The organism is Micromonospora sp. NPDC049529 (assembly GCF_055586685.1).
In genome coordinates this window covers 56,788-114,458 of the sequence record NZ_JBVJHT010000003.1, presented here as the reverse complement: position 1 = coordinate 114,458, position 57,671 = coordinate 56,788, and the positions used below count along the sequence as shown (strand labels likewise).

At 72.0% G+C, this 57,671-nt stretch carries 53 protein-coding genes; 12 read left to right on the top strand and 41 right to left on the bottom strand.

Annotated features, from left to right (window positions below):
* Positions 1-311 precede the first annotated feature (311 nt).
* The gene (locus ACZ6QQ_RS05735; protein WP_465874676.1) at positions 312-887 is read right to left on the bottom strand and encodes a hypothetical protein; all 576 of its coding nucleotides are present in this window, start codon (positions 885-887) and stop codon (positions 312-314) included.
* Between the two features lie 464 nt (positions 888-1,351).
* Here ACZ6QQ_RS05735 and ACZ6QQ_RS05730 point away from each other — a divergent pair, with 464 nt between their 5' ends.
* Together ACZ6QQ_RS05730 and dprA are read left to right on the top strand one after the other, a co-directional pair.
* A complete protein-coding gene (locus ACZ6QQ_RS05730; protein ID WP_465874675.1) occupies positions 1,352-2,872 on the top strand; it encodes a YifB family Mg chelatase-like AAA ATPase in 1,521 nt (506 codons plus the stop codon).
* A complete protein-coding gene (dprA, locus tag ACZ6QQ_RS05725) occupies positions 2,869-4,125 on the top strand; it encodes a DNA-processing protein DprA (RefSeq protein WP_465874674.1) in 1,257 nt (418 codons plus the stop codon). The genes ACZ6QQ_RS05730 and dprA overlap by 4 nt, the downstream gene beginning before the upstream one ends.
* A gap of 26 nt (positions 4,126-4,151) precedes the next feature.
* On the opposite strand, the gene ACZ6QQ_RS05720 is transcribed toward dprA, so the two are convergent.
* Positions 4,152-4,586 (bottom strand): VOC family protein, encoded by a 435-nt coding sequence (locus ACZ6QQ_RS05720; RefSeq protein ID WP_465874673.1) that lies wholly within the window; start codon positions 4,584-4,586, stop codon positions 4,152-4,154.
* 118 nt (positions 4,587-4,704) lie between these two features.
* Here ACZ6QQ_RS05720 and ACZ6QQ_RS05715 point away from each other — a divergent pair, with 118 nt between their 5' ends.
* The 4 genes from ACZ6QQ_RS05715 (at position 4,705) to ACZ6QQ_RS05700 (ending at position 9,094) form a co-directional block, all read left to right on the top strand.
* The gene (locus tag ACZ6QQ_RS05715) at positions 4,705-5,658 is read left to right on the top strand and encodes a helix-turn-helix transcriptional regulator (protein WP_465874672.1); all 954 of its coding nucleotides are present in this window, start codon (positions 4,705-4,707) and stop codon (positions 5,656-5,658) included.
* A 137-nt stretch (positions 5,659-5,795) separates the two neighbouring features.
* Entirely contained in the window at positions 5,796-6,554 is a 759-nt protein-coding gene (locus ACZ6QQ_RS05710; RefSeq protein ID WP_465874671.1) for a hypothetical protein, read from the top strand.
* 262 nt (positions 6,555-6,816) lie between these two features.
* Entirely contained in the window at positions 6,817-7,758 is a 942-nt protein-coding gene (locus ACZ6QQ_RS05705; RefSeq protein ID WP_465874670.1) for a tyrosine recombinase XerC, read from the top strand.
* A 193-nt stretch (positions 7,759-7,951) separates the two neighbouring features.
* Positions 7,952-9,094, top strand: a complete 1,143-nt coding sequence (locus tag ACZ6QQ_RS05700) for an aminotransferase class V-fold PLP-dependent enzyme (protein ID WP_465874669.1) — start codon at positions 7,952-7,954, stop codon at positions 9,092-9,094.
* Here ACZ6QQ_RS05700 and ACZ6QQ_RS05695 read toward each other — a convergent pair.
* On the bottom strand, positions 9,012-9,677 hold the full coding sequence (locus ACZ6QQ_RS05695; RefSeq protein WP_465874668.1) for a murein hydrolase activator EnvC family protein: 666 nt from the start codon (positions 9,675-9,677) through the stop codon (positions 9,012-9,014). The two genes, ACZ6QQ_RS05700 and ACZ6QQ_RS05695, sit on opposite strands and share 83 nt — an antisense overlap.
* Positions 9,678-9,979: 302 nt before the next feature.
* Here ACZ6QQ_RS05695 and ACZ6QQ_RS05690 point away from each other — a divergent pair, with 302 nt between their 5' ends.
* Positions 9,980-11,110 carry a sulfite oxidase gene (locus ACZ6QQ_RS05690; RefSeq protein ID WP_465874667.1) on the top strand — a complete coding sequence of 377 codons (1,131 nt, stop codon included), beginning with the start codon at positions 9,980-9,982 and terminating at the stop codon, positions 11,108-11,110.
* A 94-nt stretch (positions 11,111-11,204) separates the two neighbouring features.
* Here ACZ6QQ_RS05690 and ACZ6QQ_RS05685 read toward each other — a convergent pair whose 3' ends face one another.
* From ACZ6QQ_RS05685 to ftsY, 27 genes are all read right to left on the bottom strand, one after another.
* Entirely contained in the window at positions 11,205-11,528 is a 324-nt protein-coding gene (locus ACZ6QQ_RS05685) for a DUF2469 domain-containing protein (protein ID WP_121158970.1), read from the bottom strand.
* Complete coding sequence (locus ACZ6QQ_RS05680) at positions 11,525-12,337, bottom strand: ribonuclease HII (RefSeq protein WP_465874666.1); 813 nt, start codon at positions 12,335-12,337, stop codon at positions 11,525-11,527. Before ACZ6QQ_RS05680 ends, ACZ6QQ_RS05685 begins: the two co-directional genes overlap by 4 nt.
* Complete coding sequence (locus ACZ6QQ_RS05675) at positions 12,337-12,810, bottom strand: NUDIX hydrolase (protein WP_465874665.1); 474 nt, start codon at positions 12,808-12,810, stop codon at positions 12,337-12,339. Before ACZ6QQ_RS05675 ends, ACZ6QQ_RS05680 begins: the two co-directional genes overlap by 1 nt.
* 84 nt (positions 12,811-12,894) lie before the next feature.
* The gene (gene lepB, locus ACZ6QQ_RS05670) at positions 12,895-13,551 is read right to left on the bottom strand and encodes a signal peptidase I (RefSeq protein WP_465874664.1); all 657 of its coding nucleotides are present in this window, start codon (positions 13,549-13,551) and stop codon (positions 12,895-12,897) included.
* Entirely contained in the window at positions 13,548-14,432 is an 885-nt protein-coding gene (lepB, locus tag ACZ6QQ_RS05665; protein ID WP_465874663.1) for a signal peptidase I, read from the bottom strand. The genes lepB (ACZ6QQ_RS05670) and lepB (ACZ6QQ_RS05665) overlap by 4 nt, the downstream gene beginning before the upstream one ends.
* Positions 14,433-14,624: 192 nt before the next feature.
* On the bottom strand, positions 14,625-14,981 hold the full coding sequence (gene rplS, locus ACZ6QQ_RS05660) for a 50S ribosomal protein L19 (protein ID WP_465874662.1): 357 nt from the start codon (positions 14,979-14,981) through the stop codon (positions 14,625-14,627).
* Between the two features lie 123 nt (positions 14,982-15,104).
* A complete protein-coding gene (gene trmD, locus ACZ6QQ_RS05655; protein ID WP_465874661.1) occupies positions 15,105-15,881 on the bottom strand; it encodes a tRNA (guanosine(37)-N1)-methyltransferase TrmD in 777 nt (258 codons plus the stop codon).
* A gap of 59 nt (positions 15,882-15,940) precedes the next feature.
* Positions 15,941-16,510, bottom strand: coding sequence for a ribosome maturation factor RimM (rimM, locus tag ACZ6QQ_RS05650; protein ID WP_465874660.1), 570 nt, complete (start codon positions 16,508-16,510; stop codon positions 15,941-15,943).
* Entirely contained in the window at positions 16,510-16,770 is a 261-nt protein-coding gene (locus tag ACZ6QQ_RS05645; RefSeq protein ID WP_326560423.1) for an RNA-binding protein, read from the bottom strand. The genes rimM and ACZ6QQ_RS05645 overlap by 1 nt, the downstream gene beginning before the upstream one ends.
* Positions 16,745-17,200, bottom strand: coding sequence for a 30S ribosomal protein S16 (rpsP, locus tag ACZ6QQ_RS05640; protein ID WP_465874659.1), 456 nt, complete (start codon positions 17,198-17,200; stop codon positions 16,745-16,747). The genes ACZ6QQ_RS05645 and rpsP overlap by 26 nt, the downstream gene beginning before the upstream one ends.
* Positions 17,201-17,469: 269 nt before the next feature.
* Positions 17,470-19,698, bottom strand: a complete 2,229-nt coding sequence (locus ACZ6QQ_RS05635) for a geranylgeranyl reductase family protein (RefSeq protein WP_465874658.1) — start codon at positions 19,696-19,698, stop codon at positions 17,470-17,472.
* A 1-nt stretch (position 19,699) separates the two neighbouring features.
* The gene (locus ACZ6QQ_RS05630) at positions 19,700-20,695 is read right to left on the bottom strand and encodes a polyprenyl synthetase family protein (RefSeq protein WP_465874657.1); all 996 of its coding nucleotides are present in this window, start codon (positions 20,693-20,695) and stop codon (positions 19,700-19,702) included.
* 108 nt (positions 20,696-20,803) lie between these two features.
* Positions 20,804-24,523, bottom strand: coding sequence for a PKD domain-containing protein (locus tag ACZ6QQ_RS05625; protein ID WP_465874656.1), 3,720 nt, complete (start codon positions 24,521-24,523; stop codon positions 20,804-20,806).
* Positions 24,524-24,538: 15 nt separating this feature from the next.
* On the bottom strand, positions 24,539-25,105 hold the full coding sequence (locus ACZ6QQ_RS05620; protein WP_465874655.1) for a hypothetical protein: 567 nt from the start codon (positions 25,103-25,105) through the stop codon (positions 24,539-24,541).
* Positions 25,106-25,241: 136 nt separating this feature from the next.
* Positions 25,242-25,862, bottom strand: coding sequence for a ribonuclease FAU-1 family protein (locus ACZ6QQ_RS05615; protein WP_465875024.1), 621 nt, complete (start codon positions 25,860-25,862; stop codon positions 25,242-25,244).
* Between the two features lie 91 nt (positions 25,863-25,953).
* Positions 25,954-27,360, bottom strand: a complete 1,407-nt coding sequence (gene proS, locus ACZ6QQ_RS05610; protein ID WP_465874654.1) for a proline--tRNA ligase — start codon at positions 27,358-27,360, stop codon at positions 25,954-25,956.
* Positions 27,361-27,494: 134 nt separating this feature from the next.
* Positions 27,495-28,598, bottom strand: coding sequence for an amidohydrolase family protein (locus ACZ6QQ_RS05605; RefSeq protein WP_465874653.1), 1,104 nt, complete (start codon positions 28,596-28,598; stop codon positions 27,495-27,497).
* The gene (gene ffh / locus ACZ6QQ_RS05600; RefSeq protein WP_465874652.1) at positions 28,595-30,151 is read right to left on the bottom strand and encodes a signal recognition particle protein; all 1,557 of its coding nucleotides are present in this window, start codon (positions 30,149-30,151) and stop codon (positions 28,595-28,597) included. Before ffh ends, ACZ6QQ_RS05605 begins: the two co-directional genes overlap by 4 nt.
* A gap of 138 nt (positions 30,152-30,289) precedes the next feature.
* Entirely contained in the window at positions 30,290-30,967 is a 678-nt protein-coding gene (locus tag ACZ6QQ_RS05595) for a response regulator (RefSeq protein WP_465874651.1), read from the bottom strand.
* On the bottom strand, positions 30,964-32,178 hold the full coding sequence (locus ACZ6QQ_RS05590; protein WP_465874650.1) for a sensor histidine kinase: 1,215 nt from the start codon (positions 32,176-32,178) through the stop codon (positions 30,964-30,966). The genes ACZ6QQ_RS05595 and ACZ6QQ_RS05590 overlap by 4 nt, the downstream gene beginning before the upstream one ends.
* Before the next feature lie 4 nt (positions 32,179-32,182).
* The gene (locus ACZ6QQ_RS05585; RefSeq protein ID WP_465874649.1) at positions 32,183-33,076 is read right to left on the bottom strand and encodes an ABC transporter permease; all 894 of its coding nucleotides are present in this window, start codon (positions 33,074-33,076) and stop codon (positions 32,183-32,185) included.
* Positions 33,063-34,001 (bottom strand): ABC transporter ATP-binding protein, encoded by a 939-nt coding sequence (locus ACZ6QQ_RS05580; protein WP_465874648.1) that lies wholly within the window; start codon positions 33,999-34,001, stop codon positions 33,063-33,065. The genes ACZ6QQ_RS05585 and ACZ6QQ_RS05580 overlap by 14 nt, the downstream gene beginning before the upstream one ends.
* Positions 34,002-34,167: 166 nt before the next feature.
* Positions 34,168-36,441 (bottom strand): [protein-PII] uridylyltransferase, encoded by a 2,274-nt coding sequence (locus ACZ6QQ_RS05575; RefSeq protein WP_465874647.1) that lies wholly within the window; start codon positions 36,439-36,441, stop codon positions 34,168-34,170.
* 10 nt (positions 36,442-36,451) lie between these two features.
* The gene (locus tag ACZ6QQ_RS05570; protein WP_173041812.1) at positions 36,452-36,790 is read right to left on the bottom strand and encodes a P-II family nitrogen regulator; all 339 of its coding nucleotides are present in this window, start codon (positions 36,788-36,790) and stop codon (positions 36,452-36,454) included.
* A gap of 25 nt (positions 36,791-36,815) precedes the next feature.
* Positions 36,816-38,210, bottom strand: a complete 1,395-nt coding sequence (locus ACZ6QQ_RS05565; RefSeq protein ID WP_465874646.1) for an ammonium transporter — start codon at positions 38,208-38,210, stop codon at positions 36,816-36,818.
* A gap of 291 nt (positions 38,211-38,501) precedes the next feature.
* On the bottom strand, positions 38,502-39,332 hold the full coding sequence (locus ACZ6QQ_RS05560) for an aminoglycoside phosphotransferase family protein (RefSeq protein ID WP_465874645.1): 831 nt from the start codon (positions 39,330-39,332) through the stop codon (positions 38,502-38,504).
* Between the two features lie 5 nt (positions 39,333-39,337).
* Positions 39,338-40,534 (bottom strand): signal recognition particle-docking protein FtsY, encoded by a 1,197-nt coding sequence (gene ftsY, locus ACZ6QQ_RS05555; protein WP_465874644.1) that lies wholly within the window; start codon positions 40,532-40,534, stop codon positions 39,338-39,340.
* A 243-nt stretch (positions 40,535-40,777) separates the two neighbouring features.
* Between ftsY and ACZ6QQ_RS05550 the strand changes: the two genes are divergently transcribed.
* The gene (locus tag ACZ6QQ_RS05550; protein ID WP_465874643.1) at positions 40,778-42,580 is read left to right on the top strand and encodes an alkaline phosphatase D family protein; all 1,803 of its coding nucleotides are present in this window, start codon (positions 40,778-40,780) and stop codon (positions 42,578-42,580) included.
* A 223-nt stretch (positions 42,581-42,803) separates the two neighbouring features.
* Positions 42,804-43,337, top strand: a complete 534-nt coding sequence (locus ACZ6QQ_RS05545; RefSeq protein ID WP_465874642.1) for a universal stress protein — start codon at positions 42,804-42,806, stop codon at positions 43,335-43,337.
* 105 nt (positions 43,338-43,442) lie between these two features.
* Here ACZ6QQ_RS05545 and ACZ6QQ_RS05540 read toward each other — a convergent pair whose 3' ends face one another.
* From ACZ6QQ_RS05540 to ACZ6QQ_RS05530, 3 genes are all read right to left on the bottom strand, one after another.
* Entirely contained in the window at positions 43,443-44,063 is a 621-nt protein-coding gene (locus ACZ6QQ_RS05540; protein ID WP_465874641.1) for an HAD family hydrolase, read from the bottom strand.
* Positions 44,063-47,641 (bottom strand): chromosome segregation protein SMC, encoded by a 3,579-nt coding sequence (gene smc, locus ACZ6QQ_RS05535; protein ID WP_465874640.1) that lies wholly within the window; start codon positions 47,639-47,641, stop codon positions 44,063-44,065. The genes ACZ6QQ_RS05540 and smc overlap by 1 nt, the downstream gene beginning before the upstream one ends.
* 428 nt (positions 47,642-48,069) lie before the next feature.
* A complete protein-coding gene (locus ACZ6QQ_RS05530) occupies positions 48,070-48,264 on the bottom strand; it encodes a hypothetical protein (RefSeq protein ID WP_121158946.1) in 195 nt (64 codons plus the stop codon).
* 369 nt (positions 48,265-48,633) lie between these two features.
* On the opposite strand from ACZ6QQ_RS05530, the gene ACZ6QQ_RS05525 reads away from it, so the two are divergent.
* A complete protein-coding gene (locus tag ACZ6QQ_RS05525) occupies positions 48,634-49,401 on the top strand; it encodes a CAP domain-containing protein (protein WP_465874639.1) in 768 nt (255 codons plus the stop codon).
* A 231-nt stretch (positions 49,402-49,632) separates the two neighbouring features.
* Positions 49,633-50,406, top strand: coding sequence for an endo alpha-1,4 polygalactosaminidase (locus tag ACZ6QQ_RS05520; RefSeq protein WP_465875023.1), 774 nt, complete (start codon positions 49,633-49,635; stop codon positions 50,404-50,406).
* A gap of 19 nt (positions 50,407-50,425) precedes the next feature.
* Here ACZ6QQ_RS05520 and mutM read toward each other — a convergent pair whose 3' ends face one another.
* The 8 genes from mutM to rsmD form a co-directional block, all read right to left on the bottom strand.
* Entirely contained in the window at positions 50,426-51,283 is an 858-nt protein-coding gene (gene mutM / locus ACZ6QQ_RS05515) for a bifunctional DNA-formamidopyrimidine glycosylase/DNA-(apurinic or apyrimidinic site) lyase (protein ID WP_465874638.1), read from the bottom strand.
* A gap of 63 nt (positions 51,284-51,346) precedes the next feature.
* Entirely contained in the window at positions 51,347-52,234 is an 888-nt protein-coding gene (gene rnc / locus ACZ6QQ_RS05510) for a ribonuclease III (RefSeq protein WP_465874637.1), read from the bottom strand.
* Positions 52,235-52,253: 19 nt separating this feature from the next.
* Positions 52,254-53,285 carry a phosphate acyltransferase PlsX gene (locus ACZ6QQ_RS05505; RefSeq protein WP_465875021.1) on the bottom strand — a complete coding sequence of 344 codons (1,032 nt, stop codon included), beginning with the start codon at positions 53,283-53,285 and terminating at the stop codon, positions 52,254-52,256.
* 113 nt (positions 53,286-53,398) lie between these two features.
* The gene (gene rpmF, locus ACZ6QQ_RS05500) at positions 53,399-53,572 is read right to left on the bottom strand and encodes a 50S ribosomal protein L32 (RefSeq protein ID WP_030335284.1); all 174 of its coding nucleotides are present in this window, start codon (positions 53,570-53,572) and stop codon (positions 53,399-53,401) included.
* Positions 53,573-53,577: 5 nt separating this feature from the next.
* Positions 53,578-54,141 (bottom strand): YceD family protein, encoded by a 564-nt coding sequence (locus ACZ6QQ_RS05495; RefSeq protein WP_465874636.1) that lies wholly within the window; start codon positions 54,139-54,141, stop codon positions 53,578-53,580.
* A gap of 156 nt (positions 54,142-54,297) precedes the next feature.
* Positions 54,298-54,795, bottom strand: a complete 498-nt coding sequence (locus ACZ6QQ_RS05490) for a hypothetical protein (RefSeq protein ID WP_465874635.1) — start codon at positions 54,793-54,795, stop codon at positions 54,298-54,300.
* A 214-nt stretch (positions 54,796-55,009) separates the two neighbouring features.
* A complete protein-coding gene (coaD, locus tag ACZ6QQ_RS05485; RefSeq protein WP_465874634.1) occupies positions 55,010-55,498 on the bottom strand; it encodes a pantetheine-phosphate adenylyltransferase in 489 nt (162 codons plus the stop codon).
* Positions 55,495-56,058, bottom strand: coding sequence for a 16S rRNA (guanine(966)-N(2))-methyltransferase RsmD (gene rsmD / locus ACZ6QQ_RS05480; RefSeq protein ID WP_465874633.1), 564 nt, complete (start codon positions 56,056-56,058; stop codon positions 55,495-55,497). The genes coaD and rsmD overlap by 4 nt, the downstream gene beginning before the upstream one ends.
* A gap of 316 nt (positions 56,059-56,374) precedes the next feature.
* Between rsmD and ACZ6QQ_RS05475 the strand changes: the two genes are divergently transcribed.
* Complete coding sequence (locus ACZ6QQ_RS05475; RefSeq protein ID WP_465874632.1) at positions 56,375-57,520, top strand: LPXTG cell wall anchor domain-containing protein; 1,146 nt, start codon at positions 56,375-56,377, stop codon at positions 57,518-57,520.
* Positions 57,521-57,671 lie beyond the last annotated feature (151 nt).

Below are 57,671 nucleotides of genomic sequence, written 5' to 3'. Positions count from 1 at the left end.
TCGCCGATGGTCGCCGGCATGCGTGTTCCTCCTGCGCGAGGTACTCCCGACCGACGTCCCCGGAAGGATCGCCTGTGAGATCGACGGTACGCGCCGTGACTATCGACTGCTACCGCCGAGGCGTCGCGACACGACGAGGAGGGCCGGTGGATGCACACCACCGGCCCTCACCCCTATCAACGTCTGGGTCCAGGCGTACCGCCCAACGTCGTCGGCGCCGCTACCCGATCAACGACGATAGGCGCCACCCCACGCGTTATCTGCGAGATAAGAGCGCCCAGCATTGATCATAGATTCGTCGACGACCGGCATCATTTTACATTCGATGTCAGTATCTCCGAACGAGACACGCCCTCCGCAAGCAACACTGACTGCCTGCGTTTGAGGGTGCGATAAGAGACGCGCACATAGTCGGTGAAATCCGGCGGATAATCAACAACTGCAAAAATGTCAGGTGAATCGCCCTTCCAGCCCTCAAGGACCACATCATAACTTGTCACGTGCGCACAGAAATGTGACACACACTCCGGCATTTCTTCGTCAAGAAGAAGGTCACCCTTAGTCATGATCAACTCGAAGACCCTCTTGTTTGCAGGCTGGAAGATTGTCGTCATCCAACACCGCCATGCCGAAACCTGTTCGTCGGACAGCACTTCTTGCTGATCCTTCTGCTGACGGATGTCGCCGTACCTGCTTCGGAATGCCTCGAACGAGATTCGTGTCGAATCAGTGAGCGCGAAGGCCGGCCCGTAGAGCTCGCCGAGTTGGCGATTGATTCTGGTAAGGCGGTCGTTGCGCTCCTGTAGCCGGCGGCTGTGAAAGTAGGTAAACAGGAATCCGAGCCCTGCAACAACCAGCGTTGTCGCCGCCGTGATCGCTACCGTCACTTTTCCCTCACCAAGTTAGTGCGCTCATCATATTTAGTACATGTGCCGTAATGCCTTTGCAAGCCGACGTGGGCATGATTCCGCCCGATTCCCACGGCGAGAAACCGCCGCACTGTCAACCCCACGCCCACCGCCCGGCAAGGGTAGGCGTTCTGAGTTTAGGAGGTCTCCCGCAAGACGGTTATGTCCGTAAATGGAGCCTCCTTAGCAGAACGAGGGCATGATCGTCCGGCCGTCCACAGGGCCCTTCATCGTCCACAGGACGCCTTGAACGGGCTGCCGATGACCGCCCGGACCGGTCACCGTCCTGCCATGACATCCGATCGACCAGCGGCACTCCCCCACGCCGAATCCCTGCCCGCCGCCACACCACCCACCCAACCCTCGTCCCGCATACGTGGCATGCCGGTCCAGGGCGTCGGCGTAGGCCCCCATCCGTCCAAGGTCGAGTCCGGCAGGACGCGGTGAGCTACGCGAAGGTGCTCTGTGTCGGGCTGGTCGGGGTGACCGGGCATCTGGTCGAGGTCGAGGCCGACCTCGCTCCCGGACTGCCCGCCGTTGTCCTGTCCGGCCTGCCCGACACCGCCCTCAACGAAGCCCGCGACCGGGTACGCGCCGCGATCGTCAACTCCGGTCAGCACTGGCCCAACCGCCGGATCACGGTCAACCTGCTCCCCGCCACCCTGCCCAAACACGGCTCCGGATTCGACCTCGCCATCGCGGCGGCGATGCTCGGCGGCTCCGGTGAACTGCCGCTGGCGCCGCTGGCGGACGTGGTGATCCTCGGTGAGCTGGGGCTCGACGGGACCGTACGGCCGATCCGGGGCGTACTGCCGATGGTGGTGGCGGCGGCTCGTGCGGGGATCGGTCAGGTGGTCGTACCGGTCGAGAACGCCGCCGAGGCCGCCGTCGTACCGGGGGTGCGGGTCCGGGCGGCGGACAGCCTGCACCGACTCGTCGCGTACGTCCGGGACGGGGTGGCGCTGCTCGACCCACCGCCGCGCCGGACGGCTCCACCCGTATCCGGGCCGGATCTGGCGGAGGTCGCCGGTCAGGGGCTCGGGCGGCGGGCGGTCGAGGTCGCCGCCGCCGGTGGACACCACCTGGCGCTGCTCGGGCCGCCCGGCGCCGGCAAGACGATGCTCGCCGAACGGCTCCCGTCGATTCTGCCCGAACTGGACGACGAAACCTCCCTGGAGGTGACCGCGCTGCACTCCATCGCCGGCATCCTGCCGCCGGGCGGAGATCTCGTACGCCGCCCGCCGTTCCAGGCTCCGCACCACACCGCCACGGTGCCGGCGATCGTCGGGGGCGGATCGGGACTCGCCCGTCCCGGAGCGGTGTCGTTGGCCCACCGGGGCATCCTGTTCCTGGACGAGGCGGCCGAGTTCCAGTCGCGGGCGCTCGACGCGCTGCGGCAACCGCTGGAGCAGGGCCGGGTGGTGCTCAACCGTGCCAAGGGTGGCACCGAGTATCCGGCCAGGGTGCAACTCGTCCTCGCCTCCAACCCGTGCCCCTGTGCGAAGCCCGCCGGGGACACGCACTGCGAGTGCACGCCGCTGGCCCGTCGGCGCTACCTGTCCCGGATCTCCGGTCCGCTGCTGGACCGGATCGACGTACAGGTGGAGTTGAGCCCGCTGGGGGCGGCCGAGCTGATGGACAGCGGCGAGTCGAACGAGTCGTCGGCCGAGGTCGGCGCTCGGGTCGCGGCGGCACGGGCGGCGGCGACCGCCCGTTGGGCGAAGCTCGGCTGGAAGGTCAACGCCGACGTACCCGGCCCATACCTGCGGCAGGCCCGCTGGCGGCTGTCGGCGGCCAGCACCTACGGGTTGCGGCGGCGGCTGGACAGCGGATCCCTTTCCGCGCGGGGCTTCGACCGGATCATCCGGATGGCGTGGACCATCTCCGACCTCGACGGGCGGGACCGGCCGGGCGCCGACGACGTCGCCGAGGCGATCAACCTACGTACGAGGGAGACGCTGTGAACACCCCGAACCCGACCATCGCTCCGGCTGACCCGACCTCGGATGCTTCGTCAACACCCGACGGACGAGCCGCGATCCGGCTGGCTCGGGTCGCCCTGACCTGGGTCGCCGAACCGGGCACCTGGTCGGTCTACCGGCTCGTGCGGGAGTTCGGGCCGGTTGACGCCCTGGATCGGCTGCTCGCCGGTGACGTACCGGACCGACGGTTGCTGGCTGCGGTGGCGGCCCGGCGGACGGCGGGCGACCCGCGCGAGGTCGCCGCCGCCGCGATCGCGCACACCGAACGGCTCGGCGCCCGCATCGTCGTACCCGAGGACGACGACTGGCCGACGCAGGTCCGCGACCTCGAACCATTGTCGTTGCCCGGTGCCGAACGCAGAATCGACCAGGAAACCGCGCCACCGCTGGCCATCTGGGTACGCGGACAGTGGCCGCTGGCCGAGACGCTGGGCCGGGCGGTCGCCGTCGTGGGTGCCCGAGCCGCCACCCCGTACGGCGGTCACATCGCCACCGAACTCGGCTACGGACTCGCCAACCGGCAGTGGACCGTGGTCTCCGGTGGGGCGCACGGCATCGACGCCGCCGCCCATCGGGGCGCGCTCAACGCGGGCGGGCTGACGGTGGCCGTACTTGCCTGCGGGGTGGATCGGCCTTATCCGGCGAGCAACAGTTCGCTGTTCGACCGGATCGTGGAGACCGGGCTGCTGATCAGCGAGTGGATGCCGGGCGCGGAGCCGCTGCGCCACCGGTTCCTGATTCGCAACCGGCTGATCGCGGCGGCCACCGCCGGGACCGTACTGGTCGAGGCCGCCGCCCGCAGTGGTGCCACCCAGACGCTGCGGCGGGCACTGGCGATCAACCGCCCGGCGATGGTCGTCCCCGGCCCGGTGACCTCCGCGATGTCCGTGGGCGCCCACGAACTGCTCCGCGAACATCCGCGAACCCGGCTGGTGACCGGAGTTCCACACGTACTCGAAGAGGTCGGCCGGATCGGCGCGGACCTGGCGCCGCTCGCCCGCGCGCCCCGGCAGCCGCGCGACCTGCTCGACGACGAATCGGCCCTGGTCCTCGAAGCGCTCCCGCGCCGGGGCGTCCTCGGCCCGGACGAGTTGGCCGCCCGCGCCGGCCTGGACATCCGGCTCACGCTGCGCAAGCTTGCCCTGCTCGAAGACCTCGACCTGATCGTCCGCCGCGAGGGCGGGTACGCCCTCGCGGCACCCGCGCCCCGCCCGACCACCGCCGTCGACATCTGATGCCTCATCGATGATGATGATGGCGGTCAGGCCCGGCCGGCGGCCAGGATCTCCAGGTAGTGCGGGTTATACATGATGCCGAGCACGTTCCCGAACGGGTCGACCACGGAGGCGGTGACGAAACCCGAGGGCCGGTCGACGCGCGGCTCGTACTCCTTCGCGCCCATCGACGTCAGCTTCTCCAGGGCCGCCGTCACGTCGTCCACGTGCCAGAACAGGACCGCGCCGCCGGGCTCGGCCGCTGCCGCCCCGCCGGGCCGGTAGCGGCCGTCGATCAGGCCCAGCTCGTGCTGGTAGTCGCCGATCCGGAACTCCCGGTATCCGGGCTTGCCGTCCGGACCGGGGAACTCGAAGTACGGCTCGATGCCGAGCAGTTCGGCGTACCACCGCGTCGCCGCGTCGAAATCGTCGGCGAAGTAGGTGACCGTCGCCATGCCACGCAAGATCGGGGTGCCGCTCATGGTGAAAACCTCCAAAGCAGATCGTTGTCGCTGGTCAAAAGCGCTTCCCTGGTGCTGTCGAGAACGCTACCGGCCATTGCGGAACGTCCCGTTCCTCAATGCCTGCCAGACTTCGGGAATGTTGGAAACCTCGGTCCGGCTGCTGCGCCTGCTGACCCTGTTGCAGACCCGGCGTACCTGGTCCGGCTCGGACCTGGCCGCCCGCCTCGACGTCACCACCCGGACCGTCCGCAACGACGTCGAGCGGCTGCGCCAACTCGGCTACCAGGTGCACTCCGCCACCGGCACCACCGGCGGCTACCGCCTCGGTGCCGGCACGGCACTGCCCCCGCTGCTGCTCGACGACGAGGAGGCCGTCGCCGTCGCCGTCGGCCTACGGGCCGCCGCCGGGGGTACGGTCGCCGGGATCGAGGACCCGTCGCTGCGGGCCCTGACCAAACTCGAACAGACGTTGCCCACCCGGTTACGCCACCGGATCGACGCGCTGCGCTCGGCCACCGAATCCGCGGCGGGCGGCGGACCAACCGTCGACGTCGACACGCTCAGCATCGTCGCCGCCGCCGCGCGCGACCACGAGCTGCTCCGCTTCGACTATCTCGACCGGGACGGCCGGAGCAGCACCCGCCGGGCGGAACCCCACCGGCTCGTCTACACCGGACGCCGCTGGTACCTGGTCGCCTGGGACACCGACCGGGAGGACTGGCGTACGTACCGGGCCGACCGCATCACCCTCCGACTGCCGAACGGGCCACGCTTCACCCCGCGCGAACCCCCGGAGGGCGGCGCCGCCAGCCACGTCATGCGCGGCCTGCGCTCACTGGCCTGGAAATACAAAGCCCTGGTACGCCTGCACGTGCCCGCCGAGGTCATCGCCGAACGGATGCCCCCGGAGGCCGGCCTGCTGACCGTGATCGACGACCACAACTGCCTGCTGGAAACCGGCTCCGACCTGCTGCACGACCTCGCCGGTTTCCTCGGCAACCTCGACGTCGCCTTCACCGTGCTCGACCCGCCCGAACTCCGCGACCACCTGCGTACGCTCGCCGCCCGCTACTCCGCCGCCGCCGAGTAGCCCCACACCGATGGATGGCGCGAATTTCCCTACCGGGCCGACTCTCGCAGGTCCCCTCTCCCCGTGACATCCGCGACATCGTCGGGGCGTACCCTTCCGCACGGCTCAGCGCAAAGTCGCCCAAACGGAGGGTTTCCATGGCTCTGGTACGACGCGCGTCCGTTCTGGACAACGCCGGACAACTGGTGGTGACGACGGTCGGTCGTGTTGCCGCCCAGGCCGGCACCGCCACGTCCACACCGGTCAACGGCGACGCATCGGCTACCGCCGGCACCCCCGACCAGGGTCAGCCGGACGGCGCCAACGAGGAGGCGCCCGCCGAGGCCGCCTCGGCCACCTCCCAGCAGGCCGGCTTCGGTGCCGTCATCGCCGCGTTCGCGACCATCGCGGCCGGCGGCTACGGTGCGTGGCAGATCTGGTCGAGCGGCGGGGCGGCCACCATCATCCAGCCGCCGGACACCACCGCCGTTTTCGGTACGTTGCTCGTCTTCGCCGCCGCCGTCGAGCGGGTCCTGGAACCCTTCTCCCGCTGGTTCCCCGGCCGGCGTACCGAAGCCGCGTTGGAACAGACGATCGTGGCGCTGGCCAACCGGGCCGGCAACCCCACCCACGCCGACCTTGCCGCCGTGGCACACGCGAAGGCACAGGTCGAGCGGGCGCGCGGCAACCGCACCATTGTGGCCTGGGGCATCGCGACCGCGGTCGCCACGGTCGCCTCCAGTGCCGGCGGGTTCTACGTGCTGCACGCGATCGCCGGCCCGGAGTGGGACGGGCTGCCGGTCTGGGTCGACGCGATCGTCACCGGCGTGATGGTCGGCAGCGGCACCAAGCCGGTGCACGACCTGATCAGCCGGTTCCAGGGCGCCAAGGACCAGGCCCAGAACCCCACCGCCTGACAACGCTTCCCTTCAGCGGGCCGGACCGGAGACCGCTCCGCCCCGGCCCGCCGCCCTTCCCCTCGGCCCGCTGCCCTTCCCCTCGGCCCGCTGCCCTTCCCCTCGGCCCGCTGCCCTTCCCCTCGGCCCGCTGCCCTTCCCCTCGGCCCACCGGCCAGCAGAAGCCGCCCTCCGCCCCGGCCCGCTGACCCTGCCCCGCTGGCGGAAGGTGCACGGCGAGCCGGCTTGACTCCGGTCGCCGTACGGTCGACGGTCACAGGCGATGAGCCGCGACTCCCGCAGTACCCGGGCGATGCACGAGCGTCTGCCGCAGCCGATGCGCGACGCGGTGGACGACTTCGCCCGGCACCTGTCCCGGGTGGACAACCGTTCCCCGCACACCGTCCGGGCGTACGTCGCCGACGTCGTCTCGCTGCTCGACCACGCCGTCCGGCTGGGCTGCGCCACTCCCGCCGACCTGGACCTCGCCGCGTTACGGAGCTGGCTGGCGAAGGTTCGTACGCTCGGCGCCGCCCGTACGAGTTTGGCCCGGCGAGCCGCCTCCGCCCGTACGTTCAGCGGCTGGGCGCACCGCACCGGTCGGATCGCCACCGATGTCGGCGCCCCGCTCGCCAGTCCCAGGGCGCACCGGGAACTGCCGAGCGTGCTCCGGGCCGACCAGGCGACCACTCTCGTACTCGCCCCCGGCGACGAGGCGTCCCCGCTGTCGCTGCGGGACCGGGCGGTGCTCGAACTGCTCTACGGCACCGGGGTACGGGTGAGCGAACTGTGCGGGCTCGACACCGGCGACGTCGACCACGGTCGCCGGGTGGTTCGGGTACTCGGCAAGGGGAACAAGGAACGCTCGGTCCCGTACGGCGCACCGGCACAGCAGGCGCTCGACGACTGGCTCCGGCTCGGGCGGCCGGCGCTGGCCGGGCCGGACAGCGGGGACGCGCTGTTGCTCGGGCAGCGCGGGGCGCGGCTGCTGCCGACCATCGCCCGCCGGGTCGTCGCCACCTACGCACGGGCCGCCGGCCTGCCCCGTACGAGCCCGCACGGGCTGCGCCACTCCGCCGCCACCCATCTGCTGGAAGGCGGCGCCGACCTGCGCGCCGTACAGGAGATGCTCGGCCACGCCTCCCTGTCCAGCACCCAGATCTACACCCACGTCTCCCCCGAACGCCTCCGCGCCGCCTACCGCCAAGCCCACCCCCGCGCCTAAACCCCCACCCCACCCCCACCCCCACCCCCAGGCGCGCACTAATACAGAGAATGAGTGGCTATCGGGGCACGAATTACCACTCATTCTCTGTATTAGTGAGGATCTTGGGGGTGAGGGGAAGGGGCGGCGTGGATAGGATGATTGGGTGAGCGATGGAGGGTCAGCGCCGCCTGAAGCGATTGCTGGGGCACGGTTGTTCTTCTCGCTCGACCCGGCGGTCTCCCATCTCAACCACGGCTCGTTCGGCACCGTGCCGATCAGTGTCCAGCGGGCCCAGCAGCGGCTGCGCGACGAGACCGAGTCCAACCCGCAGCGGTTCTTCACCCGTGGGCTGACCGACCGGATGGCCCACGCCCGCAGCTACCTGGCCACCTTCCTCGGTGCCGACCCGGAGGGGACCGCGCTGGTCGGCAACGCCACCACCGGGGTCGCGGTGGTGTTGCAATCGCTGCGGCTGGAGCCGGGCGACGAGGTGCTCAGCACCGACCACGGCTACGGCGCGGTCAACCTGTCCGTCGAGCGGGAGTGCCGGCGTACGGGCGCGGTGGCGCGGATCCTGACGGTGCCGCTGGCCGCCCCGGACGAGGAACTCGTGGAGATCATCCGGTCCGGTCTACGGCCGGGGCGGACCAAACTGCTGATCGTGGACCAGATCACCTCGCCCACCGCCCGCCTCTTCCCGGTCGACGCGATCGTCGCCGTGGCCCGCGAACTCGGCGTGCCGGTGCTCGTCGACGCGGCGCACGTCCCCGGGATGCTGCCGGTCGAGGTGGACCGGATCGGCGCCGACTTCTGGGTCGGCAACTTCCACAAATGGGCGTACGCCCCCCGTGGCACCGCCGCACTGGTGGTGGCTCCGCGGTGGCGGGCGAAAATCGAACCGCTGGTCGTCTCCTGGGAGCAGGAGACCGGGTTCCCGCTCAACGTCGAGTACCAGGCGACACTCGACTACTCCGGCTGGCTGGCCGCGCCGGTGGGTCTGTTCACCCTGCGCAGCATGGGCGTCGACCGGGTTCGGGCGCACAACGCCGCGCTGGCCGCGTACGGGCAGCGGGTGGTGGGTGCGGCGCTCGGTCTGGGGCCGGCCGACCTGCCGGACCCCGGCGGACCGACGGTCTCCATGCGCCTGGTTCCGCTGCCGGACGGTCTGGGCACCACCTTTGCCGACGCGCTCGCGCTGCGGCAGCGGATCGCCGACACCCTCGCCATCGACGTTTTCCTCGGCCCGTGGAACGGCCGGGGCTGGCTGCGGCTCAGCGCGCAGGTCTACAACCGGGCCGAGGAGTACGACCGGCTCGCCGAGGCCCTGCCCGACCTGCTCGCCACCGCCCGCTGACGCCGGTTACCGGTAGCAGCCGGACCCTGGCCAGGCCGAGCAGTGCCAGCGGGTCGAGGTAGTGCTCGCCCCGGCGCAGCCCCCAGTGCAGGCAGGTCTCGCTGGGACAGCCGGGGTGGCCGGGGAGCAGTGCACCGATCGCCTCCCCGGAGGTGAGCCGGTCACCTGGGTGGACCGACGGCTCGACGGGTTGGTAGGTGGTCCGTAGCCCGTCGGTGTGGGAGACGCTGACCACCGGTGTGCCGGCGACCCGACCGGCGAAGAGCACCACGCCGGGGCCGGCCGTGCGGACCGGCGCGCCGGCCGGGCCTTCGAGGTCGACGCCGCGATGACCCGACTGCCACGGGACCGGTGGCGGGTCGAACCGCCGGGCCACCCGGGGTACGCCCGCGAGCGGCCACCGCCAGCCTGACCCGACCGGCGCCGCCTCGACCACGACCGACCGGAACAGGACCGAGCCGATCCGGGACGGCCCGACCGCAGCCGACCGGCCTGCGGGCGTCAGCAGCCCCGCCACCAGCGCTGCCGACAGCAGCGCGGCGAGCGGGATCGGTGGTGGCGCCGGGCGTCGGTACGTCCTCATGGCGCGAGCGTGGCCGGTGGCGCCCGGCGACACAACCGGGTCGGGGTCGGGCTGTGGACAGCCTGACCGGCTGTGGAAAACGTCCGCCGAGGCGGTTGATCTGCTATGGCCGACGGGGCGCCCGACAGCTCGGGACCTTCGCCCTGTCGGTCGGCGGCTGCGTGCCGGATGGTCGCAGGATGCGCGGAGCCTGCGGATGTGATGCGACACGTACGGTCGACCACCCCCGTGGGGTGTGCCGGGCGGAACCTAGGCTGGGCCCGGTGTGCCCGATCACGGGCCCGAGCCGGGGAGGCCGACTGATGACCACGGTGGACGAGGTGAGTGGCCCGTCGCGGCTGGCGTTGCCGGGCGAGGGGATCAGCGCGGAGGAGCTGCAACTGGCCGCCCGCAACCACGGGCTGCCGTTGGAGGCGCTGCGGTACGACGTGACGCCGATCGGCCTGCACTACCTGCTCACTCACTATGACATTCCGGACACCAGTGCCGAGACCCACACGCTCACCGTCGACGGTCGGGTGGACACCCCGCTGGTCCTCGACCTGGCCGAGCTGAGGCGCCGCCCCCGGGTCACCCACCGGGTCACCATGGAGTGCGCCGGGAACGGCCGGGCCCTGCTGGAGCCCCGCCCGGTGAGCCAGCCGTGGCTGGTCGAGGCGGTCGGCACGGCGGAATGGACCGGCACCCCGCTGGCGCCACTGCTGCGCGAGGCGGGGCTGGCGTCGGACGCGATCGAGGTCCTCTTCACCGGCGCCGACCATGGCGTGGAGCGCGGGGTGGAGCAGGACTACCAGCGGTCGCTGCCGGTGCCGGAGGCGCTGCGCGAGGACGTGCTGCTGGCGTACGAGATGAATGGTCTTCCGTTGTTGCCGCAGCACGGCGCCCCGCTGCGCCTGGTCGTGCCCGGCTGGTACGGCATGGCGCACGTCAAGTGGCTACACCGGATCGAGCTGCTGGACCGGGAGTTCACCGGTTACCAGAACGCGGAGGCCTACCGGGTACGCCAGCACGCCGACGATCCGGGCGTGCCGGTGACCCGGATCGAGCCGAGGGCGTTGGTCCAGCCGCCCGGCTTTCCCGACTTCATGTCCCGGTCACGGGCCCTGCGGCCCGGTACGGTCCCGCTGACCGGCCGCGCCTGGTCCGGTCACGCCCCGGTGACCGGGGTGGAGGTGACCGTCGACGGCGGCCTCACCTGGGCCCCGGCAACCCTCGAACCGGCTGCCGAGGGCACCGGCGACGGGTCGACGGGCACGCAGTGGGCCTGGCGCCGCTGGCGGTACGACTGGGTCGCCACGCCCGGCCGGTACACCCTGAGCGCTCGGGCGACCGACGCGTCGGGGCGGGTTCAGCCGGTGGAGCAGCCGTGGAACCGGGGCGGGTTCGCCAACAACCTGGTGCAGCGGGTCGAGGTCGCCGTTCTCGACGAGTGAGTGGCCACGCTCGGGGGTCGGCGGCCGTGCCGCCGGCCCCCGCCGGTAACTCGGTGCTCAGTTGCTCGGGTTACGCAGGGTGGCCGAGGTTGACTCAGTTGCCGAAGCCGGAATCCGCCGGAAGGGAGATCTCCGGCTTTTCCAGCTCTTCCACGTTGACGTCCTTGAACGTCATGACCCGGACATTCTTCACGAAGCGCGCAGGCCGGTACATATCCCAGACCCACGCGTCGTGCATCTCCACCTCGAAGTAGACCTCGCCGTCCGAGTTCCGCACGTGCAGGTCGACCTGATTGGCAAGATAGAACCGGCGCTCGGTCTCGACCACGTAGGAGAACTGGCGGACGATATCGCGGTACTCCCGGTAGAGCTGCAGTTCCATCTCGGTCTCGTACTTCTCGAGATCTTCCGCGCTCATCGCACTCCGCCTTCCATGGCCACATCTTCCCCCACCGACGCTGGCGGCCGAGGCTGCTCCCCCAACGCCACGCCGACGGTACCCCCTGTCGGGGTCGTCCGCTTCCTCGACTCATCCCCACCGACCCGCACCGGTCGCCGGGACCGTGGCGGGCTGCCGGCCCGACCCGAGATCGACGCCACGTTCACGTACGAGAAGCGGTGCTCCTCGCACGGTCCGTGACGCTCCAGCGCCGCCGTGTGCTCCGCCGTGATGTAACCCTTGTGGTCGGCGAACCCGTAACCGGGGTACCGACCGTCCAGCTCCACCATGATCCGGTCACGGGTGACCTTGGCCAGCACGCTGGCGGCGGCGACGCAGGCGGCAACCTGATCACCTTTCCACACGGCGAGACCCGGCACACCGAGACCGTCCACCCCGAAGCCGTCGGTGAGCACGTACTCCGGTCGGGTGGACAGCGACGCCAGCGCCCGGCGCATCGCGGCCAGGTTGCACACGTGCAGCCCGCGCGCGTCCACCTCGGCCGCCGGGATGACCACCACCGCGTACGCCAGCGCCTGGTCGACCACGGACCGGTAGACCCGCTCGCGGGCGGCCGGGGTGAGCAGCTTCGAATCGGCCAGCTCGTCGATCTCGCCGCGCCGCCCCTCGGGCAGTACGGCGGCGGCGGCCACCAGCGGACCGGCACAGGCTCCCCGTCCGGCCTCGTCCGCACCGGCGACGTGCCGGAAGCCGCGTCGTTGCAGGGCGCGCTCCAGCGCGTACAGGCCGCCCTCCCGGCGGACCACGGTGCGCGGCGGGGTCAGCACTACCGCTCACCGCCCAGCAGGCGGCGCAGCAGGGCCGGCAGCTCGGTCGGGTAGAACCGCTCGTCGGTGCGGTCGAGTTCGGCGACCGACCACCACCGGTGCTCGTCGATGCTGTCCCGCTCGATCTGGTCGAAGCCGGTCGTGTCGACCTCGAAGGCGGCGGGTCCGGCCGGCACCCGGACCACGAAGAAGTCCTGCTCCTGGCGGTACCACCGGCCGGCGAACGGAAACTCGGTGATCTCCTGCCAGACCGGCTCGCCGACCTGGTCGGCGGTCAGCCGCAGCCCGGTCTCCTCGGCCAGCTCGCGGACCGCGCCGTCGACCGGGGACTCGCCGTCGTCCAGGCCACCGCCGGGGGTGAACCAGTAGCGGTGCTCGGGCCGCGCCGGATCCCAGCCGTGGAACAGCAGCACCCGGTCGGCGGTGTCGAGCAGCAGCACCCGGGCGGCCCGGCGAGGGGTGAAGACGGTCACCGGCTCAGCCTAGACGCGCCCGGTCCGCCCGAATACGGGCGCCCGGGGCGGAAGGCGACCCAGCGGGGCCCGCATGGACCGGTGTTACGGATTGGGGACCCCGTCGTACGAGTCGGGCACCGACAACCACTTGGCCCGGTCCAGCGGCCAGAAGACGGTGAAGGCCCGCCCGACCACCGAGTCCACCGGGATGGTGGCCAGGTTGATGTCCCCGTCGGGGTTGGCGGACTTCGACTGCTCCCAGTGCTCCAACGAGTCACCGGAGGCCGACCGGTGGTCGCCCATCACCCAGAGCCGGCCCTTCGGCACGGTGATGTCGAACTCCTCGTCGGCGGCCCGGTCCCGGACCCCGTTCTCGCTGAAGATGTACGGCTCGTCCAGCGAGTGCCCGTTGATCATCAGTCGGTCCTGCGGGTCGCAGCAGACGATGTGGTCGCCGCCGACGCCGATCACCCGCTTGATGAAGTCCTCGCCGTCGGGGTTGTTGCTCCACTCGAACGGCGCCTTGAAGACCACGACCTCACCCCGGTCGGGGGTGCGGAAGTCGTAGACCAGCTTGTTGACGAGCACCCGGTCGTTGATGTCCAGGGTGTGCTGCATCGACGGGGACGGGATGTAGAAGGTCTGCAGCACGAATGCCCGGACCAGGACCGCGACCAGCACGGCCACGCCCAGCAGGATCGGAAGTTCCCGCCAGAAGGAGTTACGCGGCTTCGGCTTGTCGGTCTGCTCGTCAATCACGGGTGGAGCCTACGATGCCGAGCTGGGAGCCAGCGCCGGGAACTCGCGGAAATCAACAACGGCCCCAGGATCGGCACTACGACCGCGAGTCCGACGCCGCCGTCCGATGTGACCGGCGGGTGCGCCCCGGCCGGTGCGGCGACCACCTCGGGCAACTTCTCGAAGGTCTCCGGCACCGACAGCGAGTCCCACCGGCTGTACGGCCAGACGACGACAAAGGCCCGGCCGATCACGTTCTCGATCGGCACCGGGCCCTGGCACCGGGCGTCCTGCGAGACGAGTCGATGGTCGCCCATCACGAAGAGCTGCCCCGCCGGGACCACCACCTCGTCGAACCGTCGGGAGCGGCACTCCTTGGGGTCCGGCGGGATGTCCAGCGGCGAGTCCTGCAACACGTACGTCTCGTCGAGCGGGACGTCGTTGACGGTCACCCGACCCTGCTCGTCGCAGCACTTGACCCGGTCGCCGGGGACCCCGACGACGCGCTTGATGAAGTCCTTCTCGCCGGGGCGGCTGACCCCGACCAGGTCGCCCACGGTCCGGCCGAGCTTGCCGACGAAGCCCGGCTCGGGCTCGTCGCTCTGCTGCGGCGCCCAGCGGTCGGTGCCCCGGAACACGACGACCTCGCCGCGAACCGGGTCCCGCATGTCGTACACGACCTTGTTGACCAGCACCCGGTCGCCGACCAGCAGGGTGTCCTCCATGGACCCCGAGGGGATGAAGAACGCCTGGAGCAGGAAACTGCGGATCAGTACGGCGAGGCAGAACGCGACCACGAGGAGCAGTGGCAGCTCCTGCCAGAGCGGCATCTGCTTGCGGGCACGTCGGACCCGTCGGCGCCAGGGCTCGACGTCGTCCTGTTCTTCCACGCTACGTACCACGCATCTCCCCGGTCCCGAGATACAGCACTACCGCCCGGTCGAGCCGACGTCGGCTCCGGGCGGTAGCGCGGACGCGTCCCGCCACCCGCGACACCGTCACGGTGAGACGTTCCGCTTCTGCCCGTGCGGCCAGCGTAGCCTCCGCCGGCCAGGACGGCACGCCCCCACGACCGGGGGCGATGCCGGACCGGGTCAGCTTGCCTGCTTCTCGCGCTTCTCCTTGATCTTCGCCTTCTTGCCGCGAAGCTCACGGAGGTAGTAGAGCTTGGCCCGACGGACGTCACCGCGGGTCACGACCTCGATCCGGTCGAGCGCGGGGCTGTTGACCGGGTAGGTCCGCTCCACACCGACACCGAAGCTGACCTTGCGGACGGAGAAGGTCTCCTGCAGGCCACCGCCCTGACGGCGGATGACCACGCCCTGGAAGATCTGGACCCGGGAACGGTTACCCTCGATGACTCGGGCGTGCACCTTGACGGTGTCACCGGCCCGGAAGGCCGGGGTGTCGGTCCGCTGCGACTGGGCGTCAAGCGCGTCCAGGGTGTTCATCGCTGCATCCTCGTAATGCTCACGGCGCACCGGGCGTCGGCGCGCGGACTGGGTGATACTGATCCCCGCAGGAACCGGGGATCCTCGTGGCCGCCCACGGCGTGGACAACCACGGCAACCTCCCTACTTTGCCATATCGGCGGGCGGCACCTGAAATCCGGCTCCGCGCAGGGTGGCGACGTCACGTTTGTCCAGGTGCTCGGCGGGCAGCGCAGCCAGCAGGTCCGGCCGGCGCCGGGCCGTACGCAACAGGGCCTCGTCGCGCCGCCAGCGGGCGATCCGACCGTGGTCACCGGAGCGCAGGATCTCCGGCACGTCCTGCTCCCGCCAGCTCGGCGGCTTGGTGTACACCGGTGCCTCCAGCAGCCCGTGCGCGTGCGACTCCTCGTCCAGGGAGTTCGCGTTGCCGAGCACGCCGGGCAGCAACCGGGTGATCGCCTCCAGCATCACGATCACCGCCACCTCGCCGCCGAAGAGCACGTAGTCGCCGAGCGAGACCTCGGTCACCGGCATCCGGGTCTCGGCGTACGCCAGCACGCGCTGGTCGATGCCCTCGTACCGGCCGCAGGCGAAGATCAGGTGCGGTTCGGCGGCCAGCTCGTGGGCGTACGCCTGGGTGAAGGGCACCCCGGCCGGGCTCGGCACCAGCAGCCGGGGCGGTGGTGTGCCACCGACCGGAACCAGCGCGTCGAGCGCCTCACCCCACGGCTCCGGCCGCATCACCATGCCCGGACCACCGCCGTACGGGGTGTCGTCGACGGTGCGGTGCACGTCGTGCGTCCAGGTCCGCAGGTCGTGCACGGCCAGGTCGAGTACGCCGCTGGTCCGCGCCTTGCCGATCAGGGAGAGATCGAGCGGCGAGAAGTACTCGGGGAAGATGGAGACCACGTCAACGCGCAAACCACTCACACCTCAGCTAGCGGGGACCGGCCGGTCGGAAGACTCGCGGGACCGGCCGGTCAGAGGTCGAAGAGGCCAGCGGGGGCGTCGACCACGACCCGGCCGGCGGCCAGGTCCACCTCGGGCACGATCGCCTTGACGAACGGCACCAGCGCGACCCCGCCCTCGGGTCGGCGCAGCACCAGCAGGTCGGAGGCGGGCGCGTGGTCGATCCGGGTCACCTCACCGAGCGGCTCACCGGTCGGGCTGACCGCGGCGAGGCCGACCAACTGGTGGTCGTTGAACTCGTCCGGGTCGGTCGGCGGCGGGACGTCCGCGCTGTCCACCCAGAGCAGGGTGCCGCGCAGCACCTCGGCGAGGTCGCGGTCGTAGAAGCCCTCGAAGAGCACCAGCGGATGGCCCTGGTGCCAGCGGACCGTCTCGATGGTGAGCGTCTCGGGCACCCGTACCGGTTCGCCCCCGTCGGTGACCGGGGCGGGAGCGACGGGCGTCCGGGCGGACGCCGCCGGGTCGGCGCGAAACACCGACCCGACGGCGAACCGTGCCTCAGGTTCGTCGGTCCGCACCTCCACGGTGACCTCACCGTGGACACCGTGCGGCCGGCCGATCCGGCCGACGATAAGGAGCATCAGTACGAGTCGACGATGTCGACCCGGACCCCACGACCACCGATCGAGCCGATCACCTGGCGCAGCGCCTTCGCGGTACGCCCGGAGCGGCCGATCACCGTGCCGAGGTCCTCGGGGTGCACCCGCACCTCAAGGCGCTTACCCCGGCGCGAGTCGACCAGCCGGACGCGTACGTCGTCCGGGTGGTCGACGATGCCCTTGACCAGGTGCTCCAGTGCCGGCCGGATAGCCACGTCAGGCCTGCTCGCCGGAGGCGGCACCAGTCTGCTCCTCGGTCTTCGCCGGCTCCTCGGCCGGCGCGGCCGCCTTGGCGGCCTTCTTGGCCGTCTTGGCCGGCGCGTCGGCAACCCCGGCCGCGGCCTTGGCCTCGGCCTCGTAGGCGGCGAGCCGGTCGGCCGGCGCGTCCTTCACCAGCAGCGGCGGCGGGGCCGGCAGGCCCTTGAACTGCTGCCAGTCGCCGGTCTTCTCCAGCAGACGCTGGACCGCCTCGCTCGGCTGCGCGCCGACGGACAGCCAGTACTGGACCCGTTCCGACTTGACCTGGATGATCGAGGGGTGTTCCTTCGGCTGGTAGATGCCGACGAACTCGATCGCACGACCGTCCCGCTTGGTACGCGAGTCGGCGACGACGATGCGGTATTGCGGGTTGCGGATCTTACCCATCCGCAGGAGCCGGATCTTTACGGCCACAGTCTGTTCGCTCCTGTTGCGATTCTCACCAGCCCGGAAGGGCGGTGGGCGGGTGAGCGCCAACGGCACAGTGGGGTTTGGGCCGGAGACAACTCGGTGGACTGGCAACGCGGCCGGGTTAGAGGGCGCCGAACGCGTGCCGGATACCAGCGACCCATTGTGCCAGATCCGGTACGGATATCTCACCTCGGACCCGGCCAACCTGGCCATCCACCCTGATTGTCTGATTCGTCCCACCTCGTACGCCCGGCCCACGACGCCCTCCCCGATCATCCGGGCGAGCCGCCCGTGCCCGGATCCGGCCCCTGGGCGAGTCGGCGCAGCAGGTCCCGGGCCGGGCCGTCGGGCACCCGGCCGAGCGCCGCGCGGGCCCCCCGGGCGTGCTCGTCGACCAGCCGCGCCAGTTCCGCCGGTGCGGCGTCCGGAAGATGCCGGTGCACGGTCAGCGGATCGAGCGCCGCCCCGGTGCGCTCGCCCCTCGCCGTCCGCAGCTCGTCGGCCAGGGCGTGGCTCACCCCGAGGTGCCGCCCGTACTCGGCCAGCGCGTTGACCACCGCCGGGCTCGCCCCGCCGAGCCGCCCACCGAGCCGGCAGGGCAACTCGAAGATGGTGGCCATCCGGGCGGTGAGCAGGTCCACGGATACCGCCCGATCGGTCCCGGCCACCGCCGTCACATCCCGCAGACCCGCCCCATTGCCGTGCTCGGCGCGCAGTTCCCGGGCCCGGCCCTCGCAGCTGGCGGTCAACGCGTCGGCGAACTCCGTCACCACCGCCGCCCCACCCTGCGCGGCCAGCTCGTAGGCGCGGGCGAGCAGGTAGTCGGCGAGCAGTACGGCGAACCGGCTCCCCCAGGGCACCGCACCGGCGGCACCGCCCTGGCGGGCGGCCGGCCCGTCCCCGGTCGGCGCCGCCCTCGGCGACGGCACCCACGCCCCCGCATCGCCGGGCGGTGTGCGACCGGCGCCGGAGGCCGGCCCGCCGGGCGGTGTGCGACCGGCGCTGGGCGGGTGGGGCGGTGAGGGTCCGGCACCGTCCATCGCCAGGCCGGCGAGCAGGCCGAGATCCACCGCCGCCGCCAGCGCGTGGCTGACCGGATTCCGGCGGCCGCCGACGTACCCGGCGGCGAGCAGGAGCACCGCCGGACGCAGGGAGATCGTTTCCGGGTCCCGGTCCACGGTGAGCAGCCGGACGAACATCGGCCAGTCGTCGCGTACGCAGCCGGCGAGCAGCTCGGCCACGGCGGCCAGGTCCCGGCGCAGCGTCCGGCCCAGACCGGGGTCCAGCGGCGGCAACGATTCGAGGATCCGTTCCGCACCGGGCCCGTCGGGGTGCAGCGCCAGCCGCCGGCACAGCTCGAAGATCGGGCGGTCGTCGTCGAAGGTCGACTCCAGCACCCGCCAGGCGAGCAGGTAACGGCGGGCCGCGTGCCGGCCGGTCTCGAAGTAGCCGGCGTGCCGGGCGCCGAGTTCGCGGGCGTACGGGGCCGGGTCGATCGGATCGTCGGCCGACTCCCGCAACGCCATGTCGATCGTGGCGGCGGCCAGGGTGCCGGACTCCAGCGCGAAACTGATCCCCTCACCGGTGAACGGGCTGGCCAGCCCGGCGGCGTCACCGACCAGCAGCAGCCCCGGCACCCCGCACCGGGCCGGGTCGAAGTCGAGCCGCAGCGGTGCCCCGCTCATCCGGCCCACCGGGCGGGCCCGGCGGAACCTCGGGTCGGTCGCGGTCAGCTCGGTCACGAAGCGGTCGTACAGGCTGCGGACACTGTCCCGGTGGGCCGGGTCGAAGAGGCCGACCCCGACGTTCACCACCCCGCCGCCGACCGGGAAGACCCAGCCGTACGAGGGCAGCAGGTGCCGTTCGGTCACGTCGAACAGCGGCAGGTGGATCTCCAGCAGCGGGTCGAGTCCCACCACGCCGGCGAAATAGCCACGGGCGGCGAAACCCGTCTGCTCTCGGGCACCGGACCGCAGCCCCGCCTGCCGGCCCAGCCCGGAGGCCGCCCCGTCGGCGGCGACCACCACCGGGGCACGGACCGCCATCCGCCGCCCCTCCCGCTCGATCTCCACCCCGCGTACCGCGCCGGGCTCGCCGAGCAGGTAGGTCGCGCGGGCGTCGGCCCAGAGGGTCGCACCGGCCCGGACCGCCCGGTGGCAGAGCTTCGCGTCGAGTTCCAGCCGGGGCACCACCATCCCGTACGACAGCGGCCCGTCCCGGTCGTACCGGAAGTCCCGGGTGCCCCGGCCGCGCATCCGGACCCGGACCCCGGCGACCCGCGCCGCCCCGGTCAGCTCCTCCAGCACCCCCATCTCGGCCAGCAGCCGCACCGCCGCCCGGGTCAGCCCGTCCCCGCAGCTCTTCCCCCGGGGGAAGTCCCGCCGGTCCACCAGCAGCACCCGCCGCCCCCGCCGGGCCAGGTGGTACGCGGCCGCCGAACCGGCCGGCCCGGCACCCACCACCACCGCGTCGAGCCCGTCCGGGCCGGTCGCCCCGGCCACCTCAACCGGCCCGGGCGATGGCGTGGTCGGCCAGCCGCCACAGCGACTCCCGGGCCGGGCCGGCGGGGAGCCCGGCGAGGTGCCCACGGGCGCGGGTGGCGAGTTCGCGGGCCTCGCCGAGGACCTGGTCCACCACCCCGGAGCGGAGCACCAGGTTGCGTACCTCGGCCAGTTGGGCGGCACCGGGTTCGAGGACCCGCAGCAGTTCCCGTACCCGGTCGGCGGCCGGGGTGGCACGGGCCAGCAACCGCAGTACGGACAGCGTGTAGACACCCTCCCGGACGTCGCCGAGCGGGTACTTGCCCAGCCGCTCGGCGCTGCCCCACACGTCCAGCGCGTCGTCCGCCATCTGGAACGCGATGCCCAGGTCGTGGCCGTACCGGGACAGGGCGGTGACGATCCGGTCCGGTGCGCCGGCCAGCCGGGCGCCCAACCGGCACGGGAGTTCGAACAGGGTGGCCGTCTTACCGGCGATGATCTCCAGGTACTCGGCCTCGGTCAGGCCGGTGTGGAAGGCGTTCTCCGTCTCCCGGAGCTGACCGGTGCAGAGTTCGACCAGCGCCCGCGCGGTCTCCCGGCCGTAGCCGTCGTCGAACGTGGCGATCAGCGCGCTCGCCCTCGCCACCAGGAACGTGCCGGTGACCAGGGCGGCCGAGTCGCCCCACTCGGCGTTGACGGTCGGCCCGTGCCGGCGGGTGACGGCCCGGTCGAGCACGTCGTCGTGGTAGAGGGTGGCCAGGTGCAGCAGCTCTAGGGCGGCGGCCGCGTCCAGCAGCCGGTCCGGCCGGAACGTGCCGAACTCCCCCGCGACCAGCAGCAACGCCGGCCGGATCCGTTTACCGCCCCGGTCGAGCAGGGTGGTGGCCATGGTCCAGAGGCCGGGGTCGGCCGACGCCACCGCGTCCTTCATCCGCCGGTCCAGGTCGGCCAGCGCGCTCCGGGTACGCGCGCTGGTCAACCAGCGGTCGTCGACCGTCGCCGCGCCGAGCACCGTCATCGCGCCACCCCCGTGGACAGGGGCGCGACCGGGCCGGGGTCGGACGGCCGGGCGGGCGCGTACCGGCGGGGCGGATCCGGGTGTGCGGTCATGGTGGACCTCCTCGACTCAGCCACGCCGGCCCCGCTCGACCGGATCCGGCATGGCGGGCAGCTCGGCGGAACCCGGCGACCGGGGGGCCGGCGGCACGGGTGGCTCCAGGACGGCACGGCAGCGGACCAGGAACGCCTCCACCCCCCGGCCGTCGATCCGGACCGCGACGATGCCCGGCCCGGTCAGCACGGCGGCGGTCGGCAGTGCCGGGGTGGCCGGCGGCACCTGGGCCCGGTCCCGGATGTTGCCGGCGGCGTCGACCGCGACCAGCGACAGCGGGCGCCCACCGGCGTTGAGCAGGGTGACCGTGACCCGCTCGGCCGGACGCGGCAGCCCGAGCACCAGGCCGAGCCCGAGCCGCAGCGCGGTACCGCCGGCCGGCGGGTCCAGCGCCACCAGCGCCCGGCCGCCACCGTCGGGCGTACGCAGGCCGAAGCCCTGCTCGGTCCACTCGGGTGGGAACTGGGTGCCCCGTTCCCGGTCGGCGAAGTCGAGTCCGACCTCGGTCGGCGGCAGCGGGGCCGGCGGGCAGTACGGCTGCGCGGCCAGCAACTCGACGTCGTCGAACCAGACCCGTTCGGCACCGGGGCTCGGGTCCCGCCCGTCGGGGCGGTACGCCTCCAGGAAGACCGTGATCGCGGCGGAGCGGGCGGTGACCCGTACGGTCAGCGGGCTCCACTGCTGCGACGCCGTACCGTCGCTCCAGACGATGGTGTCGGCGGCCGGGTCCTCGCCGCCGGCCGGGTCGACGCCGAGCCGGGCCGTTCCCGGCCGGGCCTGGTCCAGGTCGTACCAGGCGGTGAGCTGGTAGGACCAGTCCGGGTTGGCGCCGATCCGCTGGTACACCCCGACCCGTTCGCGGGCACCGACCTGGAGCCCCTGGGACCGCCGTCCACCGTGTACGACGACGTTGCTGGCGGTGTGCCGGGGCGCGGTGTTCACCACCGTCGGCGCCTGCGGGTACGGCTCCCAGCCGATCGCCACCGCACCGGTGCCGCGCTGGGCGAAGCCGTCCTCGAAGCGCCGGTTGACCACGTCGACCGCCCGGATCACCACCTCGTCGCCGCCCACCCCACCGTCGTCGTCGGCGACGGTGCAGCGGGCCAGGAACGTGCCCCGGTCCGGGTACCGGTGGGCGGCGACCGCGCTCCCCCGGCTCGCCGGAGGCTGGTGCAGCTCGGTCACCACCGCCGGGATCGGTGCGGAGCAGTCGCCGAACGCCCAGGTGGCGGTGTGGGTGTCGCACCAGCCCGGATCGCTGAACGTGGCGGTCAGGGTGAGCACCGTCCTCGGGTACGTGAACAGGTCCGGTCCGGCGTCCACCGTCGGCGGCACGTTCCGTACGGTGACCAGCCGGCTGTCGGTGGCGATGCCGCCGTTGCGGTCCCGGACCCGCAGCGTGACCTCGTAGATCCCGTTGTCGGACCAGGCGTGCCGCACGGTGCTGGTCCCCTCGCACCGGGGCGGTTTGTTCGTCTCCACCACCGTGCCCGGCTCGGTCGGGGACGCGTCGCCGAAGTTCCAGGTGGTCTCGTGGGTGTCGGTCCAGTCGAGGTCGGTGAAGCGGCCGACGAGCGTGACCAGTTCCCCCTCGTCGACCACCAGGTCGGGGCCGGCGTCGACGCTCGGCGGCACGTTCGCCACGTGCACCAGGGCGAAGCTGTGGCTGGTGGCGCCGCCCGGCTCGGTGCCGGTGACGGAGTGCGTGGCCAGGTAGACGCCGCCCGAGGCGTAGGTGTGGGTGAGGTCGCGGGTGGTCACCGCCGGGCTGCCGTCGCCGGGCCGCCACGCGTACTCGGCGGCCGGGCCGGTGTGGCCGGCGGTCAGGGTGAGCGCGGTGCCGGCGGTGCCGGTGTAGGAGCCGCCGCTGCGGGCGGCGGGCACCGGGGTCCGCGCGCCGGAGCCGACCACCTCCAGGGTGCCGGTGAGGAGCAGCCCGTCGGGCTTGATGGTGATCGGGTTGTGGAAGACCGCCCGGACCCGGCCGATCCGGGTCAGCTCCGGGGGCCATCCGGTGAGGCCCCGGACGGCGCCGGTGACCGGGTCGACGCGGGTCGCGCTGCCGATGCCGGCGGCGATCCCGGTGACCACGGCGGCCACCACCACGATCACGATCCCGACCAGGATGCTGCCCGCTCCCCAGCTCACCACCGCCAGGATGATCGCGACGAGCCAGAACGCGGTGGACTCCTCCGGGTCGACGTCCGGGTCGCCGATCACCCGGGCATCCATCGCCTGCATCCCGTCCGGGTCGAGCGCGCCGTCGGGGTTCCAGCACAGGCCGACCTCGGCCCGGAAGGCGGCGTCGACGTCGACGCAACCGAGGACCGCGTCGACCACGGTCAGCGCCCCGGTCATCCGGATCGCCCCGTCGACCGGTTCGACGTCGAGTTCGCGTACGTCGGCCCGGATCTCGTCCCGCTCGACCCGGCGGGGCAGGTCGGCGTCGGCCCAGCCGTTGCCGGCGCGGGCGGCCTCGATGCCGGCCCGGACGATCGGACCGGCCACCGCGATGGTGAAGTCCCGCCCGCCGGGGACCGGGTGGTCGATCGCGTCGATGTCCGCGCCGTCGGCGGCGTTGACCGCGATGACGAGTGCGTCGGCCCGGACCCGGGTGGTCACGTCGCGCGCCTCGAAGCGCTCCCCGCCGGCCTGCGGCGTCCAGAGCGCCAACTGGCCCCGGGCGGCCAGGTCGGTGTGGACCAGGTCGCCGATCAGCGCGGCGACCTGCTCGGCCGTCGGCACCGGTACGGTACGCGGCCCGAAGCCCTGGACCAGTTCCCGTCCCTGCTCGGCGAGCCGGGTACGCAGGGTGGATTCGAGGAGTCCGAACAGGGTGTCGTTGTTGACCGTGTAGTTGGTGCCCTCCAGCCCCGGTGCCGGCGCGAGCGGACCGGCGGTGATCGTCGCGGTGTCGAACCGCACCGTGTACGCCCCCGGCCGCGCCTCCAGTTCGGCGAGGACCTCCACCCGCGCCTCGACTCCGATCGGACCGGCCAGACCCGGCCCCGCACCTCCCGTGGTGGTGCGGAACACCCGCAGGTAGGTCGGGAGGCTGATCCGTACGTGTCCGGGGTCGGGCCGGCTCACCTCGATCCGGTAGCCGGGTTGGCTCTGGTCGTCGTACAGCTCCAGGTGGGTGTCGACCGGGTAACCGTTGCTCCCGACGGAGAGCACCTGCCCGGAGTCGTCGCGCTCGTGGGGGATCGCCGGCACACCGGCGTGGACCGGGCCGGCCGGTGCGCCGTTCTCGTACGCGAGGTGGATGTACTCGGCGAGGAACTGGTCGAGTTTGCCGGCGATCGGGTCGGCGCCGGTGACGGCCACGTCGACCGCGCCACGGGGCAGCCCGTCGAGCCGGATCCCCACGTCGAGACGGTCCGGCAGCAACCCGATCGGCGCCCGCACCCGTACGGTGGCGGCCAGGTCGAGCAGCCGGGCGGACGGGACCGGCGGGTCGGCGAGGGTCACCTGTACGACCAGCCCGAGCAGGAGCCGGCAGCCGTCGGTCGCGGGCAGCAGTTCGGCGTCGAGCCGGTCCTGCGGGATCTCCAGTTGGCCGCCGGCGGTGGTCCGACCGCCGAGGTCGCGCCCGGCCGGGATCGGCAGGAACGCGGGAATCCCGCCGGTGCCGGCGTCACCGCACGCGGCGGCCCTCCACGCTGCCCGTACCGCCTTGCGCAGGACCGATGGCGTCGCCGCGATCACCACGTCGAAGCCGTGGGTGTCGGCCATGGTGCTCCCTCCGCGCTACAGGTCGGCGATCGGCGGCGTACCCCGGCGCAGCCGGGCGACCACGGCGGTCACCGGCGGTGTCCGCTCGCCGTTGAGCAGCGCGACAAAGGTCCGCTCGGGTGCGAACCGGGGTCGGGCGGCCGAGATCCGCCGGTAGTCGAGCAGCGGCGCCAGCGCCGGGTGCTGGTCACGCAGGCGCCGCAGCGGATCCGGTCCGGGGCCGCCGGGACGCCAGCGCGGCGGTCGGGTGTCCAGCACGGGAGCCGGTGCCACCGCGACGATGCCGAGTTCGGCCAGGAGCCGCCGCACGTCCTCGGTGTCGTCCGGGTCGACCGCCCGACCGGCCAGACCGGCGACCTCCCGTCGCAGGTCGGCGAGGCGGCCGGCGGCGCCGGCGCCCAGCCTCAGCTGGTCGGCGAGGGCCGGTCTGATCTCCGGGTCGATGGTGTAGTCCAGTCGCTCGATGGCGAGCAACGGGTTGGCCGCGGCGGCGCGGCCCAGCCGGGCGTTGGCGTTGACCCGGGCGAGGATGTCGGGCGCTCTCGCCCGCAGGTCTGCCCAGGAGGTGATCCGGTCGGCCACGGGGACCTCCCACCAGGGGAACGACTTGCAGGGAGCCTAGGGCTCTGACCTGCGGTTTTGCGACTTCTGTCAGGAGCACGACACTCTTGGTAGTGCCATTTTGTCCCGACTCGCCGGTCGGCCGGTCGGGGCGGGCTCAGTGCACCGGGGGTCGGTCCCAGCCCGGCGGCAGCGACGCCGGCACGGTCCACCCCGGATCGGGTACGAAGTCACGCCAGGTCCCGTCGAACGGGAACTCACCGGCCTCGATCATCCGTACCACGCGTTGCCCCTCGGCGCGGACCGCCGCCTCGTCCGGCACCCAGTAGGCCTCGGGGTGGGCCAGGCGCTCGACGAACTCCTCCTCGTCCTTCCAGCGCCAGCTCAGGTCCGGCTCGACCACGATGTCGAGGTCCTGGTCGACCACGTCCACTCCGGCCAGTTCACCGTCGTCCCAGCGCACACCGTGCTCTTCGAGGTTGACGTACCAGTGCGTGAACCGGTCGGCGGCGTCCCGGAACAACCAGACCGAGTGGTCGGCACCGGTGGGCAGGAACTTCAGCAGCGGCGGACCGGTCCAGAGACCCGTGGCGAGCCGGTAGGAGTTCGTCAGCCACTCGGTGAACGGCATCGCCCGCATGCCCCGACCGTCGACGGTGACCTCGCTGGCCACCGGGGCGTCGCGGGCGATCCAGACCAGCAGCCCCCGCTCGTCGTCGCTGACCACCCGTGCCGTCCGGGCCCAGCCGATCCGGCCCCGGCGCACGTTCCGGTGCATGATCAGCCGACCGGGGCTGAACCGGGGCACGGATGCCCCGGTCAGCAGGTCGTCGCGGGTACCGGTGGACACCGTCGGCGGGCGGCGGGCGTCAGTAGGAGCGGGCCAGGATGGCGACCAGGTCGGGCTCGTCCTCCGAGTCCGGCACCGAGCCGTCCGCCCGGACCAGGCAGCGTACGGTGACGCCCTGTCCGTTCGCCTCGGCCTCGCCGGCCACCCCGATCGCCGACCACGGCACCCGGGCCCAGCCGGTGGCCGCCGCCTCGATCGCCTCGGCGAGGGTGTTCACCTCGAAGGTGCGCGACTCGCGCAGTTCGAGGGCCTCGTCGTGCAGCGCCTTCTGGTCGGCGTCGAGCGCGGCGAGCACCGCCGCGACCGTGTCGGCCACGGCCACCGGGGTCTTCGACCCGTCCGTACGCCGGACCACGACCGCGTTGCCGGCGGCCAGGTCGCGGGGGCCGACCTCGACCCGTACCGGATAGCCCTTGAGTTCGGCGTCGACGGCCCGGCGGCCGAACGGGGTGTCGACCCGCTCGTCGAGGGCAACGCGGACCCCGGCGTCGCGCAGCGCGTCGCGCAGCTTCGCCGCCGCCTCGCCGACCCCGTCGCCGGCCTTGACCACCATCACGTACGCCTGGATCGGGGCGAGCCGGGGCGGCACCCGCAGCCCGTTGTCGTCACCGTGGGTCATGATCAGGCCACCGAGCATCCGGGTCGAGGTGCCCCAGGAGGTGGTCCAGGCGTGCTGCATGCCGCCGGTCGCCGCCGAGTACGTGATGTCGAACGCCTTGGCGAAGTTCTGCCCCAGTTCGTGACTGGTGCCCAGTTGCAGCGCCTTGCCGTCACCCATCATGCCTTCGAGGGTGTACGTGCTGGTCGCACCGGCGAACCGCTCGCGGGCGGTCTTGCGCCCGACGACCACCGGGATGCCGAGTACGTTGACCATCATGTCCTCGTACACCTCGTGCAGGATGCGGCGGGCGTAGGCCCGCGCGTCCGCCTCGTCGACGTGCGCGGTGTGCCCCTCCTGCCACAGGAACTCGCTGGTCCGCAGGAAGATCCGGGGGCGCAGTTCCCAGCGGACCACGTTCGCCCACTGGTTCAGCAGCAGCGGCAGGTCCCGGTACGAGTCGACCCACTTGGCCATGAACTCGCCGATCACGGTCTCGCTGGTGGGGCGTACGACGATCGGCTCGGCCAGCGGCTTGCCGCCACCGTGGGTGACCACGGCCAGCTCCGGGGAGAAGCCCTCGACGTGCTCGGCCTCGCGCTTGAGGTAGGACTCCGGGATGAAGAGCGGGAAGTAGGCGTTCTCCGCCCCCGCCGCCTTGATCCGGAGGTCCATTTCGGCCTGCATCCGCTCCCAGATGGCGTAGCCCGCTGGTCGGATGACCATCGTCCCGCGTACCGGCCCGTTGTCGGCGAGCTGAGCTTTGGCGATCAGGTCCTGGTACCAGCGGGGGAAATCCTCCGCACGGGGAGTGAGCACGCGTGCCATGACCGCACATCCTATGCGCCCCCCACCACCCCTCCTCCTCCCCCCACCCACCCCCCACCCCACCCAAGCCCGTTGATCATGAAGTTAGCGCAATTTCGATCTTCTCCGGATGCGCTAACTTCATGATCAACGCGTCAGCGGACGACCCGGCCGCGGAGGATGATGCGGTGGGGGGCCAGGAGGACCTGGAGGTCGGTGCGGGGGTCGGTGTTGTAGATAGTCAGGTCGGCTAGGCCGCCTTCGATGAGGCCGGGGAAGCCGAGCCATTGTCTGGCGCCCCAGGAGCCGGCGGCGAGGACGTCCAGGGTGGACATGCCGGCCCGCTCGTGCAGCAGCAGCATCTCCTGGGCGGCGAGTCCGTGTGCTATGCCGCCCCCGGCGTCGGTGCCGACGTAGATCGGCACCCCGGCCTCGTAGGCCGCCCGGACCACCTCGGGAAAACCGTCGCGCAGGGCGAGCATGTGCTTGGCGTAGCCGGGGAAACGCTCGGCGGCCAGCTCGGCGATGCCGCCGAAGGTGTCAATGTTGATCATCGTGGGGACGAGTGCGGTGCCCCGCCGGGCCATCTCGTCGACCAGGTCCACGCTCAGCCCGGTGCCGTGCTCGACCGAGTCCACCCCGGCCCGCACCATGATCTCGACGGCGGACTCGGAGAAGGTGTGCACGGCCGCGCGTACCCCGGCGGCGTGCGCGGCCTCGACGGCGCCGGTCAGGCTGGCCTCGTCCCAGGTCGGCGCCAGGTCCCCGGCGTCCCGGTCGATCCAGTCACCGACCAGCTTCACCCAGCCGTTGCCGGCGCGGGCCTGCTCGGCCACGGCCGCCCGCAACGCGGTCGCCGGCACCTCGGCCGCGATGTCGCGCAGATACCGCCTCGGTGGCGCGATGTGCCGGCCGGCGCGGGCCAGTCGCGGCAGTCCCGGTTCGTCGTCCAACTCCGGATACGGGTACGGCGAACCGGCGTCGCGGATCGCCAGCACCCCCGCCTCCCGGTCCGGTACGGCGAGCGCGCGGGCCTCGTCCAACCCCGTGATCGGCCGCCCGGTCGGGGCGATGCCGATGTGGCAGTGCGCGTCGACGAGTCCGGGCAGCACGAACCCGCGCTCGGCGACGGTCACCGCCCCGGCCACCGGCTCGTACGTCACCCGGTCGCCGACCAGCCACAGGTCTCGTACCTCGTCGTCGGGGAGCAGCACCCCGCGTACGTGCAGCGCCGGCTCCGGCGCCACGGCCGGGCTCACTTGTTGTCGTCGGGCCGCTTGGTGAGCTTGTTGAAGTCGATTTTCGGCAGCTTGAAGCCGGGCGGCAGGCCCTGCCCGGCACCCGGGTCCAGTCCCGGCGGCAGTTGCGGCATGCCGGGGAAGCCGGCACCGCCACCGGGGAAACCTCCGGCGGGACCGCCGACGCGGGGCCGGTTGCCGCCCTTGGTGCCCTTGCGCTTGTTCTTCGGCGACTTGGTCGCCTTGCGCCGGCCGCCGCCGGGCAGACCCATCATGCCGCCCATCTGCTTCATCATCTTCTGTGCTTCGGTGAAGCGGTTGAGCAGCTGGTTGACGTCCATCACGGTGACCCCGGAGCCGTTGGCGATCCGGAGCCGACGGGAACCGTTGATGATCTTCGGGTTGCTGCGCTCGCCCGGCGTCATGCCCCGGATGATCGCGGTGACCCGGTCGAAGTGGCTGTCGTCGAGGTCGGCCAACTGGTCCTTCATCTGCCCCATGCCGGGCATCATGGCCAGCACGTTGGCGATCGGACCCATCCGCCGTACGGCGATGAGCTGGTCGAGGAAGTCCTCCAGGGTGAACTGCTCGCCGCCCATCAGCTTGGCGGTCATCTTCTCCTTCTGATCGGAGTCGAAGGCCTGCTCGGCCTGCTCGATCAGAGTGAGCATGTCGCCCATGCCGAGGATCCGGCTGGCCATCCGGTCCGGGTGGAAGACGTCGAAGTCCTCCAGCTTCTCCCCGGTGGAGGCGAACAGGATCGGCTGTCCGGTGACCTCGCGTACGGACAGCGCCGCACCGCCTCGGGCGTCACCGTCGAGCTTGGAGAGGACCACACCGGTGATGCCGACGCCGTCGCGGAACGCCTCGGCGGTCCGTACGGCGTCCTGACCCACCATGGCGTCGATCACGAAGATGACCTCGTCCGGGTCGACCGCGTCCCGGATCGAGGCGGCCTGCGCCATCATCTCGGCGTCGATGCCGAGCCGGCCGGCGGTGTCGACGATGACGATGTCGCGGGCGGAGCGCTTGGCGTGTTCGATCGACGCCTTGGCCACCTGCACCGGGTCGCCGACGCCGTTGCCCGGCTCCGGGGCGTAGACCTCGACGCCGGCCCTGCCCCCGAGCACCTGCAACTGGCCGACCGCGTTCGGCCGCTGGAGGTCGGCGGCGACCAGCATCGGCTGGTGCCCCTGGGCCTTGAGCCAGCGGGCGAGCTTGCCGGCGAGCGTGGTCTTACCGGAACCCTGGAGACCGGCGAGCATGATCACGGTCGGCGGGTTCTTGGCGAACTGGAGTCGCCGGCCCTCGCCGCCGAGGACCGCGACCAGCTCCTCGTGCACGATCTTGATGACCTGCTGGGCGGGGTTGAGCGCCTGGGAGACCTCGGCGCCGCGGGCCCGTTCCTTGAGGTTCGCGATGAAGGACTTGACGACGGGCAGCGCGACGTCGGCCTCCAGCAACGCCAGCCGGATCTCCCGGGCGGTGGCGTCGATGTCGGCGTCGGTGAGCCGACCCTTTCCACGGAGCTTGGTGAAGATCCCGGAGAGGCGGTCACTCAAGGTGTCAAACACGGCGCAACATCCCGTTTGTCTAGTTTCCGCGAGCAGGACTCGGACCGGCAGCGACACTTCCGGCCAACGCTAGGGTAGCCGCCCGGCACCCCGGCCGCCGCGTCGCTGCCACCGGCCGCCGATCACCGCCGGGTCGTCTCACGGATCGACCAGCCCGGACTGGTACGCGTACACGACGAGTTGGGCCCGATCGCGGGCGCCGAGCTTCACCATCGCCCGGCTGACATGGGTACGGGCGGTAGCCGGGCTGACCACCAACCGGGTCGCGATCTCGTCGTTGCTCAACCCCTCACCGACCAGCCCGACGATCTCCCGCTCCCGCTCGGTCAGCGTCGCCAACCGCGGATGCGGCTTCAACACCCGCGACGGGCGGGTGGCGAACTCGCGTACCACCCGGCGGGTGACCGAGGGCGACAGCAGGGCCTCCCCGGCGGCGACCAGCCGGACCGCCCGGAGCAGTTCGGCCGGCTTGGTGTCCTTGGTCAGGAAGCCGCTGGCGCCGTGACGCAACGCGTCGAAGACGTACTCGTCCAGCTCGAACGTGGTCAGCACAATCACCCGCGTACCGGACAGGGCCGGGTCCGCGACGATCCGCCGGGTCGCCTCGATCCCGTCGATCCCGGGCATCCGTACGTCCATCAGCACCACGTCCGGTCGCTGCTCGGCGGCGAGCGCCACCGCCCGGAGCCCGTCGGCCGCCTCACCGACCAACCGCAGGTCGGGTTCGCTGCGCACCAGCGTGCACAGCCCGAGCCGGACCAACTCCTGGTCGTCGGCGACCAGCACCCGGATCGGCCGGGCCACCGGGGCGCTCATCGGCGGGGCTCCGCCGGGAGGCGTGCGTACACCCGGAAGCCGCCGCCGGAACGCGGCCCGGTGCTCAGGTCGCCGCCGAGGGCGGTGACCCGCTCGCGCATCCCGGCCAGCCCGTGCCCGGCCCCCGGCCCGGCCGCACCCGGACCCGGCCCGGTCGGCCCGCTGTCGGTCACCTCCACCGTCACCTCCGTCGGGCGGTACTCGACCCGGACCACCGTGGTCGCCGCCCCCGCGTGCCGCAGCACATTGGTCAACGACTCCTGCACCACCCGGTACGCGGCCAGGTCGACCGCGGCCGGCAACTCCCGCGCGGCGCCGCTCACCTCGACCGTGACCGGCAACCCGGCCGCCGCCGAACGGGCCCGCAGTTCCTCCACCCGCCCCAGTCCGGGCACCGGGGTACGGTCCCCGTCGATACGCACCACCGCGAGCGTGACCCGCAGCTCGTCCAGGGCCTCCTTGCTGGTCCGGCTGATCGCGGCCAGCGCGGTTTCCGCCTGCTCCGGCTGCCGGGGCAGCAGGTGCAGCGCGATCTCCGCCTGGAGGTTGATCGCGGCGAGTCCGTGTCCGACCACGTCGTGCACCTCCTGGGCGATCCGCAGCCGCTCGTCGTCGGCCAGTCGCCGGGCCTGCTCGGTCCGGACCCGGGCGACCGACTCCCGGTTGATCCGCATCGTCGCGCCCAAGGCGAACGGCACCACCCCCAGGGTGGCCGCCGGCACCAGTCCGAGCAGGCCCGGCGGCGGTCCCAGCGACACGAACACGTGCGTCAGCAGCAGCACCAGCGAGCCGGCGACCAGTGTCGCCGCCCGCCTGATCGGCAGGTACGTCGCCACGGTGTAGACCGCCACCAGGTAGCTGATCAGGATCGGCCCGTACGGGAAACCGAGCACCAGGTAACCGGCGACCACCACGGTCACGATCCCGAGCGTCGACGCCGGCCGGTAACGGCGTGCCACCAGGGCGAACGCGGCCACCCCGACCAGGGCGTACGTCCATCCGCCGACCGCCGTCGTACCGTCCTGGTTGTCCCCGGCGGGGCCGGTGCCGAGCAGGCCGATGCCGAACAGCCCGACCGCCAACGCCAGATCCGGCAGCAGCACCCGGACCAGCTCCGACCGGGACCCCGGACGTCGCGGTACGGCGACATCCGACCTCGGCACTGTCGGGTCCACCGGCTCTGTCGGGTCCATCGGCTCTGTCGGGTCCATCGGATCAGAGGATGTCACGACGACGCAGGTACGCACCGCCGAGCAGGACGAACCCGACCAGATAGACGGCGAGTACGGCAGCCGCCTGCCCACCCGACACCACCAGCTGCACACCCGGCGTCTCGGGGTTCGCGCCGAGCGCGGCCACCAGCGATCCGGCGTTCGGTCCGGGCAAACCCTGCTGGAGGTCGGCGACCCAGCCGATCAGTGGCGCGGCCACCACCGCCAGCAGGTTCTGTACGGCCAACAGCCAGACCAGGCCGAGCCCGACCGGCAGTGCCACCCCGCGCAGCCCGATCGCAAGCAGACCGCCGAAGGCCGCCCAGACACCGGCGATCAGCCAACCGGCGCCGATCCCGGTGCACAGGTCACCCAGCCCCGGCCAGTGGATCGGCTGGTTCTCGGCGGTGGCGATGAGCGCACTGGTCACCGCCCCCACGGCGTACACGGCCAGGACCGTGGCGAGCGTCGCCACGGCCAGGGTGACCAGCTTGCCGGTGTAGACCGCCAGCCGGGACGGGCCCTGGGTGAGCAGGGTCTTCCAGGTGCCCCAGCCGTACTCACCGCCGATGGTCAGCACGCCGAGGATCACCATGATCGCGCCGAGGAACACCGGCAGCCCCCCGATCGAGTTCCCGACGAGCCGGTCCGGCAGCAACGCGGCCAGCCCCAGGTCCGCCCGGAAGCCGCCGGTCTCCCCGGCGTAGCCCGCGTACGGAACCAGGTAGGTGAAGAGCAGGCTCAGCACCAGCGTGATGGCGAGCAGCAGCCAGGTGGCGGGCCGGCGGACCAGCTTCACCGTCTCGGCCCGTACCACCCCGGCGACGGCGGCACCGGTCGACATCGCCCGCTCGCCGCCGATCCGCGGGCCCGTCGCGGCCAGTTCAGCGGTTGACATCGGCCAGTTCCCCCCTGCTGAGTTCACCCTTGGTCAGTTCGAAGAAGACCTGTTCCAGGTCGCGCTCGTGCCGGCGCAGCTCGCTGACCGCCACCCCGGCGCCGACCAGCTCCGCGTTCAGCCAGGCGGCCCGCTCCGGATCCACGGTCAGGTCGAGACCGTCGTCGGTGATCCGTACGCGGTCCGCCCCGAGCAGGCTCCGGGCCCGGTCTGCGGCCAGGTCGAGCGGTTCGGCCCGGACCCGCAGCCCGGGCGTACCGAGCAGTTGGGTCACCGTGTTCTCGGCGACCAACCGGCCGTCGGCGATCACCCCGACCCGGTCGCAGAGCTGCTGCACCTCACCGAGCAGGTGACTGGAGAGCAGTACCGTGCAGCCGTCGTCACCGAGTTGCCGGATCAGCGCCCGCATGTCGGCCATGCCGGCCGGGTCGAGCCCGTTGGTCGGCTCGTCCAGGATCAGCAGCCGGGGCTGCTTGAGCAGTGCACCGGCGACACCGAGCCGCTGTTTCATGCCGAGGGAGTAGCCGGCGTACCGGTCACCGGCCCGGTCGGTGAGGTCGACCGTGTCCAGCACCGCGTCGACCCGGCCCAGTGGCAGGCGTGCGTAGCGGGCCAGCACCTTCAGGTTCTCCCGCCCGGACAGGTACGGATAGAACGCCGGTCCCTCGATCATCGCCCCGACCCCGGCGAGCGGATCCCGGCTGCCGGGCGCGCGGCCGAGCAGCCGTACCGTGCCGGCGGTGGGTCGGATGAGCCCCAGCAGCATCCGCAGAGTGGTGGTCTTGCCGGCGCCGTTCGGGCCGAGGAAGCCGTACACCTCGCCGGCCCGGACGCTCAGATCGACCGCGTCCACGACGGTACGACCGCCGTACCGCTTGGTCAGCCCGACCGTGCGGACGAGCTCACCGCCATCGGAAACATTCATGCCCCCACGATGTTCCGCCCCACGCCCCCCGCCATCGCCCCCCAAGCGACACCCCCCGTACGTCAGGGGACGTACGCCCCCACCTCGGCTGGCGCCTGTTGTAGAGAAAAAGGGCCTATCGGGGCGCGAATAACGCCTCTTTCTCTACAGGAAGCGCCAGAGGACCTCAGGGGGTGACGGCGGAGAGGACGGCGGCTTCGACGCGGTCGCGTTCGGTCTCGTCGGAGTAGTCGCCTACCAGGTAGAAGGCGTCCACCACGTCGCCGCCGAGGGTGGAGATTCTGGCGGCGCGGACCAGGGCACCGGCCTCGTCGAGGGCGCTGGTGACCCGGTAGAGCAGGCCACCGGAGTCGGCAGCGCGCAGTTCCAGCACCACGGCGTCGGTGGCCGCCGCCCGGTGCCAGACCACCTTCGGCGCCGCCCCGCCACCCCGGCTGGCCAGCGCACGGCCGCGTACCCGCTGGATCACCGACACGTCGCCGGTGACGGCGCGGCGTAGGTCGGCGGTGAGCGCGATCGGGTCGGGCGGGATGCCGTACCGGGGCTGGACCTGGAACTCGACCAGTCCCCGGTCGGCCACCGTGCTGGCGTCGGCGGAGAGCACTTCGAGCCGGTGCAGGGCCAGGCAACCGGCGACCGCGGCGAGCAGGCCGCGCCGGTCGGCGGCGGCCACCGCCACCCGCGCCCCGTCCAGGTGTACGGCCGGCAGCGGCCCCTCCAGCAGCGCCGGATCCGGGGTCGGCGGGTCGGGCAGCTCGCCGGTGTCGAGCGCGGTGTGCACCCTGCCGACCAGTTCGGCGATCAGCCGGCCCTTCCAGTCCGACCAGGCGGCCGGGCCGGTGGCGTGGGCGTCCGCGCGGGCGAGCCCGTGCAGCAGGCTGAGGGTGTGACTGTCGCCGACCGCCTCGGCGACCTTCGAGATGGTCACCGGGTCGCGCAGGTCCCGGCGAGTCGCCACCTCGGGCAGCAGCAGGTGCAGCCGGACCAGTTTCCCGATCAGGTCGACCTCGGCCGGCGGCAGGCCGATCCGGGCGGCGATCGTCGCGGCGATCGGGGCGCCGACGGTGCTGTGGTCGCCGGGCAGGCCCTTGCCGACGTCGTGCAGGAACGCGGCGAGCAGCAACAGGTCGGGTCGGTCCACCTCGCGGGCGTACGCGGTCGCCTCGGCGGCGGCCTGCACCAGGTGCCGGTCCAGGGTGAACCGGTGCACCGGGTTGTGCTGCGGCAGGCTACGCAGCCGGGGCCATTCGGGCAGCCAGCCGTCGATCAGCCCGTACCGGTCGCAGGTTTCCCAGGTGGTGACCAGGCCGGGGCCGGCGCCGAGCAGGGTGATCAGGGCGGCGCGGGCCGAGGTCGGCCACGGGGTCGGCAGCGGCGGGCAGTAGGCGGCGAGCCACTCGCAGGTGGCGCGGGCGATCGGCAGGCCGGTGCTGGCCGCGGCTGCGGCGACCCGCAGCGACAGGCTGGGATCGGGTCGGGCGCCGATCGCGGTCCGGGCCAGGACGAGTTCGCCGTCGTGTTCGACCACGTCGCGGGCGACCGGGCGGCGCAGCAGCCGACCGTCGGCGCCCCGGTTGTCGGGGCCGCGCAACCGTCCGCTGCGCAGCCGGTCGGCGGCCCGGAACGCGTCGGCGAGGGCGTGGCTGATCGTACGGGCGTCGCCGGCCACCCGGCGCAGCACAGCGTCGCCGTCGTCGAGCCCGAGCAGGGTGGCCACGGCGGCCCGCTCCTGCGCGACCAGGCGGTCGACCCGCCGTCCCCGGGAGACGTGCAGCGCGTCGCGGGTGTCGAGCAGCCGCAGGTGGGCGGCGCGTACGGCGGGTCGCAGGGCGTCGCTGATCCCGGCGTACGCGATGGCGCGCAGCAGGCCCACGTCGCGCAACCCGCCGGCGGCCTCCTTGAGGTCGCCTTCGAGCAGGAAGGCGAGCTCGCCGTGCGCCTTCCAGCGGGCGGCGGTGACCTCGTGCAGCATCGGCAGCTGCCGGACGGCGGTCTGCCGCCACTGGTCCCCGGCGGCGGTGATCAGCCGGTTGCTGAGTGACTCGTCACCGGCGACGTGCCGGGCGTCGAGCAGCCCGAGGGCGACCTTGACGTCGTCGTGCGCCACGGAGAGCGCCTCGGGGATGGTGCGGACCGAGTGATCCAGGCCGAGCCGGGCGTCCCAGATCGGGTACCAGAGCGCGGCGGCGACCTCGTCCATGCCGGGCACGCCGTCGTGCACCAGCACCAGGTCGAGATCGCTGTACGGGGACAGCTGCCGGCGGCCGAGGCCACCGACGGCGACCAGCGCCACCCCGGCTGGTACCGCCGGCATCAGTGTCACCAGCCAGGCGTCGAGCGCCGCCGCACGCTGTTCCCGTGCGGCGGCGCCGATCCCGGCGGTGAGCAGTGGTGTTCCGTCGTCGGTCAGTCCGACTGCCGGCGGTGTTCCCCTGGTCATCGCCATATGCTCAGAGCGCGTCGAGGCCGCGCTCACCGGTCCGGACGCGGACGACATCCTCCACGGCCGTGACCCATACCTTGCCGTCACCGATCTTGCCCGTACGGGCCGCCGTGACCACCGCGTCGACGACCTTCTCGACGTCGATCTCGTCGGTCAGCACCTCGACCCGGATCTTCGGCAGGAACTCCACCGTGTACTCGGCACCCCGGTACACCTCGGTGTGGCCCTTCTGCCGTCCGTAGCCCTGGACCTCGCTGACGGTCAGGCCGGCCACGCCGAGGGCGTGCAGGGCCTCCTTCACCGCGTCCAGCTGGTACGGCTTGATGACCGCGGTCACCAGCTTCATGTCCAACCCCTCCATCACAGGAACGTTAACCGGCGACCTTTTCGCTGACCGGAGCGGCCGGCTCGGCCGCGGTGTTGCCGGGGGTGCCGATCCCGGCCATGGCGAACGCTCCGCCACTGCCGGTGCCGCCACCGGTGGAGAGGTCGTAGCCCGCCTCGGCGTGCTCCGCGATGTCGATGCCGTCGACCTCTGCCTCGGGCTTGACCCGGAAGCCGATGGTCTTCTCGATCACGAAGGCCAGCACCCAGGCGACGGCGAACGACCAGACCGTGACGATAAGGCCGGCGAGTGCCTGACGACCGAGCTGGGTCGCGCCACCACCGTAGAACAGACCGTCGGAGCCGCCGACGACGTCGGTGATCGCGGCGTTGACCGAGTTGGTGGCGAACAGGCCGAGCCAGAGCGACCCGATCCAACCGCCGACGAAGTGCACGCCGACCACGTCGAGCGAGTCGTCGAAGCCGAGCTTGTACTTCAGGCTGACCGCGAGGGCGCAGACGATGCCGGCGACGATGCCGAGCAGCACGGACGCCCAGGGGGCGATGAACCCACAGGCCGGGGTGATCGCGACCAGACCGGCGATGGCACCGGAGGAGGCACCGACCATGGTCGGCTTGCCGTCCTTGATCCACTCGACCACGATCCAGCCCAGGACGGCGGCGGCGGTGGCGAGCTGGGTGTTGATGAAGGCCAGACCGGCGACCGAGTCGACGGTCAGCTCCGAGCCGGCGTTGAAGCCGAACCAGCCGAACCAGAGCAGGCCGGCACCGAGCGCGACCAGCGGGATGTTGTGCGGCTTCATGCCCTCCTTGGGCCAGCCGAGCCGCTTGCCGAGTACCAGGGCCACGGCGAGTGCCGCCGCACCGGCGTTGATGTGCACGGCCGTACCACCGGCGAAGTCGAGCGCGTGGATGTCACCGCCGATGATGCCGCCGCCCCACACCCAGTGGGCGACCGGGAAGTAGACCAGGGTGGCCCAGCCGAAGGCGAAGAGCAGCCAGCCGCCGAACTTGGCCCGGTCGGAGATGGCACCGCTGATCAGCGCGACGGTGATCACCGCGAAGACCATCTGGAAGGCCATGAAGACGTAGAGCGGAACGCCGATGCCGCTGGGGTTCTCCGCAGTAGCGCCCCAGAGGTCGGTCTCGGCGAGGAAGGTCTTGGTACCGAGGTAGGCACCGGGATCGCCCCAGAACCCGTTCACGTCGGTCCCGAAGGCGACGCTGAATCCGTAGAACCACCACAGAATCGAGATGAGCCCGATAGCCGAGAAGCTCATCATCATCATGTTCAGTACGCCCTTGGACCGGTTCAGGCCGCCGTAGAACAGCGCCAGACCGGGTGTCATGAGCAGCACGAGCGCCGTCGAAACCAGCAGCCACGTAGTGTTGGCGCCGTCGATCGTCGGTGCTTCAGGCACGCTGGCCTCCTAAAAGTGAGTTTCCTCCCCTCGAAAGCTCCGATTCGTGCCTGGGCCCTGCCCCGCTGCCCTCGCCGCCCGAGCCGAAACTTCCACCGACCCAGGGGCAGCGCCGCCCGTGCGCCGGTTGGGCGGAAGCTTCCCGGCCGGCTGTTTCACCCAGGGTCCCCACCGCGTTTCCGGGGCGTGACCAGTTGTTTCGTACGTGTGAAGAAAGTCTCACAGTCGATAGAACGGGTGGGGGCATATCAGCCGAAAGGGCCGCCGGAGGTATACGGAAAGCGACACGGGTCAGCGGAGCGCGTACTCCAGCGTGTGGCGCTCGTAGTCGAGCAACCGAAGATCCCGCATGGGGCGACGCAGGTGCCCCTTGTGCACGATCCGCACGAACGCCGGCTCACCCGCCGCCGCCATCCGGCGGATCCCCTCGACGTGGTCGACGATCCGCTTGCGGATGGTCCGCACCAGTCGGTGCCGGTCCCGTGGGATCAGACCGTACGCGTCGGCGAACAGCCGCAGCCGGCGGGGGCGGTTCGGCCGCTTCCAGCCCAGCGTGTACGAGTCCCGGTCGGAGAAGAGCGGCACCCAGGTCCAGGCCGCGTACGCCACGTCGTAGATCCGGGCACCCGGTGAGGCCAGGTCGAAGTCGATCAGCGCGAGCGTGCCGTCCGGCCGCCAGATCACGTTGTGCGGGGCGGCGTCGTGGTGGCAGATCACCTCGGTGTCCGGCGGCGGCGGCCCGAACGAACGCCAGACCGCGCCGGTGACCGGGGAGAAGCCGTACTGGGCGTCGTGAAACATCCGCAGCATCGTGGCGACGGTCACCAGCGCCTCGTCGGTGACCCAGTGCGGGGCCAGCGGGTACTCACCGCACTCCCCCTCCAGGTACGACAGCACCTCCCGGTTGCGCTCGTCCATCCCGAGCGCGCGCGGCGAGCCGGTGAAGCCGACGTACTCCAGGTGGCGCAGCAGGGCGTGCACCGACGGGGTCCACGGACCGGCGTTGCGCCGGACGGTGTCACCGACCCGTACGACGGTGCTCACGTTCCCGCCGTGCAGTGGGATCTCCTGCGAAGTCACGTACGGTCTCCCGATGCGCGGCGGCGGTTCACGGTAGGCCACCGAGGTTACGCCTCGGCGCCCAGCGGATCGGTGCCGATCAACGCGTCGACGAACTGCGCCGGATCGAACGGGGCCAGGTCGTCCGGGCCCTCACCGAGCCCGACCAGCTTGACCGGCAGGCCAAGCTTGCGCTGTACGGCGATCACGATCCCGCCCTTGGCGGTGCCGTCGAGCTTGGTCAGCACCACCCCGGTCACGTCGACCACCTCCATGAAGACACGGGCCTGCTCCAGCCCGTTCTGCCCGGTGGTGGCGTCGAGTACGAGCAGCGTCTCGTCGACCGGGCCGTGCTTCTCCACCACCCGCTTGACCTTGCCCAGCTCGTCCATCAGGCCGACCTTGTTCTGCAACCGCCCGGCGGTGTCGATCAGCACGGTGTCCACCCCGAGGTCGATACCGCGACGGACCGCGTCGAACGCCACACTCGCCGGGTCGGCTCCCTCCGGTCCCCGGACCACCTCGGCACCCACCCGGCTCCCCCAGGTGGTGAGCTGCTCGGCAGCGGCGGCCCGGAACGTGTCCGCGGCACCGAGCAGCACCGTACGGCCGTCCGCGACCAGCACCCGGGCGATCTTGCCGCAGGTGGTGGTCTTGCCGGCGCCGTTGACCCCGACGACCAGCACCACACCGGGGGTGCCGTCGTGCGCGGTGGCCCGCAGTGACCGGTCCATCCCCGGATCGAGCGCGTTGACCAGCTCGACCGCGAGCAGGGTGCGCAGGTCCCGCGCCGTACGGGTGCCGAGCACGGCGGTCCGCTCCCGCAACCGGCCCACGATCTCGCGGGTGGCGTCCACCCCGACGTCGGCGGTGATCAGGGCGTCCTCGATCTCCTCCCAGACCTCCTCGTCCAGGTGGTCCCGGCTGAGCAGACCGAGCAGGCCCTTGCCGAACACGTTCTGCGACCGGGCCAGCCGGGCGCGCAGCCGGACCAGCCGGCCGGCGGTCGGCTCCGGGCGCTCCAGCGTCGGCGCGGGTTCGGCCGGCGGCGCCACCGGTGCGGGCGGCGGCGCGGTCACCGTGTCGGTGACCTGCGGTTGTGCCGTCGGCGCCTCCGGTGGGGCGACCACCTCGGTCGGGGCGGTCCGCACACTCGTCTCCGGCAACGGCGGCTCGGGTCGCCGACGCAGTCGCGGCACCACCAGGCCGACCGTGCCGAGCAGCAGCACACCTAGCAGGATCAGCGCGAGAACGAGGTATTCCATGCGGGAATCCTGACAGATGCCGGCGACGCCGGCCCAGCCGCCGCTCCCTACCGGCCACCGGAGACCCATGGACCCGGACACCGGAGACCCATCGACCGGGCCGCCAAAGACCCATGGACCCGGCCGCCGGGGATCACCGGACCTACGCGATGGAGATCACCTTCGCCCTGCCGGGAAACCGGGATGGCGGCCGGACCCGCCGGGTAGGAAGGATGGGTCCACCCACCCCTCGGAGGTTCCACGATGCCGGAAAGCCGGTTGCTGATCGGTCCACTGCTGCGCCGGATTGTCGGCACCCGAGCAACGGTCTGGGTGGAGACGAGCTCACCGGCCGTGGCCCGGGTCACGACCGCGTCCGGCGCCGGGGGTACGGCCGCCACCTTCACCGCCTTCGACCACCACTACGCCCTGGTGGTGGTCGAGGGGCTGACCCCGGGCAGCGCCGAACCGTACGAGGTGTTCCTGGACGACGAGCGGGTCTGGCCCGCGCCGGAGTCGACGTACCCGCCGAGCCTGATCCGTACCCGGGCCGACGACGACACCGAACCGGTCCACCTGATCTTCGGCTCGTGCCGGGAGACCACCCAGCACTCCACCGCCCGCCGACTGCCGCCGGACGCCCTCGACGCGTACGCCCGGCGGTTGATGGCCAGCGCCGACGCGGCGGCCGACCTACCCGACCTGATGGTGCTGCTCGGCGACCAGGTGTACGCCGACCAGACCTCCCCGACGGTCCGCAAGCTGCTCAGCCGACGCCGGCACCGCCCGCACGGCGCCCCGGCCGACCAGGTGGTCAGCTTCGACGAGTACACCAAGCTCTACCTGGAGTCCTGGCGCGATCCGGAGATCCGCTGGCTGTTCTCGACCGTGCCGAGCGTGATGATGTTCGACGACCACGAGATCATCGACGACTGGAACACCTCGGCGCGCTGGCGGGCGGAGGTGGGCGAGCAGCCCTGGTGGAACGAGCGGATCGCCAGCGGCATCGCCTCCTACTGGGTCTACCAGCACCTGGGCAACCTGGACCCGGACGAGGTCGCGGCCGACCCGGTCTACAGCAAAGTCGTCGCCGCGCAGGACGCCACCTCGGTGCTGCGCGAGTTCGGCGCCCAGGTGGACGCACACGTCTCCGAGGCCGCGACCAGCCAGTCCCCGGCGGGCGTGGCGGGCGGCGACCCGCTGGGCGGACCGGTCCGGGTCGGGCGCTACCAGTGGAGCTACGGCCTCGACATCGGCCGGACCCGACTGGTGATGCTGGACAACCGGTGCGGCCGGGTGCTGGACCGGTCCCGCCGCTCGATGCTCTCGCCGGAGGAGTGGGCCTGGTTCGTCGACCGGGCCCACGGCCGGTACGACCACCTGGTCGTCGGGTCGTCGCTGCCCTGGCTGCTGCCGCCGGCCGTACACCACGTCGAGTCGTGGAACGAACGGCTGGCCGACTCCCACCGCCCGAGGGTGGCCGACCTCGCCGAGCGGCTGCGCCGGGCCTTCGACCTGGAACACTGGGCCGCCTTCGACCGCTCGTTCGAGTCCCTGGCCGCGCTCTTCGCCCGACTCGGCACGAACGGGACCAACGGGTCGCACGCCGACAGCGGAGACGCTCCGGCGCCGGTCGGGGCCGGTCCGGCGTACCCGGCACCCGCCTCGATCAGCGTGCTCTCCGGCGACGTGCACCACTCGTACGTCGCCCGGGCCCGGTTCACCGACGAGGTGCGCACCCCCGTACACCAGCTGACCTGCTCGCCGATCCACAACCAGGTGCCCGCCTTCATGCGCCCGCTGCTGAAGGTGGGCTGGTGGGCCGGGCCAAGCGCGGTGGCACGGGCGATGGCCCGCTCCGCCGGGGTACGCCGACCGGGCGTGCGCTGGCGGCGGCTGACCGGCCCGTACTTCGGCAACGCGATCAGCAGCCTGCGGCACACCGGCCGGGCGGCCGAGGTGGTGATCGAGGGCACCGGCAAGGACGGTGTGCTGCGGCTCGTCGGCCACCAGCACCTCACCAACCAGACCCGACCGTTGCCTGCCACCCCGCCACCACGGTCGTAGGCTGACCACGGGTGGCAGGGTCACCCCGATCGCGGTCGCAGCCACCCCGGTCGCGAGCGTCGTCATCCCGTCGCGGTCGTCGTCATCTGATCGCGGTGGTGCTCATCAAGGAGGTCCCGTTGCGCCGACGCAGCGACAGCCGGTGGTCCGGCACGGAGACGCGCGGGTCCACCGCCCGGCGACGTCCGGGGGCGGTCACCGCCACCGGGCCGGGAGCCCTCCGATGACCGTCGAACCCACCGACCAACCGGCGTACGACCCGACCGGTGCCGAACCCGACCCCGATCGCGTCCGGTACGGCCCGGCCGCCGCCCCGTCACCGTTCGAGCGCGGAACCGACGGTCCGAAGGTGGTACTCGCCGGGGTCGACGGCTCGGTGACCTCGATGCGGGCGGTCGCGTACGCCGCCGGACTGGCCCGCCGCCAGCGCAGCGAGTTGGTGGTGGTCTTCGTGGCCGCCCCGCCCGTACTGGCCGGACTCGCGCCCGGGGTCGCTAACCAGGTGCAGGACGCCCTGGACGATCTGGGCGCCGAGCTGCGTCACGAGATCGGCAGCGCCGCCGAGGAGCTGGGCGTACCGCTGACCTTCCTCGGCCGACGTGGCGACCCGTACGCCGAACTCCGTACGGTCGCCGACGAGATGCGCGCCGACATGGTCGTGGTCGGCGCCTCCACCCAGGCCGGCCACCGCCTCATCGGCTCCATCGCCACCCGCCTGGTCAAATCCGGCCACTGGCCCGTAACCGTCGTCCCCTAACAGGCCCCCGCGCAGGGCACTCTTGTAGAGAATGAGGGGTAATTCCCGCCCGAATTCCCCCTCTTTCTCTACAAGAGGCGCCCCGCTCCGACCCGGGGGGAAGGGTTACGGGGTCAGGGCGGCGTGGAGGTAGGGGAGGTCGGTGGGGGCGGTCCAGCGGTGGGCCGACAGGCCGGCGGCTCGGGCTCCACGGATCGCGCGGTCGTCGTCGTCGACGAACAGGACCCGTGCCGGTGGGGTCTCCAGCGCCTGGCAGGCGGCCCGAAAATACTCCCTCGCCGGCTTGTGCACGCCGAGTACGGACGAGTTGAGCACCAGGTCGACCTCGCCCACCAGCCCCAACTGGGCCAGGTCGGTGTCGAGCCGGTCGGTGGCGTTGGTGGCCAGCCCGACCCGGATGCCGTTGCCGCGCACCTCCCGGACGAAACCGAGCACCTCCTGGTTGACCTCGCCCCGGTACGCCTGCCACTGGTCGACGGCGGCCAGGGCCCGCTCCCGGCTGCCGGCCGCCTCGGCCAGCGCGTCCGCCACCCCGGCCATCCAGTCCAGGTGGCTGACCTGGCCGGTGACCGCCGGCTGGAGCAGCGACCAGCGCATCGCGGTCTCCAGCAGCGCGCCGGCCGGCAGGCCGAACTCCTGTTCCACCGCCTCGTTGACCGCCGGATCCCACTGTCGCAGTACCCCGTCGAGGTCGACGAGGAGTGCGGTGGCCTTCTCCCGAGCCATCAGTCCTCTTCCCTGCTGAGCCGCTGGCTGATCACCTCGGTGACCCCGTTGCGCATGGTGACGCCGTACAGCGCGTCGGCCACTTCCATGGTGCGCTTCTGGTGGGTGATGATAATGAGCTGGCTCTTCTCCCTGAGCTGCGCCATCAGGGTGATCAGGCGGCCGAGGTTGACGTCGTCGAGCGCCGCCTCCACCTCGTCCATGATGTAGAACGGGCTGGGCCGGGCGCGGAAGATCGCCACCAGCATGGCGACCGCGGTCAGCGACCGTTCACCGCCGGAGAGCAGCGACAGCCGTTTGATCTTCTTGCCCGGCGGGCGGGCCTCGACCTCGACGCCGGTGGTGAGCAGGTCGTCGGGTTCGGTGAGGATCAGCCGCCCCTCGCCGCCGGGGAAGAGCACGGTGAAGACCTGCTCGAACTCGCGGGCGGTGTCGGCGAACGCGCTGGCGAAGACCTCCAGGATCCGGTCGTCCACGTCCTTGACCACGGTGAGCAGGTCACGCCGGGTGGCCCGGAGGTCTTCGAGCTGCTCGGAGAGGAACTTGAACCGCTCTTCGAGGGCGGCGAACTCCTCCAGCGCGAGCGGGTTGACCTTGCCCAGCAGGGCGAGCTCCCGTTCGGCCTTGGCGGCCCGCTTCTCCTGCACCGGGCGCTCGAACGGCACCGGTTCGGGCACCGGTGTGCCGTCCCGCTCGGCGGTGGCCACGTCGGCCGGGGTCGGCGGGACGAGCTGCTGCGGACCGTACTCGCTGATCAGCGTCTCCACGTCGAGGGCGAAGTCCTCGGCGGCCTTGATCTCCAGCTGTTCGATCCGCATCCGCTGTTCGGCGCGGGCGACCTCGTCGCGGTGCACCGCGCTGGTGAGCCGTTCCAGGTCGGCACCGAGCCGCTTGGCGGCGCCGCGTACCTCCTGGAGTTCGGCTTCGCGGGAGGCGCGGGCGCGGGCCACCTCGTCGCGGGCCTGCTCGGCGGTGGTGAGTGAGGCCACCACGCGGGTGAGCGCCTCGCGGGCGCCGTACTCGACGGCGCGGGCGATCGCGGCGCCCCGGGTACGGGCGGCCCGGCGGGCGGCGGCCCGTTCGCGGGCGGCCCGTTCGGCGTTCGCCTGCCGGATCAGGGAGTCGGCCCGGCCGGCGATGGCGGCGACCCGTTCCTCGGCGGTACGGACGGCGAGCCGTACCTCCATCTCGTTCTGCCGAGCCGGTGGCAGGTAGCGGGCGAGTTCGTCGCGTTCCTCGGTGGACGGCTCGGCGTCGATCGGGGTGGCCTCGGCCAGCCGGAGCCGTTCCTCCAGTTCGGCCAGGCCGGCGAGGTCGCGGTCGCGGGCCTCCTCGGCCTTGGCCCGGGACTGGCCCAGCCGGTCGGTTTCGGCCTTGGCGGAGCGGGCGGCGGCGCCGAGTTCGGCGAGCCGGCGGGCGGCGGCGTTGCGTTGCCCCTCGGCCTCCCGTTTGACGGCGGCGGCGGCGGTGACGGCGTCCTTGCGTTCGGCGACCTCGGCGCGGGCGTCGGCGAGTTGTCCGGTGAGTTCGGCGATGGTCGCCTCGGCGGTGAGCCGGTTGGTCCGGGCCTCCTCGACGGCGGCCTGCACCTCGATGAAGCTCGGCGCCTTGGCCGAGCCACCGGCGGCGGCGTAGGCGCCGACGACGTCCCCGTCCGGGGTGACCGCGCGCAGCTCCGGGTTGTCGCCGACCAGCCGGGTCGCCGCTTCCAGATCATCGACGAGTACGACGTCGCGCAGTGCCCGGTGCACCGCCGGGCGGATCTCGTCCGGGCAGCCGACCAGGTCCGGCGCCCAGCGGGCGCCGTCGGGCAGAGCGGGGCGGAGTGCGTCCAGCGACCCGATCATGCCGGGTCCGGCGGCACCGCCGACCAGCAGACTGGCCCGCCCGGCGTCCTGGATCTTGAGTAGTCGCATCGCCTCGGCGGCCTCGTCGACCCCGCTGACCGCCACCGCGTCGGCGAGCGCGCCGAGCGCGGCGGCCAGTGCCGCCTCGTTGCCGGGCGCGACGGTCAGCATCCCGGCCAGCCCGCCGAGCAGCCCCGGCACCTGGTCGGCACGGGCCAGCAGCGCCCCGGCGCCGTCCTTGCGGCGCAGCCCCATGGCGAGCGCCTCCTCGCGGGCCTTCCAGGTGGCCGCGTCCTTCTCCGCCCGCCGTTCGGCGTCCGAGAGCGCCCGTACGGTGGCGTTCGCCGCCTCGTACGCGGCCTGCGCCTCGGCGTGCCGGGTGTCGAGTTCGACGTTGTCCCGTTCGGCCTCGGTCGACTGGGCGGCCACCGCGTCCACCTCGGCCTGGGCCCGTTCCGCCCGCCCCTGCGCGTCGTTGTGCGCGGCCGCCAACCGGGCGATCTCCTCCGCCGCCGTGCCGGTACGCGCCCGCGCGGAGTTCACCTGCCCGGTGAGCCAGGCCAGCCCCTCCCGCCGGTCGGCGATCGCCTTCGCCGCGGTGACCAGCGCCCGTTCGGCCTCGGCGAGCTGCCGTTCGAGCTGCTGGCGGTTCTCGACCGCCTCGGCGAGGCGGATCTGGTCGTCGGTGAGGGCGGCCCGCAGTTCCTCCTCGTGCGCGCGGACCGACTCGGCCTCGGCGGCGAGCTGGTCCGGGTCGCGGCCGGGTCGCTCGTCGTCCGGGGTGGCGCTGAGGTGCCGCAGCCGTTCCCGGGCGATCTGTTCGGTGGACCGGAACCGCTCCTGCAACGTGGAGAGCCGGTACCAGGTCTCCTGGGCGCGGGTGAGCAGCGGCGCGTCCTCGGCGAGTGCCTCCTCCAGTTCGGCGAGCCGCCGCTGCACCTCGGTGTGTTCCGCCTCGACCCGCTCGCGCCGGTCCCGCAGGGCCGCCTCGTCGGCGATCTCCTTGTCGAGGGTGGTGCGCAGGGTGGCGAGATCGTCGGCGAGCAGCCGCAGCCGGGCGTCGCGCAGGTTGGACTGGATCGCGGCGGCCCGGCGGGCCACCTCGGCCTGCCGGCCCAGTGGCTTGAGCTGGCGGCGCAGTTCGGCGGTGAGGTCGTTCAGCCGGTTGAGGTTGGTCTGCATCGCGTCGAGCTTGCGCAGCGCCTTCTCCTTGCGCTTGCGATGCTTCAGTACGCCGGCCGCCTCCTCGATGAACGCGCGCCGGTCCTCCGGCTTGGCGTGCAGTACGGCGTCGAGCTGCCCCTGCCCGACGATGACGTGCATCTCTCGTCCGATACCGGAGTCGGAGAGGAGTTCCTGGATGTCCAGCAGACGGCAGGAGTTGCCGTTGATCTCGTACTCGCTCTCGCCGGAGCGGAACATCCGACGGGTGATCGACACCTCGGTGTAGTCGATCGGCAGGGCACCGTCGGTATTGTCGATGGTGAGTGTCACCTCGGCCCGACCCAGTGGTGCCCGGCCGGCGGTGCCGGCGAAGATGACGTCCTCCATCTTGCCGCCCCGCAGCGCCTTGGCGCTGTGCTCGCCGAGCACCCAGGCGATGGCGTCGACGACGTTCGACTTGCCGGAGCCGTTCGGGCCCACCACACAGGTGATGCCCGGCTCCAGCCGGAGCGTCGTCGCGGAGGCGAAGGACTTGAAACCCTTCACCGTCAGGCTCTTCAGATACACGTTGCCGATCCTCGTCCGACGTGTTCGCCGGTGGTGTCGGGCGGCCGTACCGGGCATTCGGCCACCGGGACTCGTCGCCACCGCGGTCGTCGGGGCCGGCCGGCCGCTCCCGGCTGCGGGGACCTGGTCAACTCGCAGCGTAACCCGAACCGGTCTGCCGGTCGGTGCGGCACACACCCCGGATGCGGATCCGATGCCTGGTTGCGGCCCCGCTGTCGCGGATCCGGGGGTGGCCGGGCGGGGCGGACGGGCACGGGTGGCGGTCCCAGTGGCCGATCCCGCTACTCAGGGTGACGACAACCCCGGGGAATCCGGCCGACCGTTCCGGACAAAAAGCTGCGCGCCGCCACATATGTGTCGGCGCGCGATCGGTGCAGGTGCGGTTCAGTGGTGCAGGCGGTGGGCGCCGGATCCCGGCGCCCTCACGATCAGGTCAGTGCCGGTTCGGCGAGCCGCAGCAGGTCGTCTGCCTCGGCCACCGCCGCTTCGAGCCGATCATTGTCGGCCCGCAACCGGGTGATCTCGAACTCGAGTGCCTGAACCCTGGAACGCAGTCGGGTGACCTCGTCGAGCAGGCGCCGGTCGGGCGCCGCACCAACGTGGCCGTAGAGGGCCTTCGCCATATTGCGTCTCCTTGTAATGCGCTGCCGGAAAGGCCGGCCAACGCGCGCCCAACTCGTTCGCGACTACCTGCCCGCAGGAACACGCGGACATGACTGGGCGCGACTGGCGACACCTATATAGTGTGCCGATGTCCCCGCTTCGTCAAGTTGGACCGGGCGCAGATCACTCTCATGTCAACCGGTTTGTCAGCCGAAGGTCGCCGCGAGGCACGAACAAAGATCGCTGTTCGGACTCCTGAAGTTTAACTCTGCCTGGTCGTTCGGCTACCCCCTGCTGTCTTAGATCTTCCTTAGCCACATTGCCCCGCCCGAGCCGGCCCGCGTAGCGTCCGCACCGGCCCACCCCCGAACCCAGCCGGAGGCACACGCGTGCGCGGGCGAACCGAGCGGAGAGCCCACGGCGACGGGGCGCAACGGCACGCGGCACCGGAGAACTTCACCGGCCGGCACCGCGACCCGCGCCGGCTGGCCGGGCCGGTCGGCCTGGCCGCCGCGGTCACCGGGCTGCTGGTCGTGTTCGGGGTCGGCGCCGCGCTGATGCCGACCGGGGTCGCCGGCGCACCGGATTCGGCCCCGGTCGGCGAGCTCCCGGAGCAACCGGCCGGCGTCGCGATCCTCGGTGCGGGTCCCACCCCGAGCGCCGCCCCGACCAGCGCCCGACCGACGCCCAGCGCCCGGCCGAGCAGCCCGGCCGCCCGCCCCACGCCGTCCCGTACGGCGAGCAGGGCGCCGAGGGCGAGCAGTGCGGGCGCCGACAGCCGGGAGGAGCAGGTGGTCGAGATCGTCAACCGGGAACGGGCGGCCAACGGCTGCGGCCCCGTCTCGACGAACACGAAGCTGGCCGAGGCCGCCCGGTTGCACAGCGAGGACCAGGCCGCCAACGACAAGATGTCGCACGACGGCAGCGACGGCAGTTCGTTCGTCGAGCGCGCCCGCAGGGCCGGGTACAACGGCCCGATGAGCGAGAACGTGGCCATGGGCTTCGCCTCCCCGACCGCGGTGATGGACGGCTGGATGAACAGCCAGGGCCACCGGACCAACATCCTCAACTGCGACGCGAAGGCGATCGGGGTCGGGATCGCGGCCAACTCGGCCGGCCGGCTCTACTGGACCCAGGTCTTCGGCACGGTGGTCTGACCCGGTCAACCCCCGGACCACCCGTGCCGTGGCGGCGGCTGCCTCGTTGGTAGACAACGAGGGGGTGTGCTGCTCTTGACAACCGCGGCCCACTGATCCATGCCCGGGCGGGCACCCGGACCCCGGTTCCGACCGCGACGACCGGACGGAACCGGACACCGCGCGGCCCACCCACCCCCGATCCGCGCCATCGGCGCCCGGTCGGTACTCCTGCTGCTGGTCTTGGCGGTAGTGCTGCCGGCGCTGGCCGGGTGCGTACCGCAGTGGGCCCGGCCGGTGGCCGTCCCGCCCTGGCCGATGGGACCCACCCCCAGTTGGCAGTGGCAGTTACGCGGCGAGTTCGACCCGAACATCGACGCCGAGGTGTTCGTGCTCGACGCGTTCCGTACGCCGGTCGAGGACGTCCGCCGGCTGCGCGAACGCGACCGCCGGGCGGTCTGCTACGTCAACGTCGGGACGTACGAGCCGCAGCGGCCGGACGCGGACCGGTTCCCGGAGACCCTGCTCGGCGCACCCGCCGACGCCGACGGTGAACGCTGGCTCGACATCCGGCAGTGGTCGGCGCTGGAGCCGGTGATCGCCGACCGGTTCCGGCTCTGCTATGGCAAGGGCTTCACCGCGGTCATGCCGGCGAACATGGACTCCTACGCCCGGGAGTCCGGTTTCCCGCTCACCTTCGACGACCAGCTCGTGTTCAACCGCCGGCTGGCGCTGCTGGCCCGCGCCACCAAACTGTCACCGGGGCTGACCAACGATCTCGAACAGGTGGTGGCGCTGGAGCCGTACTTCGACTTCGCGGTCAACGAGGAGTGTTTCCAGCGGGCCGAGTGCGACCAGCTGCTGCCGTTCGTCGAGAACCTCAAACCGGTCTTCCAGGTCGAGTACGACGCGTTGGCCGACGACTTCTGCACCGCCGCCCAGGGCTACGGCTTCGCCACCATCCGCAAGGAACGCGACCTCGGCGCCTGGCGCGAACTCTGCCCGACCGTCCCGCTCGCCCGCTGACCGGGCCCGGCGGCGCGGGTCAGCCGGCGACGACGGTACGGGGGCGGGGCTGGCAGCGCGGGCAGCTGAACGACGACCGGTTCATGAACGACTCCCGCCGGATAGCCGCGCCGCACCGGTGGCACGGCAACCCCTCCCGCCCGTACGCGTTCAGCGACCGGTCGAAGTAGCCGCTCTCCCCGTTGACGTTGACGTAGAGCGCGTCGAAGCTGGTCCCGCCCGCCGTCAGGGCCTCACCGAGCACGTCCCGGACGTGCGCCAGCAGCCGGCGCGCGGCCGGCGCGGTGAGCCCGTCCGCCGGCCGGGCGCCGTGCAGTCTGGCCCGCCAGAGCGCCTCGTCGGCGTAGATGTTGCCGACCCCGGAGATCAACGTCTGGTCCAGCAGGGCCCGTTTGACCTCGGTCCGCTTGCGCCGCAGCGCGGCCACGAACCCCTCGTCGGAGAAGGCCGGGTCGATCGGGTCCCGGGCGATGTGGGCGATCTCCGCCGGCAGGCCCGCACCGCCCTCGGAGACCGACAGGCCGCCGAAGGTGCGCTGGTCGACGAAGCGCAGCTGCGGACCGTCGTCGTCGAAACCGAACCGGATCCGCAGGTGCGTCTCGTCCGGCGCCTGCGCCGGTTGCAGCAGCAACTGCCCGGACATGCCCAGATGTCCGACCACCGCGTCGCCACTGTCCAGCGGCAGCCACAGGTACTTGCCCCGACGGCAGGCGTCGACCACCGTACGGCCGGCGAGGACGGCCGCGAAGTGCGCGTCACCGGCCACGTGCCGGCGTACGGCACGCGGGTGGCGGACCTCGACGGCGGTGATCCGGCGACCGGTGACCCACTTGGCGAGGCCCTGCCGGACCGTCTCCACCTCGGGCAGCTCAGGCACTTCGTAACCTCACTCGCGGGTACGCGGAGGCCGTCCGGTACGGCACGCGGGTATCGAGCGTACTCAGCGGTTGGCGTCGCCGCCGACGGTCTGCCCCTCGGCACCGGTGGTGTCCGGTTCGGCCCCCGGCGCGTCCAGCGTGGCCGCCTCGGCCGGCTCAGCAACTTCGGCGGGCTCGGCGGCTTCGGAGGGCTCGGCGGCTTCGGAGGGCTCGGCGGCTTCAGCGGCTTCGGTCGGCTCGGTGGGCTCGGAGAGGATGCGCCAGGCCGCCTCGGCGGCCCGCTGCTCGGCTTCCTTCTTGCTCCGGCCGTCCGCGCCGCCGTACCGCCGACCGGCGACCACCACCCAGGCGGTGAACGTCTTGGCGTGGTCCGGGCCGGTGTCGTCGATCCGGTACTCCGGCACCCCGAGGCCGAGTGCCGCCGTCAGCTCCTGGAGGCTGGTCTTCCAGTCCAGGGCCGCCCCGCGACCGGCCGACTCGGCCATCAGCGGATCGAACAGGCGGTGGATCACGATCCCGGCGGTGTCCAGGCCGTACTGGAGGTAGATCGCGCCGAGCAGGGCCTCCAGCGTGTCGGCCAGGATGCTCGCCTTGTCCCGGCCACCGGTCGTCTCCTCGCCCTTGCCGAGCAGGAGGTAGGGGCCGAGGCCCTCCGGACCGAGGCCACGGGCCACGTCGGCCAGTGCCCGCATGTTCACCACGCTCGCCCGCAGCTTGGCGAGCTGCCCCTCGGGCAGGTCCGGGTGGTTGTGGAAGAGCGCCGCGGTGATGACCACACCGAGCACCGAGTCGCCCAGGAACTCCAGGCGCTCGTTGGTCGGCAGCCCACCGTTCTCGTACGCGAACGAGCGGTGGGTCAGCGCCCGCTCCAGCAGCTCCGGGTCGAGGCTGACGCCGAAGGCGGCCTCCAGGTACCCGATCGGTGCGCGACGGCGCTTGTCGTTGGTCATCCGGTTACCTCGGTGTCGTTCATGAAGTCTCCTCGGTCCGCTCGTCTGGGCCATGATCCGGTCGGCCGGTACGGCCGGTGGCCGTACTCCGCTCGGTGGTGCGGCCGTCCCGGGCGTGGTCGGCGAGCAGCCCGGAGATCGCCGCGGTCGCACCGCGGCGGTGCAGGTGGGCGGCGAGGGCGATCCCGGAGGCGAGATCGTCGTCGCGTGCCGCGCCATGGCAGACGACGACCGTACCGGCCACGCCGAGCAGGGCGGCGGCCCGGGGCGCCCCTCCGCTGGCCGGTGGGCCGCCGGCCATGGCGTACGCGCCCTCGATCCCCTTGAGCAGGATGTTGCCGGTGAATCCGTCGGTGACGATCACGTCGGCGCGGCTGCCGACGGCGACGTCGTACCCCTCGACCAGGCCCACGTAGTGCGCGCCCGGCGGCAGCTGCGCGAGGGCGAGCACCGGGTCGGCGGCCCGGCGGGCCCGGTCCCCCTTGCCCGCCTCGGTGCCGACCGAGAGCAGCCCGATCCGGGGCTCGGCGACCCCGTGCACCACGGCGGCGTAGGCGGCGCCGAGCACCGCGTGTCGGGCCAGGGTGCCCGGTCGGGCCTCCAGTGAGCCGCCGACGTCGAGCAGCACGACCGGCCCGTGCAGCGCCGGCATGGTGGCGACCAGGGCCGGCCGGCGGACCTCGGGCCAGCGCCCGAAGCCGAGTACGGCGGCGGTGACGGTGGCGCCGGTGGCACCGGCGGAGACGACCGCGTCGGCGCTGCGCTCGACGACGGCGGCCACCGCCGCCCGGACGCTGGTGTCGGCCCGGCTGACCCGGCCCGGGTCGTCGGTCATCGCGACGCCCCGCCGGACCGGGCGGACGGAGATCCGGTCCCGATCGGCCGGGTGCAGAACGCCCAACAGCTCGTCGGCCGCCTCAGGCGGGCCGACGAGCAGCAGGTGCAGGTCGGGGTCGGCGCCGAACGCCCGCAGAGCGCCGTCAACCACGACGGCGGGAGCTCCGTCCCCGCCGAGGAGGTCGACGGCGATCCGCACGGTGCCCGGCTCCACTGGAACGCCGGCCGTCACATTGCGGCTGGCGCCGGCGGGAGCCGGTGCACCGGGCAGTCGCCAGGGCGTGGGCGCGACCCGACCCGGAGTCGGGAGCGTCACGGGTTCCGGCGTCAGACCTCGAGGACCTGGCGGCCGTTGTAGGTGCCGCACACGCTGCACGCGGCGTGCGGCAGCTTCGGCGACTTGCACTGCGGGCACGCCACGGTCGCGACCACCGTGGCCTTCCAGTTCGCCCGGCGGGACCGGGTGTTGCTGCGCGACATCTTGCGCTTCGGGACGGCCACGGTTCCTACTCCTCTTTACGGGTCAGTTGCGTCAGGCCCGCCCAGCGCGGGTCGATCTGCTGGTGGCTGTGGTCAGCCGGCAGCTCGTCCCAGTGCACCCCACAATCGGTGCACAGTCCCGGGCAGTCCTCTCGGCACAGCGGGTTGGTCGGTAGTGCGAGCACCACCGCGTCCCGCAGCGCCGGCTCCAGGTCGATCAGGTCGCCCTGCATGCGGCCCACCTCGTCCTCCTCGGTCGTCTCGTCCGTGGTGCTGTTCGCGTACGCGTACAGCTCCTGGATCGTGACGACCACGGAGTCGTCGATCTGGCGCAGGCAGCGACCGCACTCGCCCTGCACGGCCCCGGAGACGGTCCCGGAGACGTATACGCCCTCGGACACCGACTGGAGGCTCAGGTCGAGACTCAGGTCAGTGCCCTCCGGCACGCCGACCATCTCCACGCCGAGGTCCGCAGGCGCCGGTACCACCCGCGTGACCGTACGCAACGCACCAGGCCGACGCGGCAGGTCTCTCGTGTCGAGGACCAGCGGCGACCTGGGATCGAGTTGGCTTGGCAAGTGTTTGGGCATAATCAGACTCCGGCCTGTTGGAGGCCGACGAAACAGGTTACCTGGGCAGCGGTCCGGGCGTCGAACCGGGGCACCGGGAAGCGCACTTCCCCGCGCACCGGCCCGCCGTCGCCCGGTGGGGCCGCCGCCCGTTCGTCGGACGGGTGATAGTGACGATCAGAACGGCAGCGGGCGTTCGCTCTCTTCACCGGCGAAAGTGCCGATCTCGCGCAACGCGTGCATCTTGTCCCGCCCCCGCTCGATCGAGGCGAGCGCGCGGGTGAGGAACTGCTCGAAGTTCGCCAGTGCCGTGTCCACGTAATCGTCCACCTCCGCGCGCAGCCGCTGCGACTCGGCCCGAGCCTCGGCGATGATCCGGGCCCCCTCGTGCTCGGCCGAGACGGTGATCTCGTTCACCGAGACGAGCCGGGCGTGCTCCGCCTCACCCTCGCTGATGATCCGGTCCGCCTCGCGCTTACCGGCATCCATGATGTTGTCCCGCTCCTCCAGCAGCGCGGCCGCCCGGCGCAGGTCGATCGGCAGCTCGGCGCGGAGCTCGTCGAGAGCGTTGATGAAGTCCGCCCGGTCGACCATGCAGTTGGTGCGCGACATCGGGACGGAGCGGGCCGTCTCCACGATGTTGATGAGTTCGTCGATGCGGTCGAGCGGGTCCACCGGTACCTCACTCCTGTCGTTCGTCTGCCGACCTACATGATGCGGCGTCCAACCGGGTTGCTGCTCAACCAATGATGCGGTGCCGCGGGGACGAGAGGACCAAACCGCCCGGCGTGGCGCGTCGCACACCCGCGCCCGGTGCGGTACACGCCCCCGGTCGACGCCGCGGAGCACCCGGCGCCGCCGGGGATCGAAGCCCGCCGAAGGCAGCGGGTCAGGCCGGAGCGGTCTTGTTCAGCCGCTCCCGCAGGGCGCGGCGGACCAGGTCGGGTACGTGCGGGGAGACGTCGCCGCCCCACTTGGCGACGTCCTTGACCAGGCTCGACGAGAGGAACGAGTAGAGCGGGTTGGTCGGCATGAACAGGGTCTCGACGCCGGCCAGCCCGATGTTCATCTGCGCCATCTGCAGCTCGTAGTCGAAGTCACTCACCGCCCGGATCCCCTTGACCAGGACGGACGCCTGCTGCGCGCGGCAGAAGTCGACCAGCAGGCCGCGGAACGAGGCGACCCGGACGTTCTCGTACGACGAGGTCACCTCGCGCAGCATCGAGATCCGCTCGTCGACCGTGAACAGCCCGCTCTTGGACTGGTTGATCAGCACTCCGACGATCACCTCGTCGAAGAGTCGACTGGCCCGCCCGATGATGTCGAGGTGGCCGTTGGTGACCGGGTCGAACGAGCCGGGACAGACCGCACGTCTCATGATCCGCGACCGTACCAAAGAGTGGTCTCTCCGTAACGCCGACCGCGCTCGACAGTGATCCCCTGCACCTCGTCGAACGGCCCGGTACGGGTGGACCGCTCGACCACCACCACCCCGTCCGGGGCCAGCCAGCCGTGTTCGACCAGGGCGCTCAGCATCGCGGTGATCTCCTCGTTCGGCACCGCGTACGGCGGATCGGCGAAGATCACGTCGTACGGGCCGCCGTCCGGGCCGGCGGCGAGGACCTGGGCGACCTTCCCGGTGACCAGTCGCGCCGCCGGGGTGGCCCGCAGGGTGGCGAGGTTGTCCCGGGCGATCCGGGCCGCCCTGGGGTCACTCTCGACCAGCAGTACGTGCACCGCCCCCCGGGAGAGCGCCTCCAGGCCGACCGCTCCGGAGCCAGCGTAGAGGTCGGCGAACCGGGCGCCGTCCAGGTCGAGCTGGCTGTCGAGCGCGCTGAACAGCGCCTCGCGTACCCGGTCGGAGGTGGGCCGGGTGGAGGCACCCGGCGGGGCGACGATGCGCCTCCCGCCGAAGGTGCCGGCGACGATCCGGGTCACTGTGAACTCCCGCTCTGCACACGGAAACGGTACGCCGAGGATCACGATCGGTTCGGCAATGCCACCCGTCCACCATCAGGGACCCACTGAGCACGCACTGTCGATCAAACATCTCAAGTTGGTTACAGGACCAGTCGGAAGATCTCAAGACTGTCTCAATAAGCCCGGAATCGGTAGTGTCTCGCGCTGTGCCGGCTCTGATTGGCCGGTGTGCGGCGTTGGGGAGGCGCCACTGCGGGTCGCGCCATTTTGCGGCAGTGATCGCGCGCGCTTTCCCATGTCGTGCCCTGACGTATTTACCCCCTCAGGAGTACGCGTGACCCATCCAAAGCTGTCGCTCCGGCGACCGCTCGCCATCCTCGGGGCCACCTTCGTCGGCCTCGCCGCGACGTTCGCCGTCGCCGCCCCCGCGAGCGCGCACGCTGGCGCCCTGGAAGGCGCCCACCGCTGTGACACCTCGACCGGTGAATGGGTCGTCGACTGGACCGTCCGGAACGACATGGACTCCAAGAAGGCCAAGATCGAGAAGGTGATCTCACTGACTCCGGCGGACACCACGCTCACCGGGATCACCGTCGGCGCCGAGGTTCCGAAGCGGAACGGCGCGATCTGGGGCGAGCTGGCCGGCGAGCAGCGCGTGCCCGCCAGTGCCAGTTCGGCGAGCCTGTCGGTCGAGCTCAGTTGGCCGAAGTACTCGCCCCGCGAGAAGCCGGTCTACTCGAAGACCATCACCTTGGAGGGGGACTGCGAGAAGCCGACCCCGCCGACCACTCCGACCACGCCGGTCACGCCGACCCCTCCGGCGGAGGTAACCAAGCCGACCGCGAGCTTCTCCTCGGATTGCGACGGCACGGTCGCTGTCGTGCTGAGCAACGACAAGGACGCCACCGTCCCGGTCGAACTGGTCGTCTCGGCCAAGGACTTCAGCAAGACGGTCTCGGTCAAGCCGAACAGCAGCAGCGAGCCGATCGTCGTACCCGCCGGTGCCGGGACCATCAAGGTCACCGAAAAGGGTAAGCCGGTCGGCGACACGTACACCTGGAAGGAGTCGGCCGACTGCGTTCCCCCGGGCGAGCCGACCGGTAACTACGGTTCCACGTGCGACGAACTGCTCTTCGAGGTCACCAACCCGGAGAACGGCAAGACCGTGACCGTCACCTTCACCCCGAACAAGGGCGAGCCGAAGACGATCACCGTCGAGCCCGGCAAGACCGGGACGGCGAAGTTCCCCGGCGAGGAGGGCCTGACCGTCACGCCGAGCAGCGAGGGCATGGAGGACACCGAGCCGGTCGCGTGGGCGAAGCCCGCCGACTGCACGAGCGGCACGGGTGGTGGCGGAAACGAGTTGCCGTTGACCGGTGCCGCCGCCGGTGGCATCGCTGCCGCCGCGGCCGTCCTGCTCGCCGCGGGCGCCGTGCTCTTCGTGGTGGCCCGTCGCCGTCGGGTCCGCTTCACCGCCTGATCCGTGTGACAGTTCCACCGCGCACCTGAACCAAAAATCCGAGGGCGGGGGGGGGAACCAGGCGAAAAGGCCCCGACAGTTCTCCCCCCAAAACAAACAAACACCCCTGGCGACCGAAGGAAAACAACCCTCGCAACGGCAACCGCCAAGA

Bases quoted from the DNA above. Each gene is read 5' to 3' on its own strand.
- ACZ6QQ_RS05530 (WP_121158946.1), bottom strand. From the start codon at position 48,264: ATGGCGAAGGCCCTCTACGGCCACGTTGGTGCGGCGCCCGACCGGCGC.
- ACZ6QQ_RS05585 (WP_465874649.1), bottom strand. From the start codon at position 33,076: ATGTCAACCGCTGAACTGGCCGCGACGGGCCCGCGGATCGGCGGCGAG.
- ACZ6QQ_RS05595 (WP_465874651.1), bottom strand. From the start codon at position 30,967: ATGAGCGCCCCGGTGGCCCGGCCGATCCGGGTGCTGGTCGCCGACGAC.
- ACZ6QQ_RS05615 (WP_465875024.1), bottom strand. From the start codon at position 25,862: ATGCACCGGAACGTGCGCCGGGGCCGGATCGGCTGGGCCCGGACGGCA.
- ACZ6QQ_RS05690 (WP_465874667.1), top strand. From the start codon at position 9,980: ATGACCACGGTGGACGAGGTGAGTGGCCCGTCGCGGCTGGCGTTGCCG.
- ACZ6QQ_RS05625 (WP_465874656.1), bottom strand. From the start codon at position 24,523: ATGGCCGACACCCACGGCTTCGACGTGGTGATCGCGGCGACGCCATCG.
- ACZ6QQ_RS05705 (WP_465874670.1), top strand. From the start codon at position 6,817: ATGAGCCGCGACTCCCGCAGTACCCGGGCGATGCACGAGCGTCTGCCG.
- ACZ6QQ_RS05575 (WP_465874647.1), bottom strand. From the start codon at position 36,441: ATGACCAGGGGAACACCGCCGGCAGTCGGACTGACCGACGACGGAACA.
- coaD (WP_465874634.1), bottom strand. From the start codon at position 55,498: ATGAGACGTGCGGTCTGTCCCGGCTCGTTCGACCCGGTCACCAACGGC.
- ACZ6QQ_RS05550 (WP_465874643.1), top strand. From the start codon at position 40,778: ATGCCGGAAAGCCGGTTGCTGATCGGTCCACTGCTGCGCCGGATTGTC.
- ACZ6QQ_RS05685 (WP_121158970.1), bottom strand. From the start codon at position 11,528: ATGAGCGCGGAAGATCTCGAGAAGTACGAGACCGAGATGGAACTGCAG.
- ACZ6QQ_RS05630 (WP_465874657.1), bottom strand. From the start codon at position 20,695: ATGACGGTGCTCGGCGCGGCGACGGTCGACGACCGCTGGTTGACCAGC.
- ftsY (WP_465874644.1), bottom strand. From the start codon at position 40,534: ATGGAATACCTCGTTCTCGCGCTGATCCTGCTAGGTGTGCTGCTGCTC.
- ACZ6QQ_RS05715 (WP_465874672.1), top strand. From the start codon at position 4,705: ATGTTGGAAACCTCGGTCCGGCTGCTGCGCCTGCTGACCCTGTTGCAG.
- rplS (WP_465874662.1), bottom strand. From the start codon at position 14,981: ATGAACACCCTGGACGCGCTTGACGCCCAGTCGCAGCGGACCGACACC.
- ACZ6QQ_RS05710 (WP_465874671.1), top strand. From the start codon at position 5,796: ATGGCTCTGGTACGACGCGCGTCCGTTCTGGACAACGCCGGACAACTG.
- ACZ6QQ_RS05570 (WP_173041812.1), bottom strand. From the start codon at position 36,790: ATGAAGCTGGTGACCGCGGTCATCAAGCCGTACCAGCTGGACGCGGTG.
- ACZ6QQ_RS05720 (WP_465874673.1), bottom strand. From the start codon at position 4,586: ATGAGCGGCACCCCGATCTTGCGTGGCATGGCGACGGTCACCTACTTC.
- ACZ6QQ_RS05495 (WP_465874636.1), bottom strand. From the start codon at position 54,141: ATGCCCAAACACTTGCCAAGCCAACTCGATCCCAGGTCGCCGCTGGTC.
- ACZ6QQ_RS05545 (WP_465874642.1), top strand. From the start codon at position 42,804: ATGACCGTCGAACCCACCGACCAACCGGCGTACGACCCGACCGGTGCC.
- ACZ6QQ_RS05590 (WP_465874650.1), bottom strand. From the start codon at position 32,178: ATGGACCCGACAGAGCCGATGGACCCGACAGAGCCGGTGGACCCGACA.
- ACZ6QQ_RS05695 (WP_465874668.1), bottom strand. From the start codon at position 9,677: ATGAGGACGTACCGACGCCCGGCGCCACCACCGATCCCGCTCGCCGCG.
- rnc (WP_465874637.1), bottom strand. From the start codon at position 52,234: ATGACCAACGACAAGCGCCGTCGCGCACCGATCGGGTACCTGGAGGCC.
- ACZ6QQ_RS05580 (WP_465874648.1), bottom strand. From the start codon at position 34,001: ATGAATGTTTCCGATGGCGGTGAGCTCGTCCGCACGGTCGGGCTGACC.
- ACZ6QQ_RS05540 (WP_465874641.1), bottom strand. From the start codon at position 44,063: ATGGCTCGGGAGAAGGCCACCGCACTCCTCGTCGACCTCGACGGGGTA.
- rimM (WP_465874660.1), bottom strand. From the start codon at position 16,510: ATGCTCCTTATCGTCGGCCGGATCGGCCGGCCGCACGGTGTCCACGGT.
- proS (WP_465874654.1), bottom strand. From the start codon at position 27,360: ATGGCACGCGTGCTCACTCCCCGTGCGGAGGATTTCCCCCGCTGGTAC.